This is a genomic window from Micromonospora sp. NPDC002296, assembly GCF_040296145.1.
Lineage (GTDB): Bacteria > Actinomycetota > Actinomycetes > Mycobacteriales > Micromonosporaceae > Micromonospora.
Window position 1 is genome coordinate 228,018 of sequence record NZ_JBEOWQ010000002.1, and the last position, 57,671, is coordinate 285,688.

Sequence of the window (57,671 nt, forward strand, 5' to 3'; positions counted from 1 at the left end):
CGGCCCGGTGGAGTGCGTCAACGTCGAGCACGAGGAGGTGCTGCTCATCCCGCGCTGGGTCGACGCGCGGCGGGTCACCTTCAAGTACGGCCTCGGCGAGGAGTTCATCGAGGTCCTGCGCACCCTGCACAAGCTCGGCCTGGACTCCACCGAACCGGTCGCCGTGCGCGGGGTGCCGATGTCCCCGCGCGACGTGGTGGCCGCCTGCCTGCCCGACCCGGCCACCCTCGGGGCGAAGATGCGCGGCAAGACCTGCGCCGGCACCTGGGTCCGGGGCCTGTCGAAGTCGGGTGAGCCCCGCGAGGTGTACCTCTACCACGTCGTCGACAACGAGTGGTCCATGCGCGAGTACGGCCACCAGGCCGTCGTCTGGCAGACCGCCGTCAACCCGGTCGTCGCCCTGGAACTGCTCGCCACCGGCGCGTGGTCCGGCACCGGCGTGCTCGGCCCGGAGGCCCTGCCCCCGCGCCCGTTCCTCGACCTGCTCACCGACTACGGCTCGCCCTGGGGGCTCCAGGAACGCTGACCCACCCCGGTCGCCCTGCCGTGCGATCAACCGGACATCACCGTTCCCGTTTCGAGACGGCCGCCGCAGCGAACTCCAGTGCCGCGAGCATGTCCTCGCGTTCGAGGTACGGATAGTCGCCCAGCACGTCGTCGATGCTGCGCCCGGCCGCGAGCTGGCCTACTACGGCGATGGCGGTGACCCGGGTGTCCCGGATGCAGGGCAGCCCGCCCATCCGTCCGGGGTCGACGGTGATCCGCTCCAACGGCATAGCTGGATTCTGCGGCTGGTCGAGGGATCACCGCCGTTCCCCCCTCCGGTCGCTGCTGCCGAGCCCGTCGCGTCCGACGCCCCGTCGGCGGTCTCTGAGCCGTCACCCACTCCCGCCACGGCCTCGCTGTCACCAACGGTCGCCGTCCCGACGGTGAAGACCCGCACCGAGACGAAGACACAGCCGATCCGGCACGCCCAGCGGACCGTCAAGGATCCTTCCCTGGCAAAGGGGAAGCGGATCGTCCGCACCCCCGGGGTGGACGGGGTGCGGACGCTGACATACCGGGTCACCCTGACCGACGGGGTGCCCACCGGCCGGAAGCTGGTCCGATCGGTCGTCACGAGGCGGCCGGTTGCCCAGATCGTCGCGGCGGGCACGAAGCAGGAGCGTGAGTGCGATCCGAACTATGGCGGCTGCGTGCCGATCGCCAGCGACGTCGACTGCACCGGCGGTAGCGGCAACGGCCCCGCATACGTCACCGGCCCCGTCAGGGTCATCGGCGACGACATCTACGACCTGGATCGCGACAACGACGGCTACGGCTGCGACGACTGACCCGCCCCACCCCACCCCCCTTCCTCCGCGATCTTGCACTTGAGGCCCGGACCAATGTGGTAAATCGGGCACATTTGGGGCCGTAACTGCAAGATCGCGGAGGAGGGGGGAGGGAAGCTTGGGGTTGTCCACAGGAGCGCTGGTTTTCCACAGGGCGTGGGGTGGGTGCAGCGCTGGGGCGTGGTTCTGGGCAGTCTGCCAGCATGGGGACTCAACTTTGGCGTACCGCGTCGCTGCTCCAATCCACCACGCGGAAGCGGCTCCGGATCGGGGTAGCGAACGGGCGGGTTTTCCGGGTGCGGCGAGGGGTGTACGCGAATCGCCCTGTCGATGATCGCGATTCGCTGCAAGCCCTGTTGATGTGTCTGCCGCCCGAGGCGATGCTGGCCCGGCAGACTGCCGCCCGAATGCATGGTTTCGGCGTCCTGCCCGAAGGTGCCGTTCATGTGCAGTTGCCGCCCGAAGTCCCCAAGCCCCGCCTTCCCGGTCTGTCGGTCCACCACTCGGCTCTGCCGGCGGAGCCGGTCATGGTGAACGGGTTGCCCTGTGTGTCGGCTGCCAGATGCGCGGTGGACCTGGCGAGGACGGTTCGGCGACTGGACGCTCTCCCGGTGCTCGACGCCGCGGTTCGGTCCGGCACGGTGTGCCGGGATGAGCTGATCGTGGAAGCCTTGGTCCATCGAGGGCTACGGGGTGTGCGCCAGGCACGCTCACTGGCGTTGTTGGCTGATGGGCGCTCCGAGTGTCGACAGGAGAGTCAGCTGCGGTTGGTGCTGATCGACGGTGGCCTGCCGGCGCCGGAGCCGCAGATCTGGGTGCTGGACGACGACGGGGTGGCGCGATACCGGCTCGACCTGGGGTATCGCGAGCGGCGGGTCGGCATCGAGTACGACGGTCTTTCCCACCTTGATCGTGATCGACTGCGACATGACCGGGACCGTGCCAACTGGCTGGATGCCGAGGGCTGGACGATGCGCTACTTCACGGATCGTGACCTCTACCGCCGCCCTGCCCACATGGTCGCGACGGTCCGTGCAGCCCTAGCCCGCTGACCCCCTCCCGCTGACCCCCTCCCCGCCGACCCGCGATCTTGCACTAGCGGCCCCGACAACTCTCGTGAAGCGGACACTTCGGGGGCCGCAACTGCAAGATCGCGGGAGAGGGAGAGGGAGAGGGAGAGGGAGAGGGGAAGGAGAAGGGGAAGGGGGTGGGTGGGTTAGGGGGTGGGGTTGGGTGTGAGGTGGGAGCGGATCAGGAAGCGGACGCCGTCGGGGGCCTCCAGGCTGAAGCCGCTGCCCCGGCCCGGGACCACGTCGACCGTGAGCCTGGTGTGCTTCCAGAGCCGCCACTGGGATTTCGAGATCCAGAACTCGACGGGCTCGGGGACGCCGTCGACCGCCAGCGACGCGAGCAGCACGTCGGAGCCGCCGGTGCGGAACTCGCCCGCCGGGTAGCACATCGGGGCGCTGCCGTCGCAGCAGCCGCCGGACTGGTGGAACATCAGCGGCCCGTGCCGCCCCCGCAGCGACCGGATCAGCTCGGCCGCCGCGGGGGTGAGGGAGACGGGCGACGCCGCGCCGCCCGGGTCCGGCGGGAAGCGCGTGCCGGCGCCGACCGGATCGGCCATCAGAAGAAGCCGAGCTTCTTGGGGGAGTAGCTGACCAGCAGGTTCTTCGTCTGCTGGTAGTGCTCCAGCATCATCTTGTGGTTCTCCCGGCCGATGCCGGACTGCTTGTATCCGCCGAACGCGGCGTGCGCCGGGTACGCGTGGTAGCAGTTCGTCCAGACCCGACCGGCCTGGATCGCGCGCCCGGCCCGGTACGCGGTGTTCATGTCCCGGGTCCAGACGCCGGCCCCGAGCCCGTACAGGGTGTCGTTGGCGATCTTCACGGCGTCGTCGAGGTCGGCGAAGGAGGTCACCGAGACGACCGGGCCGAAGATCTCCTCCTGGAAGATCCGCATCGCGTTGTCGCCCTCGAAGATGGTCGGCTGCACGTAGTACCCGCCGGACAGCTCCCCGCCGAGGTCGGCGCGTTCGCCGCCGGTGAGCACGCGCGCGCCCTCCTGGCGGCCGATGTCCAGGTAGGACAGGATCTTCTCCAGTTGGTCGTTGGACGCCTGCGCGCCGATCATCGTGTCGGTGTCGAGCGGGTGGCCCTGCCGTACCGCCCGGGTCCGGTCCACCGCCGCCGCGAGGAAGTCGGCGTAGTGGCCCTGCTGGATCAGCGCCCTCGACGGGCAGGTGCAGACCTCGCCCGAGTTGAGGGCGAACATGGTGAACCCTTCGAGGGCCTTGTCCAGGAAGTCGTCGGACGCCGCGCTCACGTCGTCGAAGAAGATGTTCGGGCTCTTGCCGCCCAGCTCCAGGGTGACCGGCTTGATGTTCTCGCTGGCGTACTGCATGATCAGCCGCCCGGTGGTGGTCTCGCCGGTGAACGCCACCTTCGCCACCCGGGGCGAGGAGGCCAGCGGCTTGCCCGCCTCGACGCCGAAGCCGTTGACGACGTTGACCACGCCGGGCGGGAGCAGGTCGGCGATCAGCGAGATCAGGTGGTGGATGGACGCCGGGGTCTGCTCGGCGGGCTTGAGCACCACGGCGTTGCCGGCCGCGAGGGCCGGGGCGAGCTTCCACACGGCCATCAGGATCGGGAAGTTCCACGGGATGATCTGCCCGACCACGCCGAGCGGTTCGTGGAAGTGGTACGCCACGGTGTCGTCGTCCAGCTCGCCGAGGCCGCCCTCCTGGGCCCGGATCGCCCCGGCGAAGTACCGGAAGTGGTCGATCGCCAGGGGGATGTCGGCGGCCAGGGTCTCCCGTACCGGCTTGCCGTTCTCCCAGGTCTCGGCGACCGCGAGGGACTCCAGGTTCTCCTGCATCCGGTCGGCGATCCGGTTGAGGATCAGCGCCCGCTCGGCGACCGGGGTGCGGCCCCAGGCGTCGGCCGCGCCGTGGGCGGCGTCGAGGGCGCGTTCGACGTCCTCGGCGGTACCGCGGGCCACCTCGCAGAACGTCTGACCCGTGATCGGAGTGGGATTCTCGAAGTACCGGCCGCCGTGCGGCTTCACGTACTCGCCGCCGATGAAGTGGTCGTAGCGGGACTGCCAGTGGGTGGGCGCGTCGTAGCGCGTCATCGGTACCTCCGCCGTCGGTGCTCGGGGTGACGGCGGCGACGCTAGTCACACCGACGTTGCAGGGACGTTGCGCGGCCGAGGTCGTACTCGATGCCGAGCTGGCGGGCGCGGGCCAGCGCGAGGGGCCGGCGGGGCGCGCCCGGCGGCAGCGCCCGCGCCAGGGCCTGCCAGGCGGCCAGGTCGTCGGTGCCGGCGGGCGTCGCGGTCCAGGCCGCGAGCGCCGCCGGGTCGCCGCCGGCCAGCACGGCGGCCCGCAACTGCCCGTCGACCAGCCGGCGCAGCCGCGCGACCCCCGGCGCGTCGGAGGCGGGCAGCAACGACCCGGGGTACGCGTCGAGTGCCCCCGCCACCTCACCGCGTTCCAGCAGCTCGGTGACGGTCCGGAAGTCCGCCCGCACCCGGGCGCGCAGCCGGTACGGGCGGGAGTCGAGCAGCTCCGCCCCCAGTGCCCGGCGCAGCCGGGACAGCTCGGCGCGCAGGGTGACCGGGTGCAGCCGGTCGTCGCCGTACAGGTCGAGGCCGAGCTGCTCGCCGGTGCGTCCCTCGGGATGGTCGAGCAGCAGCACCAGCAGCTCGCTGTGCCGGCGGCCGAGCCGGACGGTCCGCCCGCCGACGTGCACCTCCGCCTCGTCGCGGCCCAGCGCGCGTACGGTGACCGCGTCCGGCTCGGCCGGGCGGGCGGCGGCGAGCTGGGCCTCGGCGGCCCGGGCGGTGGCCCGGACCAGGGCGAGGCTCTGCGGGTGGGCGAGGTGGTCGCCGCCGGTGATGTCGACCGCGCCGAGCAGCCGCCCGGTGACCGGGTCGTGGATCGGGGCGGCGGCGCAGGTCCAGCGCTGCACGCGCCGGCTGAAGTGCTCGGTGGCGAAGATCTGCACGCTGTGGTCGCAGGCCAGGGCGGTGCCGGGGGCGTTGGTGCCGGCGTGCGCCTCGTCCCAGCGGGCGCCGGGCACGAAGTTCATCCGCTCGGCGTGCCGGAGCACCCCGGGATGCCCCTCCACCCAGAGCAGCCGCCCGTGCGCGTCGCAGACCGCCATCAGGTGTGCGCCGTCCAGGGCGATCCCGCCGAGCAGGTCCCGGAACAGCGGCAGCACCCGGGCCAGCGGGTGGGCGGCCCGGTAGCCCTCCAGCGCGTCGTCGGTCAGCTCGACCGGCGGGGCGACCTCGGGGTCGACCAGCGCCGAGCGCTGCCAGGACCGGCGGACCACCTCCCGCACCCGGCCCGGCTCGGTTCCCGCGAGGAACGCCTCGTGGGCGGCGCCGACCTGCGCGATCCGCTCCGCCGGATCGGCGCCGAACTCCAGGGCGAGCCACGGGTCAGCCATCGGCGACCTCCTCGCGACCATCGTGACGCAGCTCACCACCGATCGCCAACACCGGTTGCCGGCCCGGTGCCGTCCGGGCGTCGCACCCGTGGCCCGGTGTCGTGCGGGCGCGGGCCCACGGGCGGTGCCGTTCGGGATGCGGGCCCGTCAGCCGAAGGCGTTGTCGAGGATGTCCAGGCCCCGGGCCAGGTCCGCGTCTGAGATGACCAGCGGGGGCAGCAGGCGCAGCACGTTGCCGTACGTGCCGCAGGTCAGCACCAGCAGGCCGGCGGCGTGGCAGGCCGCCGCGACCGCCGCCGCGGCGGCCGGGTCCGGGACCAGGGTGCCGGGCCGGACCAGCTCCACGGCGAGCATCGCGCCTCGGCCGCGCACCTCGGCGATCCGCGGATCGCCGGCGGCGACGGCGCACAGCCGCTCGTCCATCGTCGCCCCGATCCGGCGGGCGGCGGCGGCCAGGTCCAGCTCGTGCATGGTCTCGATCGTCGCCAGCGCCGCCGCACAGGCGATCGGGTTGCCGCCGTACGTGCCGCCCAGGCCGCCCACGTGCACCGCGTCCATCAGCTCGGCCCGGCCGGTCACCGCAGCCAGCGGCAGGCCGCCGGCGATGCCCTTGGCCAGGGTGACCAGGTCCGGGACGACGTCCTCGTGGCCGCAGGCGAACCAGTCCCCGGTGCGGCAGAACCCGGTCTGGATCTCGTCGGCCACGAAGACCACCCCGGCCGCTGTCGCCCACTCGCGCAGCGCCGGCAGGAACCCCGGCGCCGGTACGACGAAGCCGCCCTCGCCCTGGATCGGCTCGATCAGCAGCGCGGCGACGTTCTCCGCGCCGACCTGCTTCTCCACCGTCTCGATCGCCCGGGCGGCGGACTCCGCCCCGGACAGCCCCCCGTCCCGCAGCGGGTACGACATCGGCACCCGGTAGACCTCGCCGGCGAACGGCCCGAACCGGTGCTTGTACGGCATGTTCTTCGCGGTCAGCGCCATGGTCAGGTTGGTCCGGCCGTGGTACGCGTGGTCGAACACCACCACCGCGGGCCGCCCGGTGGCGTGCCGGGCGACCTTCACCGCGTTCTCCACCGCCTCGGCGCCCGAGTTGAACAGCGCCGAGCGCTTCTCGAACGTGCCGGGGGTGAGCGCGTTGAGCCGCTCGCAGACGGCCACGTACGACTCGTACGGCGCGACCATGAAGCAGGTGTGGGTGAACCGCTCGACCTGCGCCCGCACCGCCTCGACCACCCGGGGCGCGGAGTTGCCGACGTTGGTGACCGCGATGCCGGCGGCGAAGTCGATCCACTCCCGCCCGTCGACGTCGGTGATCGTGCCGCCGCCCGCCCGGTCCACGTACGCGCCGACGACGCTGCCGACGCCCCGGGCCACCGCCGCGCCGCGCCGCTTGTGCAGCTCCTCGCTCGATGCCACCGGTCAGCCCTCGATGTTGTGCATGACGTGCTTGATCCGGGTGTAGTCCTCCAGGCTGTACACCGAGAGGTCCTTGCCGTGCCCGGAGTGCTTGAAGCCGCCGTGCGGCATCTCCGAGACGAACGGGATGTGGGTGTTCACCCAGACGCAGCCGAAGTCGAGCCGGCGGGTCATCCGCATCGCCCGGCCGTGGTCGCGCGTCCAGACCGACGCCGACAGGCCGTAGTCGACGCCGTTGGCCCAGCGCACCGCCTCGTCCTCGTCGGAGAAGCGCTGCACGGTGATGACCGGCCCGAACACCTCGTCCTGGATGATCTCGTCGGCCTGGCGCAGCCCCGAGACCACGGTCGGGGAGTAGAAGTAGCCGCGCTCGCCCTGCCGGGAGCCGCCGGCCCGGATCGCCGCGTGGTCCGGCAGCCGGTCGACGAAGCCGCTCACCCGGGCGAGCTGGTTGGCGTTGTTCAACGGGCCGTACAGCACGTCGGCGTCGTCCGGGGCGCCGGTCCTCGTGTTGCGGGCCTGCTCGGCGAGCGCGGCCACGAAGTCGTCGTGGATGCCGGGGCCGGCGAGCACCCGGGTCGCGGCCGTGCAGTCCTGGCCGGCGTTGAAGTAGCCGCCCGTCGCGATCGCCTCGGTCGCCGCGGCCACGTCCGCGTCGTCGAAGAGCACCACCGGGGCCTTGCCGCCCAGCTCCAGGTGGGTCCGCTTCAGGTCCGGCGCGGCGGCGGCGGCGACCTCCATGCCCGCCCGGGTCGAGCCCGTGATCGACACGAGCTGCGGGGTCGGGTGCGACACGAGGGTACGACCGGTGTCCCGGTCGCCGCAGACCACGTTGAACACTCCGGGCGGGAAGAACTCGGCGGCGATCTCGGCCAGCAGCAGCGTCGACACCGGCGTGGTGTCGGACGGCTTCAGCACCACCGTGTTGCCCGCCGCGAGCGCCGGGGCGATCTTCCAGACCGCCATCATCAGCGGATAGTTCCACGGGGTCACCTGGGCGCACACGCCGATCGGCTCCCGCCGCACGTAGGAGGTGTGCCCGGCCAGGTACTCCCCGGCGGAGCGGCCCTCCAGCAGCCGGGCCGCGCCGGCGAAGAAGCGGAACTGGTCCACCGCCGGCGGCAGCTCCTCCTCGGCGGTGAGTTGGCGGGGCTTGCCGGTGTTGCGGACCTCCGCGTCGACCAGTTCGGCCGCCCGCGCCTCCACCGCGTCGGCGAGCCTGAGCAGCGCCCTCTGCCGTTCCCCCGGGGTGGTGTCCCGCCACGTCTCGAACGCGGCGGAGGCCGCCCCCATGGCCGCGTCCACGTCCGCCACGCCGGAGACCGGCGACTGGGCGAAGGCCTCGCCCGTGCACGGGTCGATCAGGTCGGCGTACCCGCCGTCGACCGGGTCGACGTACGCGCCGTTGACGAAGTTGCGCAGCTTCTGCTGATCGCTCATCAGGTGTCTCCGGGGGATGGCCGAGGGTGCGGACAGCGGAGGTTATCGGAATCTGACTGCCATCTTGGCTACCGAATTCGCGGCAGACAAGGGTTTGAGCGACTGTTTCCGTGCGAAGGCGCGTGGTCTAGGCTGCCGAGGTGTGGAGCCGAGAGCCTTCTTCGTCGCCGGCCGCCCCGCACACGGCGAGGGCGAGCTGACCGTCACCCACCCGTACGACGGGCGCGCGGTGGGGCGTACCACCCTCGCCACGCCCGACCAGGTCGAGGCCGCCGTCGCGGCTGCGGCCGGGGTGGCGGCGGAGGCCGCGGCCCTGCCCGCGCACGCCCGCGCGGCGGCCCTGGACCACGTGTCGCGCCGGCTCGCCGAGCGGGCCGAGGAGTTCGCCGCGCTGATCACCGCCGAGAACGGCAAGCCGGTCAAGTGGGCGCGGGCCGAGGTGGGACGCGCGGTGTCGACGTTCCGCTGGGCGGCCGAGGAGGCCCGGCGGTTCTCCGGCGAGCTGCAACGCCTCGACACGGACCCGACGGCCACCGGGCGGATCGCCCTGGTCCGGCGGGTGCCGAAGGGGCCGGTGCTCGGCATCGCACCGTTCAACTTCCCGCTCAACCTGGTCGCGCACAAGGTCGCCCCGGCCATCGCGGTCGGCGCGCCCATCGTGGTGAAGCCCGCCCCGGCCACCCCGCTGTCGGCGCTGCTGCTCGGCGAGATCCTCGCCGAGACGGAGCTGCCCGAGGGGATGTTCTCGGTGCTGCCGCTGCCCAACGAGCGGGCCGCCGAGCTGGTCGCCGACCCGAGGCTGCCGGTGGTGTCGTTCACCGGCTCTGGGCCCGTCGGCGCGGCCGTCCGCCGGTCCGTGCCCGACAAGCACGTCGCCCTTGAGCTGGGCGGCAACGCGGCGGCCGTCATCTGCGAGGACTGGAACACCGACGAGGACCTGACCTTCGCCGCGCACCGGATCGCCACGTTCTCCAACTACCAGGCCGGGCAGTCGTGCATCGCCGTGCAGCGGGTGTACGTGCACGAGTGGCTCTACGACGCCTTCCTGCCCAGGCTGGTCGCGTCGGTGCAGGCGCTGCGGGCGGGAGACCCGTCCGACGAGCTGACCGACGTCGGACCGCTGGTCTCCGTCGCGGCGGCCGAACGGGTCGAGGCGTGGGTCGACGAGGCGGCGGTGGCCGGGGCGACCATCGAGGTGGGTGGCCGGCGCGACGGCGCGACCTACCCGCCGACCGTGCTGTCCGGGGTGCCGGCCGACGCCAAGGTGCACGCGGAGGAGGTGTTCGGGCCGGTCCTGGTGGTCGCCCGGGTCGAGAACGACGCCGCCGCGTTCGCCGCCGTCAACGACTCGGCGTTCGGCCTCCAGGCGGGCGTGTTCACCCACCGCCTCGACGTCGCGTTCGCCGCCCACCGGGCGCTGGAGGTGGGCGGGGTGATCGTCGGCGACGTGCCGTCGTACCGGGCCGACCAGATGCCGTACGGGGGAGTTAAGGGCAGCGGCGTCGGCCGCGAGGGCCTGCGCAGCGCGATGGACGACTACACCGACCCCCGCGTCATGGTGCTGACCGGCGTGCAGTTGTAGCGCTACCAGGTGCCGTAGTCGCGCACCCGGGCGGGGGCGCGGCCGAGCAGCAGGGTGGTGAGGGCGGCGTCGATGTCTTCGCCGAGGAACCACTCGCCGGCCTGGTCCAGCACGAACACCCGGCCCCGCTCGTCGATGGCGATGATGCTGTCCTGGCCCTCCGAGCCGAGGGGAAACAGCCGCGTGCCGAGGACCGCGCCGAAGTCGGCGAGGGTGTCCGCCGAGTGCGCCGCCCGCGTCGGATTGGTGTTGAACCAGCTGATCCACACCTCCTGCCCGGGACCACGACGGTGGGAATAAACGGCGGGGAACGAGGTGAGGGCGGCCTCCGCGGCAGCGAAGGGCTCATGTCGGTGCAGCTGACCGGCCACCTCGCAGGTGTCCTGGATGGCCCCGGCCGCGAGGGCCGGGTTGAACATCGCGTCCTCCCACCCGCCGTCCATCAGCGAGTCGGCGACCTCGGCAGGGAATCGGCCGGGGTGGATCGGCGGCTGCGACTCCGGCCGCCGCTCCCGGGTGTAGGCGAGATCGGACCAGTGGAGCGCGTGGAAGTGCACCAGGAAGTTCACGCACGAGTCGCAGGGCCGCTCGGCCGCGCCCCCCGCCGGGTCCCCGGGCTCGCGCACCCGGTGCACCTCGATTCGGCAGGTCTTGAGAAGGGCGCGGGCGTCGTCCATGGTCATCGGTGCCCCGCCCTCGGCGGCGCGGCGGTGGTCGTACGCGTGCAGCAGGTCGGACACGACGATCACTTCCGCGTGTCGGTCTCCGCCCCGCGCCAGGTGGCCCGGAGGCAGCTCGTCGAGGTAGGACCGGACCAGCGGATGGTGCCGCAGGGCGACGTCGCCCTTGGCGCCCTGCGCCCGGTGGAGACGCCCCTCGACGGTCAGGTGCGCGACGGCGCCGGGCGTCGGCAGGCGGCGTACCTCGCGGAGGAGCTGGCTCGCCGGGTCGACCGTGCGCGGCGCCGGCCGCTCCGGCCGGCTGCGCCGGTACATCTCCCGCACGGCGGGGAAGGGCAGGCGGGGCCAGGTCGAGACCTCGCCGGTCTCCTTGTCCACCACCATGGTCGGCAGGTCTCCGGGAGGCACGGCGGCGGACCGGGCCACAGTGGACGTGATCAGGTAACCGAGGTCGAACTCCTCGACCAGCGGGGCGCACTCGTGCCCGAGGCGCTGGGAGTCCCGGTAGGCCCAGGCGGTGGCGAGCTGTTCGGCCTGCTGACGGTCGATCACCCGGTTGAAGTTACCGGACCCCACGGATTCCGTGGCACCCGGTATGTTCTGGCCTACCTACGGTGACGGTGACGGGGAGGGTGGCGTTGGCCGAGAGGGTGGACCGGGACGCCAACCGGGCGCTGCGGGCCCGGTTCGACGAGGTGCACGGCCAGTACCGACAGCTCCGTTCGGGACTGGACGAACTCCAGACCCGACTCGCGCACCTCCGGGTCACCGAACGCTCCGACGACGGGCAGGTGACCGTCGTCGCCGGCGCCCGGGGTGAACTCGTCTCGGTGGACGTCCACCCCGCCGTGTTCCAGGACCGGGATGCCAAGGCACTGAGCCGGAAGATCACCACGACGGTGCACCGGGCCACCGCCGCCGCGGTCGCCGCCACACAGGAGTTGGTCGCCGGCTACCTGCCGGCCGGATCGGGGTCGGTGGAGTTCCTCCGCACCGGCGACTTCGGGGCCCTGCTGGGCCGGGTCGACGCCGTCATGCGGCGCGGGGAGTGAGCGGCATGGTTGATGGGCAGCTCTGGCTGGACCCGGGCCGCGCGCGGCGTGGCGGCGCCGACCTGACCTCGGCCGGAGAGGCGGTGACCGCCCGGCGCGCGAAGGTAGGCGACCGGATCGCGGCGGCCAGCGCGGCCCGCCCCTGGGGTCGCGACGACATCGGCGCGGCGTTCGAGAAGCAGTACCGCGGATTCGAGGAGACCCTGCTGCGGGCCTGGACGGGCGTCGGGCGTGCCCTGGAGAACCTGGGCGAGGACGTCGTGCGGTCCGTGGACAACGAGGTGACGACGGACGCCCGGACCGCCGGACGGCTCGACCGGATCTCCGACCAGCGGCCCGCCGGGCGCTGACGACCCCGAGGACAGCCGTGAGCCTGTTGCCGAGCCCGATCCCGCACCCGCTCGACTACTCGCCGTGGGAGCTGCCCGGCTGGGTCTACGAGGCCCTCGACTGGGTGATCGGCGTGGAGTGGCCGGAGGGCGACGAGCGGGCGGTCTGGGACCTCGCCGACCAGTGGTACGGCGTGGCCGATGCCCTGGCCGGGCCGCACGGGGACGCGATTGCCGCCGCCGGTGAGGTGCGGAGCGGGTACGGCGGCATCGGGGCGGTGGCCGAGGCGTTCGACGCGGCCTGGCGGCGGGTGGCCGACGGCGACGAGGCCCCGCTGCCGGTCCTGCTGGCCGTCGGCGGCGACCTCGGCCGGCTGGTCGAGGAGTGCGGCTGCGACATCGAGGGGGCGAAGCTCGAGGTCTGGATCGAGCTGGGCATCCTCGTCGTCGAGTTGCTCTCGTTGGCCGTGGCGGCGGTGCTCACCGCCGGTGCCGCCTCGCCCGCCGCCGGTGCCGCGATCACCGCCAGCCGGTTCGTCGTGCAGCAGATCTTCAAGAAGCTGATGGCCCAACTGGCCCGCAAGACCCTCAAGCAGGGCCTGAAGGAGGCCGGTGAACGCGCCGCCAAGCGGGTGGCCGAGGGCGGCGTGCGGGGGCTGGCCCGCAAGGCGGCGCTCGGCGGGCTGGCGGAGGCGGCCGAGGAGGCCGGGGTCACGCTCGCCACGCAGGCGTACCAGAACACGACCGGCCGCCGGCACGGCCTGGACCTGGCGGACGCGGGAATGTCCGCGCTCGGCGGCCTGGCGGGCGGGGCGGTGGCACCGCTGGCCGGTCTCGGCCGGCACGCGACCGGGCGGGCGGCGCGCGTCGGCGAGCACTTCGGCCGCGAGATGACCGGCGAGATGATCGCCGAGCAGGCGGCCCGTCTGGCCACCGGCCAGGGCCCGATGTCCCTGGAGGACGCGGCGCGGGCGGCGGCGTCGGGTGCCACCGGATCGGCCACCGGCCAGACCGACGCGGCGCTGCACCATCGGCTGGACGGCCGGATGGCGGCCCTCGCCGGGGCGTCCTTCGCCCCGACGGACCTTGGAGCCGGGTCGGTGCCGACGACGCCGGACGGTGCACAGCTCCCCGCCGCCGGGACGACCGTCGGCATGCCGGGCAGGGAGGGTGGCCAGCCTCAACCCGTGGACGGTGGCGCCCCGGCCGAGCGCGTGGTCGCTGCCGCTCAGTCACCGGCCACCGCCACGACGTCCGCGCACGCGCAGGCGCCCTTCGTTCCCCCGGTTGACGCCCCTGGGCTCCCGGCGACGCCGGTCATGTCCGCCATCACGGTAGATTCCACGGTCGGCCTGCCGGCCTCACCGCAGTCCGGCCCCGGCTCGGTGGAAGCAGCAGGGCCCGCCCACCCGGTGCTGTCGTCGATCCCGGCCGACGCCGCACAACCCGGGAACCGGGGCGTGGAGACAGGCCCGCCGGCAGCCACAGGCGGCACCCCATCGACCGCCAGTGGATCGAGCCCCGTTCCACTGGCGGGCGCGACGTCGACTCCGCACTCATCGCCGATCCCGGCTGCGTCCGGCGTGAACCCGACCACCCTCCCACCGGTGGTGTCGGCGTCGCCGTACGGCACCGCCAGTCCGTTCGGCGCGACCGGGCAGAACAGCTCGGTCACGGGACACGATCCGACTCCGCCGCCCCGGTTGCCCCTGCTGGAGACCGGGCACCCGCATCCGCGTCCGGCTCCGCAACCGACCCCTCAGCCCGCGCCGGAGCCCCCCGATCCCGCGGACCCCACCGTTCCTGTGCCGAGGTCACCCGAGTGGTATGCGGCGCAGTGGGCTGCTGAGCGCGAGGCGTTCGACCGGCGTCGGTACCGGGACTACTTCCAGCGGCAGCGTGCCTGGTACGAGGACAAGCGGCGACGCGATCGCGCGGCCGAGCTTCGTGAGGGGGCTGAGCAGCACTACGAGCAGGCGCGCTGGCTGATTCGCGAGGCGTACGGCCTGCACCGTGCAGGCCGCAGTGACCTCGCCGACCAGTTCGTCCGGGACGGCCGGCAGAAGGAGCGCCAGCACCACCGGCAGATGGGCCTCGCAGAGGAGGTGCTTGTCGGCAGGGTGGCCCCCAAGGTCGTCGAGGTGGACAACCGGGAGGACTTCGAGCGCATCAACAGCGACGACTACTCCCTTCTCGTCGGCGTCGTGGAGGGCGACGGCCCCTCGGCGCTGACCGGTGACGACGATCCGCCGCCGATCGACCGGTCCCGCCGCTACGGGCAGTGGGGCGGGCTGCGCCCGCCGCTGGCGCTGCATCAGTCGGACCTCGAACAGGCTGTGCCCCGGGACGCCGGTGGGCGGGTCCTGCGGACCGCCGACCCCCGGCGGGGCGGCTGGTTCCGGCTGGCCAACGACGGTGGCCCGGCCGCGGACCCCACCCGGGGCATCAACTGCCTGGACTGCACCCTCTCCCTCTACGAGACGTGGATGCACGGGCGTCCTCGGGTCTCCGCACCCCGCACCTTCGACGCGTACGCCGCCGGGGACATCACCCGGCCCCTCGGTGGTGAGATCGACGGCCCGGGGCGGGTGGAGGACGCCACCGGCGGGCGCTTCCAGAAGGTCGTAGACCCCGATGAGGAAGCCTCCGCGTGGGATACGTGGGGCGCGGTGAGCCGGGGGTTCAGCAGCCTGGAGGGCCGGTTGCGGGCCGGCGGTCACGGCAGCTACGCGTTCCTCATCACCACGTACGAGGGCGGCGGATCGCACGCCTGGGTGGCGCTCAACCAGAACGGGAGCGTGCTCTACCTGGACCCGCAGAGCGGCGCCGTCTCGGACATGCCGCTCTACACGCACAGCAGCAGGCCGGCCCCGTACAACGTGACAGGAATCGACGCCCTGATCCTCGGCCCGGACGGCCGTCCCATGCCGCTGGCCGGCGCAGGGCCGGGGACGTTCAGCCAGCGGGCCGAGGCATCCGACGAGCCTCCCGCGCCCGTGCGGGAGCGGCAGCCTGGCCCCGACGACCCGTCGGACGACGACCTGTACGTCAACCGTGTGCACCTGCTGGAAGGCCCCGGCTCCGGCCCGCCGGACCCCGATGGTGGTCGGAGGCGGCGAGAGGAATTCCCCGCACCCGGGCCAAGGGACGAGGATTCTCCACACATCCGGGTTCGACGGGCCCGTAGCGAGGCCCGCGCCCGGCTCGAGTTGAGCGGAATCTCCCCCGAGGACATCGTTGCGGCCAGCTCCGATCTCGACCAGGTCCTTGCCGCCGGCGTTACACCGGCCGAGCTCGCCGGCCGACTGCACGGCCCGACGCTGCGTCGGCTCGTGCCGCAGCTTGATGAGGCGGCAGCGCAGGATGTGGCGAGGCTGTTCGGGGACCTCCGTGTCCGGCGGATGCTCGACAGCGCTTGGCACTCACCGCCGCGCCGGGAACCGTTGCTCGCCGCGACGCTGTTGAAGCAGCTTACGCAGGCTCCCGACCTGGTGCGGATTCTTCTGACGACGCCGGAGCTCGCCAACTCGTTGATGGCGCGGCCGGTGACACTGCAGAATCTGGCAGGCCATCAGCAGGCGATCGACGCGATCGCGCCAGCTCTTGCCGAGGTCGACGGGCAGGTCTTCACACCCATGAAAGCTGAGGAGACTCTCACGCCTCAGGCCACGCCCTTGACGTCTGGCCATCTCCGGATCAGCGCGAGCGTCAAGGTCCGAGCCGGGAAGATTGCTCAGCCTGGGTTCGACCACAGCCGTCTCGCCGATCTTTCCTACCGTGCCGAATATCTCGATGCTCTTTATGCGGCGGCTTCGGCCGTCCAACCCGAACTGTCGGGCGTCGCGGAACGGCTGGCTGAATCCGATGAACGACGAGTTGGTGCAGCCGGCTGGCGACGTGCTCCCAAGGAACGGCAGAGAGCGGAAGACAAGATCGATGAATACGGCGGGGATGTGTCGCGACTAGTCGATTTGGCAGGTGCCAAGGTCGAGTTCGAATCCTTGGACGAACTTTATGGGTCTCTTGAGCGTCTGGCCACATTCCCTGAAGTGCAGATCGTGAGGTTCAAGGACCGGTTCAAGGCTCCGCAGGAGAGCGGCTACCGCGACATCTTGCTCGTGTTGAGGATGCGCAACGGGCACTTGGCGGAGCTTCGGCTGCAACTGGCCGGACTGAGTCGGGTGGCCACCTGGGAGCACGCACTGTACGAGGTTCGGCGGGACCTGGAATCGGTGGCTCGCCAAGAGGGTAGATCGCTGTCGGGACGGGAGTTGGCAATGTGTAACGCTATCCTGAGGCGCGAGCAGCACTTGTTCTGGCGAGCGCTGGAAGAAAATCTGTAAGGAAATATCTGATGAATGGTGTGTCGGGACTTGTTTTGCCGTCCTACTATCTCTATTACGAATCACCGGTCAAGATAGTCCCGACGCCGGAGGGCGGCGCTCGTGTCTGGCGGCTCTCGATGGATTCCGGCGGGTGGCAGGAAAGTGACAGGTTGTTTGAAAAAATAGTCTTTGCGGTCGGTGGCGACGTATTCAAGCGCTCGCCTGAGGAGTTTGTGCAGGACGTCGAGGAGTACCGAGGTCACTACCTTTCCGGTGAGGGTCCGGTCTTCGCGCTCTACGAGACCGTCAAGGCAGTCATCGACACGGAGGTGAGAGAAAACCGCTACCTGACGGATCGGGAGACGGCGCTGGTGCGGGGAATCAGGCGGAAGACTTTCGTCATGTTCGAGGAGCAGCTTCGGCGGGCGGGCCATCCTGGTGCCGATCCGAGCATCGGCCAGTAATTTCGGTCGGTGCGAGATGCTCGACCGGCAAGCAGTAGAGCGCGTCTCAGGGCCGATCACCGGTACTCCGCTCCTCCCCGAGCAGTGGTGGCTGTCCGCGTTCCTGGCTCAGGGCGTTGTCCCGGCCGACCCTTCCAGCGGGCACGAAGCGGCCGACTCCGAGGGCGAGGGCGGTGGCGAGTGAGGTACGGGGCGCAGGCCAGCAGGTCGTGGCGATCCTCTGTCGGCCTACCGTGGCGGCCCGTCCGGATCGGGTCGGCCATGGGGAACGAGGCCGCGAACCCGGTGGACGCGGGTGGCGGTGGTATGGCTATTATTAGTCCGCACGCCGCCCGGCCCAGCCGGCGCGGGGAGCATGGTGGCTGTAGCTCAGTTGGCAGAGCACCGGGTTGTGGTCCCGGTTGTCGTGGGTTCAATTCCCATCAGTCACCCGTTGCACGAAGGCCCCCTCCGTACGGAGGGGGCCTTCGTCGTTCCGGGTCTGCCGGTCGGTCAGGTGGTCGGCTCGGCGCTGGGGGTCTCGGCGGTGTCGCCGGGGGTGGCCTCGGCGCTCGGGGAGTCGGCGGCGTCCGGGTCGTACGGAAGGGCACTGCCCTTGACGTACTCGTCCCAGCTCATGTTCCAGTCGGTCCAGCCGTTGCCGTTGGCGAGCTTGCGCTCGGTGCCCTTGACGGTGATCGGGTCGCCGACCCGGGTGTTGGCGAACAGCCAGGCGCCGTTCTTCATCGAGACGTTCACGCAGCCGTGCGAGACGTTGACGCTGCCCTGCTGCCCCTCCGACCAGGGGGCGGCGTGGATGAACTCGCCACCCCAGGTGAGCCGCTGGGCATAGTCGATCTTCGTGCGGTAGCCCTCCTCGGGGCCCAGTTCCTCCATGGTGTCGAAGACCGTCTTGCGCAGCTTCTCGATGACGATCATGGTGCCGCTGGAGGACGGGGTGCTCTTCTTGCCGAGGCTGACGGGGATGGTCTTGATCACCTTGCCGTCCTTGGTGACCGTCATCCGTTTGGTCTTGTTGTCGACCGTCATGATCACCGCCGGGCCGGTCTTGACGTCGACCGACAGGTCGGCCCGGCCGTACCAGCCGTCACCGAGGGGCAGGCCGCCGGCCTGGATCCGGTACGAGACGGCGGTGCCGGCCTTCCAGAACTCCTTCGGCCGGAACCGGATCTCGGTGGGGCTGACCCAGTGCCAGATCCCCTCCTGGGCGGGCGTGGAGGTCACCGTCATCCGGCGTTGGACGTCGTCGCGGTAGTTCTCCGCGACGGCCCGGCTGAACTTCACGATGAGCGGCATGCCGACGCCGACGACCTGGCCGTCCCCGAGGAAGCTGCTGATCCGGACCTGCTTGCTCGGCTTCGCCATCGTGGTGAAGGTGCTGGTCGCCTGCGCCGCCTTGCCGTCGTCTCCGGTGGCGGTGACGGTGGCGGTGTAGGTCTCGCCGTACTTCAGGGCACCCTTCGGCAGCCAGCTTCCGCCGTCGGTGGCCACGTTGCCCTCGACGGCCCCGCCGGCGGAGTCCTTCAACTCGACGGTGGTGTCCTTCGCGTCCTTGGTGGTGAAGGCGATGCCGGTGGACGCCGGCACGTCCTTGGCGTCGGCCGCGGGTCCGGTGATGGTGGCGGCGGCCTTCGGTGCGCTCTCGCCGCCGCCCTGCCAGGTCGGCGACTTGTCCCCGCCGCCCTCGTTCGTGCAGGCGGAGGTGACCGCCAGTACGGCGGCGAGCAGCCCCGCCGCGAACATCCGGCGGCGGCCGTCCCGCCGGCTCAGCTGGTCCTGCGTCGCACGCATGATTCCCTCACTGTCGTGGTGCCCGGTTGCCATCGTCTCTCACTGACGCACGGGAACACGTACCCGTTGCGGGGGGTGAAGAGAAACACGCGAACCATCATGTCCGAATGCTGATAAAACATCGACCTTTGTGAGCGCTGTTCCTGAACGACGGCAGGGCGGGGCACCCGACAATTCGGGTGCCCCGCCCTCCCGTGGCGGTCGTCGCGTCAGGCCAGAGCCGGGCCGGAGCCGCCCTCCGGCACCGGCAGCGCGCTGCCCTTGACGAACTCTGCCCAGCTCAGGCTCCAGGCCGTCCAGCCGTTGCCGGCGGCGAGCTTGCGCTCGGTGCCCTTGATGGTGATCGGGTCGCCGACCTTGGTCTGCGCGAAGAGCCACTTCGCATGCGCCGTCGAGACGTTCACGCAACCGTGCGACACGTTCTGCCGCCCCTGCACGTGCTCGGACCATGGCGCGGCGTGGATGTACTCGCCGCCCCAGGTGAGCCGCTGGGCGAAGTCGATCTCGGTGACGTAGCGGTTGGCCGGGTCGGGATCGTCCCGGGTGTCGAAGGTCGTCGACTCCTTCTTCTCCATGACGACCATGGTGCCGCTGGAGGACGGGGTGCTCTTCTTCCCCAGGCTGACCGGGATCGTGCGAACGACCTGGCCGTCCTCGGAGACGATCATCTTCTTGGTGGCGTTGTCGACCTTCATGACGAACGACCGGCCGATCTTGGCGGTGGCGCTCCGGTCGATGTTGCCGTACCTGCCGTTGCTCAGCGGGATGCCGGCCAGCGCGATCCGTACGGTGATCGTGGTGCCGGACTTCCAGTACTCCGGCGCCCGGTAGTACGCCTGCGTGCCGTTGGAGACCCAGTGCCACGCACCCGGCTGCGGCGGGTCGGTGCGGACGAACATCCGCTTCTGCACCGCCTTGCGGTCCTTGGCGGGGATGCCCGGGTGGAACTCGGCGACCACCGGCATGCCGACGCCGTACGTCTTGTCGCTGAACAGGTAGAGCCCGGAGGCGATCGTCGACTTCGGCTTGGCCATCGTGGTGAAGGTGCTGGTGCCCTCCCGGGTCTGGCCACCCTCGCCGGCGGCCGTGACGACGACGGTGTAGCGGGTGCCGTACTTCAAGGCACTGTTCGGAACCCACGACGAGCCGTCGGCGCGCCAGCGGCCCTCGACCTTGGCGCCGTTGGCGGCGGTGAGGGCGACATCGGTAACCTTGCCGCCCTCGGGGATCTTCGCGGAGATCTCGGCGCTCACCGGCCTGTTCTTGGCGCCGTCCGCCGGGCTGACCGTGAGCGGCGGGCCGGCGCTGGTGGCCGGCTCGGCCGGGGCCGTCCCTGATTCCGCGGCGACGCTGCTGCCGACGGAGGGGGCAGCGTCGACGAATTCCGCCTTCTTCTGGTCGTCCCCGCACCCGGTCAGTGCCAGCGACGCCATCAGGCTCAGGGCCCCCACCCTCGCCCCGACCCGCGCGAACCTGCCCATTCCTACCCCTGTTCTCGCGTCCTGGCGGACATCGTGCCGCATGAGGGCCCAGGAAGTATCGCCTGCGTGCGCCTGAGCTGATTATTTGAACGTGTATGTCCGGTAAGCCTGGCCGAAGGGGGGAGCCGGGTATCGGATTGGAGCGCGCTCCGGAGGGCATGCTAGTGTTCTCCCCGTTGCCAACGAGCGCCGCTAGCTCAACTGGCAGAGCAGCGGACTCTTAATCCGCGGGTTCGGGGTTCGAGTCCCTGGCGGCGCACCAACGATCAAGGCCCTGACCTGGCAGTAACCTGCCGGGCCGGGGTCTTGTTGGTTCTTGTGGACCGATCGCCCGCTCGCGGAGACGGCACCGCGTTCGTGGTCACCCGCCGCGGAAGCTACGCCGATACGCCTGCGGGCTGGTGCCGGTGATCCGCTTGAAGCGGTCTCGGAAGGCAGTGGTGGAGCCGAAACCGACCTGCGTCGCCACCCGGTCGACGGGTTGGGCGGTGGTCTCCAGGAGGTGCTGCGCCTGGTGGACGCGGACCCGGTGCAGCCACCGCAGCGGGGTGGTGCCGGTCTGGTCGCGAAAGCGCCGGTTCAGCGTCCGGGTACTCATGCCGGCGTGGCGGGCGATGTCGGCGAGGGTCAGCACACACCGGGCGTTGTCGCGCATCCAGGCCAGCAGCGGCTCCAGGGTCGCCCCCTCGGGGGTCGGTGGTTCGTGCGTGATGAACTGCGCCTGTCCGCCCGCGCGTTCCAGCGGCATGACGGACAACCTCGCCGCGTCGGCGGCGACGGCGGCACCGTGATCGCGGCGGATCAGGTGCAGGCACAGGTCGAGCCCGGCGGCGGCGCCGGCGGACGTGAGGAACTGGCCGTTGTCCACGTAGAGCACGTTGGGGTCGACCTGGATCCGCGGATGCTGGGCGGCGAGCTGGTCGGTGGCGAGCCAGTGCGTGGTGGCGCGGCGTCCGTCGAGCAGGCCGGTGGCGGCGAGCGTGAACGCGCCGCCGCAGATCGAGGCGATCCGGGCGCCGTTCGCGGCGGCGGCGCGCAGCGCGTCGAGGACCGCGGTGGGCGTCGCGGCGGCGGGGTCGGAGACACCCGGCACGACGACGGTGTCGGCGTCGGCGAGGACGTCCAAGCCCCACGGCACCGTGATGCTGAACGCCTCCGTGGTGACCGTCGGCGTGGCGGCGCAGACGAGGACGCGGTAGCCGGCGCGGCCGTCGGGCAGGCGGGTGCGGTGGAAGACCTCCATCGGGGTGGCCAGGTCGAACGGGACGACGCTGTCGAGGGCGAGCACGGCCACGGTGTGCATGGCGGAAATTCAACCAGTCAGGGCCGTGCGGTGGTCGGCGGGCGCGCGTCGGTCGCCCGGCGCGCGACCCGGTCGAACAGGTCTGTCACCGACAGGCCGCCGGTGAAGCACCAGAGCGCGATGACCGGATCGCAAAGCGCGCAGCCGAAGGACGAGTCGTGCAGCGACGGGATGATCGGGGTGCCGCGCCGGTGGTGCACGACGTCCCACACCGTGTGCAGGAGCCATCCGACCCCGATGAAGGTGTACGAGGTGAGCCCGGCGTAGCCCACCACCAGCAGCAGCGCGCAGAAGGCCAGCTCCCACAGCCCGAACCCACCACCGCTGATGTAGGCGGCCCCGGCGCCGGTGACGACGAGCGCGTTCAGGCGCCGCCGGTGCGGCTCCGGCACGAGGGAGTTGAGCCCGACGTAGACCAGCCCGATCACCACCGGCATGACATAGCGAAGCACGATCAAGCCCCTTTGCGTTCCAGTTGACGCGTGTCGGGAAGGAGCCTAGGAAGGTCTGCCATCGGGAACGAGAGGCGAAAATGCCACGGTCCGCCGGATTCTCGCCACCGCCGTCTTCGTCGATGCCACCGCACCGGGAGTCGCCGGCCGTGCTGCCGGTGTCCCGGGGCGTACGCCCTGGTGGTGGACCCGTCCGGAGCCGCGACCGGGGCAGGCCACGCCGGCGCTGCGGCCAGGCCGCCCCTGCCTTTCCGGACGGTATGCGAGCGCGCTGACGTCTCGGCCCGTTCTCACCGAGCGCCGCTGGCTCAACTGGCAGAGCAGCGGACTCTTACAACTCCTAACTCAATGAGGTCGGGCGTGACCGGGCAGTCGTGAGGATCGTTCTGCCTGAACGTGAGGAGGGGTGAGCAGCCGCCGTGGATCGCCTCGGACGAGTTGTGGGCCGAGGTCGAACCGCTGCTGCCAGCCCGTCCCCCTCGCCGGTACCGCTACCCGGGGCGCAAGCCCCTGGATGACCGCCAGGTGTTGTGCGGGATCTTGTTCGTGCTCTACACCGCGATCCCGTGGGAGTACCTTCCGCAGGAACTCGGCTTCGGGTCGGACCCCGGGGTGGGCGCCCGTGGGACTGGTCCGAAACCGGTACTCGCCACAGCCCGGGTGTTCAGCCCGACGATGTCCAAGAGCTTCTAGCTCACGGCGCCACGGCCGTCGTCTGTCGCGTGGCATGCAACTTCAACTCCAGGTCGACCCGCGCACCCTCAGACTGCTGGACGAGCGCGGGGTCACCGTCCACACGGCCGAGACCACCGGGGCAGTCCAGATCTACAACAACCTCGCCACCAGTGGCACCGCCGTCGCAGGCCTGTTCCGCTCGACCTGCTAAACGCTCTCCCAACGGGGTCGCTTCAAAAGCGGAAACTCCGGTATAACGAGCATGCTGTTCCGCTGGCCGGCATCGCCCCCCTCGGAGTGCCCATGACGACGCAGTTGCGTGACCGTCTCGACGAAATACTTCGAGCTGGCCAGGTCGGCGGTCTGCACACCGTCGCGGCGGTTTGCGGTGGTCGAACCGTGCTTGAGTACTACGGGGCCGGTGAGGACTTCGCCTGGGGCGACTCGCTGGGCGTCGTCGAGTTCGGGCCCGGGGTCCTACACGACATCCGGTCCGTCACCAAGAGCGTGACCGTCCTGTTGTACGGCATCGCGCTCGGCGAAGGGCTGGTCCCGCCGCCGGCGGAGCCGCTCCTGCAGCGGTTCCCGCAGTACCCCGACCTGGCGGCCGACCCCTGGCGTGCCCGGCTCACCGTCGAGCACGCACTGACAATGTCGTTGGGCGTGGAATGGTGCGAAGATCTCCCGTACAACAGCCCGGCCAACGCCGAGATCGCGATGGAGCTGGCGCCGGACCGGTACCGGTACATCCTGGAGCGGCCGATCCTCGAGCTGCCCGGCACCCGATGGACCTACTGCGGCGGTGCCACTGCTCTGCTCGGCCGACTGATCGCCGACGGCACCGGGCAGTCGCTGCCGCAGTACGCGCAGGCCGTGCTGTTCGCGCCGCTGGGCATCGGCAGCTTCGAGTGGATGACCGGCGCGGACGCAGTGGCCTCCGCCGCGTCCGGGCTGCGACTCGCGCCCCGCGACCTGGCCCGGCTCGGCGAGCTGGTGCTGGCCGAGGGAACCTGGGACGGTCAGCGGATCGTCCCCGCCGACTGGATCCACACGATGCTCCAGCCACGCCTGCAGACCAGCTGGGGCACGCAGTACGGCTACCAGTGGTACATCGAATCCATCGAGGGCCATCGGCTGGTGGCCGGCATGGGCAACGGCGGCCAACGCCTGTTCGTCCTGCCCGACCTGGACCTCACCGTGGCCATCACCGCCGGCAACTACGACGACCCCGACCAGTGGCGGACCCCGCTCACGGTGCTGGAACGGGTCATCCTTCCCGCAATGGCTTGACGGCACCGCGCCCGCCGGTCAGCCCATCGGCAGGGCACACATCTGGGCCGGACGTCACCTCGCGCATGCGGTTGGGACAGATTCTGCGTTCGCCGGAAAGCACCCGCGTCACGGCACCCGATCAACATCCCGGTCATCGGCACGAGCGGTCGGCTGACTTGTCGGTTCTCGCATCCGCTGGTCCGTGACTGGATCGCCAGGCATGCCTCGACAGCCACCGTGCCGACGCTGACCCTGAGCACCCTCCGGACCTTACCGGTCCTGGTTCCACCCCCCCGATGTGCAAGAAACCATCGGTGACACCCCTGAGTGCTCTGGACGACAGGGTCGCACTACACCGGGAAATAGTCGAGGTCACGGAGCAGCTACATGACTCGCTGTTGCCGCTTCTGTTGACGAACAGTGAGCGTCGAACTACGGACACCGAGACCGCCCGATGGGGTGCTCCGCGGGCCGCGGCGTCACGCTGTGTCCGAGGAGAGACTCATCGCCCTCCTGCTCTCCGGCATCACCGATGAGGCCATCGCCCGGCATCTCGGCATCAGCTACCGGACGGCACAGCGTCACATCGCCGCGCTGATGGCCGGGCTCGGCGCGGACACGCGGTTCCAGGCCGGCGTCCAGGCCGCCTTTCGTGAGCATCGCAATCCCGGGACGGCACTCGACGTGGGCCAGGAGGTTCACCCGCCCCGATCGTCCTGACCGTCCGGAGTGCACGTCAGCGCAGCGTCGCGAGTGTCGTCGCGAGCCGGTCGAAGACGACCTCGTCGACGGTCGCTCCGGCCCGCCGGAGGGCGAGCACGGCCGCGCCGACCACCCCGTCGGGGACGATGCGTACCGCCGCACCGGTGCCGTCCCGGGCGTACCGGGCCGCGATCTGGTCGGCCAGCGTGCGGTGCCGGGTGAGGATGCCGCCGCCGAGCGTGATCACGCCGCTCAGGCCGGGGATGACCACCGCGTCGAGGGTGCGCAGCAGCGCGTCGGCGGCGTCGCGGACGATCTCGTCGGCGATCTCGTCGCCGGCAGCCTCGAAGGCCAGGTGCGCGAACTGGGCGAGCTGCACCGGGCGGATCGCGTAGAGGGTGTCGAGCGCGTACGAGACGATGGCCGGGCGACCGTCGGGATTCGGAGCGTGGCCGCCGGACTGGCCCAGTTGGTCCAGGAGCAGTCCGGTGAGCGCGGTGGCCGGACCGCGGCGGTCGAGCTCGGCCAGCGCCGCCCGGACCACCCGATGTCCTATGTAGAAGCCCGAACCGTCGTCGCCGAGCAGCCAGCCGAGCCCGTCGGCGGTGGCGACCATCCGGCCCCGCTCGACCCTGATGGCCGCCGCGCCTGTGCCGGCGACGAGCGCGTAGCCGGCCTCCCGGTACGTGCCGGAGAAGAAGGTGGCCAGCAGGTCCGATTCGACGACCGGGGTCGCGGTGATGCCGAGTGCCTTCAGCGGTGCGGTGAACGATTCGATGTTCATGTGCGGGCTCGCGCCGGCCATGGCGAACACGACCCCGCCGATCTCCTCGCCTGACACGCCGGCGGCCGCCAACGCGTCCGCGGCACTGGCCGCCACCGAGGCGGCCGCGTGTTCGGGTCCGGCGGAGGTCGGGTTTCCGCTGCCGGTGCGGGCGTAGCCGAGACACCGGCCCTCGGCGGTGACGACAATGCTACGGGTCGAGGTGCCGCCGGCGTCGACGGCGAGCAGATCAGGCATCGTTACCAACCCGTGACCTGGGGTTCATTGCCCCCACCGAGATCCTGCAATTAGTTTTCACGAACCAAATCTAACAGTGATAGGACTTTTCATCATCATGTCTTCGGCTGAAGTACCCCCGGCGCAAACGACTGCCGAGTTCGGCGTCAGCAGTCGCATCCGGGCGCAGCTGTCACACATGACGCAGTCCATGGCCAAGATCGGTCAGCTCCTCCTGGAGAACCCCGAGCTGCCGCTCCAGCTGTCGATCACCGAACTCGCGGAGCGCGCGGGCACCTCGGCGGCGACGGTGACCCGCTTCTGCCGGCTGATCGGCTACGGCGGTTACCTGCCCCTGCGGGTCAGCTCGGCGGCGGACCTTGGGCGGTCGAGCGCGCAGGACACCTGGGAGCAGGTGATCGGGCACACCTTCCACCCGGGGCAGGACCCCGCCGAGGTGTTGCGGATGCTGCTCAACGCGCACGTCGGCGCGTTGCAGGCCACCGCTGATCTGGCCGACCTCGCCCTGTTGCAACGGGTCGTCGCCGCCATCGCCACCAGCTGGCACGTGGACATCTACGGCATCGGCGGCAGTGGGCTCGTCGCCGCCGGCATCCATGAGCGCCTGTACCGGATCGGGATCAACGCGCATGCGTGGACCGAGGTGCACCTCGGCCTCACCAGCGGCGCGCTGCTGGGGGAGGGCGCCGTGGCGATCGGCATCTCCAACAGCGGTCGCACCAGCGAGACGGTGGAGATGCTGACGCTCGCCGGTTCGCAGGGCGCGCTCACCGTGGCCCTGACAAGCGATCCCAGCTCGCCGCTCGCCGCAGCCGCCGACATGCACATCCAGAGCTACGCGCCCGGCGAGTACCTCCAGCCCGGGGACTTCGCCGCGCAGCACGCCCAGCTGTTCGTGTTCGACCTGCTCTACCTGATGGTCGCGCAACAGAACTTCGAACGCACCACGACCACGCTGGCCCGGACCGCTGCGGCCATCGCCACCCATCGCGGGACCCAGTCCCGGCCGCCGCGTACCGCGACCGCCTCCCCGACGAACGGAACGCCCTCCTGATGACGACCCTCTTCCGCGACTATTCCACGCATGTCTCCAGCCGTCTCCGCGCCATCGACGAGGAGGCCCGTTCGGGCGGCCTGGACGGGGCGATCGAGCTGATCGTCAACGCGATCGGGAACGACGGCGTGCTGCACGCCTTCGGCACCGGTCACTCCGAGGCCTTCGCGATGGAGATCGCCGGCCGGGCCGGCGGGTTCATCCCGAGTCACGCCATCGCGCTGCGGGACCTGGTCCTGTTCGGTGACCGGAGCGACGCCTCCATCCTCGTCGGTGCCGAGTTGGAACGCGACAACAGCATCGTGGACGAGCTCTACGACCTGTACGAGATGCACCCGGCCGACGTGTTCCTCATCGCCTCCAACTCGGGCGTGAACGGCTCGATCGTCGGGCTCGCCCTGCGCGCCAAGGCCGAAGGGCATCCGGTGATCGCCGTGACCAGCCTCGAACACACCAACGCGGTCGCCCCCAAGCATCCCAGCGGGAAGCGACTCTCGGACGTCGCCGACATCGTCCTGGACAACCGTGCTCCGTACGGAGACGCCACCCTCGACCTCGGTGGCGGGCTCGGGGTGGGGGCGGTCTCGTCGATCACCGCCGCCTACTTCGCGCAGCTGCTGACCATCGGCGCGGCGGAGCGCATCCGGGTGGCCGGGCAGGTGCCGCCGCTGTACATCTCGGCCAACATTCCCGGGGGCGACGAGCACAACGGCGCCCTGGAACGGCGCTACGGGACGCGCATCAAGCCCGTCGCGTAATCCCGGGCAACCGCGGCGACGCCCGATGCCGCAGCGGACCGCCACAGCCACAGAAATCGCAGACAGCAAGGCCCATCGAAAGGTAGCCACCCATGTCCTCTGAATTGAAACCATTCAATCGTCGGCTGTTCCTGCGGGGTGCGCTGGCGACGTCGCTGGTGCCCGTCGCCGGTGTGCTGGCCGCGTGCGCCTCGCCGGGCGGCGACGACAAGCCCAAGGGCACGTCGACCACCGGCGCCACGAGCGCCCAGAACCCGTTCGGACTGGCCGCCAACACCGAGGTCGACGCGGTCATCTTCAACGGCGGCTACGGCTACGACTACGTCACGTTCGCGGGCGGCCTGGCCGAGGCGAAGCACAGCGGCATCAAGATCAAGGTCCAGCCGTCGACGGAGATCGCCCAGGAACTCCAGCCCCGGTTCGTCGGCGGTAACCCGCCTGACCTGATCAACAACGGCGGCGCGGGCAAAATCTCTCTGAGCACGATCGTCGACCAGCTGGAGACCCTCGACGACGTCCTCGACGCGACCAACTACGGCGGTACGAAGATCGCGGACAGCCTCTACCCGGGGGTCAAGCTGCCCGGCACGTTCAACGGGAAGTTCGTCGCGCTGAACTACGTGATGACGGTCTTCTCGCTCTGGCACTCGGCCTCGCTGTTCGAGGAGAACGGCTGGACCCCGCCGAAGACCTGGGCCGAGGCGAAGGATCTCGGCGCCAAGGCGAAGGCGAAGGGCAAGTACCTGTTCGTCTTCGGCAAGGAGGCGGCCAACTACTACCAGTGGACGATGGTCGACTCGGCGATCAAGGAGGGCGGGCACGAGGTACGCCTGGCCCTGGAGAACCTGGCGCCGAACGCGTGGTCGCACCCGGCGATCCAGGGCGTTCTCAAGGAGATCCACGACATCGTGCGGGCCGGTTACATCGTGCCCGGCGGCGCTGGCACCCAGTTCACCGCCGCACAGGCGAAGTGGAGCAACGATCAGCAGGCTCTGCTGTACAGCTCGGGCGGCTGGATCGAGAACGAGATGAAGAAGGCCACCAAGGCGGGCTTCCGGATGACCGGCGTGCCGGTGCCGACCCTGTCGACGAGCCCGGCGCTGCCGTACGAGGCGCTGCGAGCCGCGGCCGGCGAACCGTTCATCGTGCCGGCCAAGGGCAAGAGCCCGGCGGGTGGCAAGGAGGTTCTGCGCGCGATGCTCTCCAGCGAGGCCGCCGCCAACTTCTCGAAGACCCGGCTGGCACCGACGATCGTCAAGGGGACCGTACCGGCCGACGGCTACGGCTCGACCGCGCTGGTCTCGCAGACCAAGATGCTCGAGGCCGCCGGCCAGAACATCTTCGACTTCGTCTCCGAGGGTTACTACGGGATGGGCGCCGACCAGCTGGTCCTGTGGAACTCGTTCCTCGCCGGCGACCTCGACGTCGCCGCCATGACCAAGGGCCTGCAGTCCGTGAGCGACAAGATCGCGAACGACTCGTCCATCCAGAAGATCAAGGTTAGCTGAATGCGATGACAGGTACGACGATGCTGGGCGGCCGGCGTGCCGCCAAGCGCCGCCGCAAGCTCACCTTCGACCGGGTGAGCTTCATGGCGGTGTTCCTGGTGCTTCCCCTGGCCATCTTCGCGATCTTCGTGATCTCGCCGTTCGTCCAGGCGCTGTACTTCGCGATGACGGATTGGACCGGCTTCTCGCCGGACATGCGCTTCATCGGCCTGGAGAACTTCGTCAGGCTCTTCGGTGACGATGTCTTCCTGCGCGCTCTGCTGAACAACGTACTGCTCGCGATCGTCGTGCCCATCGTGACCATCGCGCTCGCTCTGGCGATCGCCAGCATGGTGACCGTCGGTGGCCCGAGCACGGGAACCGTGCGGGGCCTTCGCGGCTCCAGCTTCTACCGGGTCGTCTCGTTCTTCCCGTACACGGTGCCCGCCATCGCCGTCGGGCTGATCTGGGCCCAGGTGTACGACCCGTCGAGAGGGCTGCTCAACGGCCTTCTCGACGGAGTCGGCCTCGACGGGTTCGCGGACTTCCCGTGGCTCGGCAAGGCCACCACCGCGTTGCCGGCGTCGATCTTCGTCATCATCTGGAGCTTCGTCGGCTTCTACACCGTGCTGTTCGTCGCGGCGATCAAAGGTGTCCCGGCGGAGACGTACGAGGCCGCGCGCCTGGACGGTGCCGGTCGCTTCCGCACCGTCTTCTCGATCACCATCCCGCAGATCCGGGACAGCGTACGGACCGCGTACGTCTACCTCGGCATCATCGCCCTCGACGCGTTCATCTACATGCAGGCGTTGAACCCCACCGGCGGGCCCGAGTACTCGACGCTGACCATGAGCCAGCAGTTGTACACCGTGGCCTTCCGTAAGGGCCAGTTCGGGTACGCCACCGCCATGGGCGTGGTACTCGCGGTGGTGACACTGATGTTCGCCGCGATCGTGTTCCTGGCCGACCGCCTGACCGGCGGACGCGCCGACGGAAAGGAGCGGGCATGACCGCGCTCGCCGCCGAGAAGGCGCACCCGGCCACCACGGCCGCCCCCGCGCCGCCTCGACGTCGCCGGAGAACCAGCCGTGGCGACATCGCCGTCGCGGCGACCTCACACACCCTTCTCGTCGCCTGGGCCGTCATCGTCATCGTCCCGTTCCTGTGGACGGTCATGTCGTCGTTCAAGTCGACCGGGGAGATCCTGGCGTCGCCGTTCTCGCTGCCCAGCGAGTGGAGCTTCCGCAACTACGCGGCCGCCTGGACGGGCGCCGGAATCGGCGGCTACTTCCTGAACACGGTCATCGTGGTGGGCACCGCGCTGTTCATCGTCATGTTGCTCGGCGCGATGTGCTCGTACGTGTTGGCGCGGTTCCGCTTCCCGGGCAACCGGCTCATCTACAACGCGCTGCTCACCTCGATGACGTTCCCGCTGTTCCTCGCGATCGTGCCGCTCTTCTTCATCCTGCGGAACTTCGGGCTGCTGAACACCCTGCCGGGCCTGATCCTGACCTACGTCGCGTTCGCCCTTCCGTTCACCGTCTTCTTCCTGCACTCGTTCTTCAAGGCGCTGCCGGACGAGATCCACGAGGCGGCGCAGATCGACGGCGCGGGGGAGTGGGGCACGTTCTTCCGGGTGATGCTGCCCATGGCGAAACCCGGTCTGGCCTCGGTGGCCATCTTCAACTTCCTCGGGCTGTGGAACCAGTTCCTGCTGCCCATCGTCCTCAACACCGATCGTGACAACTACGTGCTGACGCAGGGCATGGCGGTGTTCGCGTCGAGGGCCGGCTACGCGGTCGACTTCGGCGCCCTGTTCGCGGCGGTCGTGATGACCGTCCTTCCCGTACTCGCCATCTATGTGATCTTCCAGCGCCGGCTCGAGGGCTCGGTCTCACAAGGCACCTTCCGCTAGCCCGCGCACACCCTCCGCACCTAGCCAACCCCTGCACGCCTGTCGCTAGGTGTTCCACCTCCACCAGGAAATGAGGACAGTCTTGCGCGCGACTCTCCGCCGCATGATGGCCGCTGGGCTCATCGTCGCGGCGACGACAACCTGGGGGCTGGTCAACGCCCCCACCCACGCATCGGCGGCCCCGTCGGCGTCGAACATCCCGGCCGACCCGTACGACGTGGCCGGCTACGCCCCGGACGGCACGACCAACGTGGCCGCGAGGGCCAGGGTGACGTCCTCGTCCAGCTACGAGATGGCCAACGAGTCCTGGGCCATGGCGCTGCTCAACAACGAGGTGGCGGGCAAGGCCGACGGCTGGAGCACCAACCCCTACGACAAGGTGCAGGTCCCCACCACGGCGGCCTGGGTGGGCTACGACCTCGGGGCGTCGCACGACATCGACCGCGTCGTCGTGTTCCCGAGGGACAAGAGCTTCCCCGCCGACTACCGCATCGAGGTGTCGTCCGACGGCAACGCGTACCGCAGCGTCTTCACCAGCACCGGCAACGCGGCCGGCCGCACCGCGCCCGAGGTCGTCGACCTGGCCGACGTGGAGGGCCGCTTCCTGCGGCTGTACGTCACCCGCCGCAACGGCGTCGCGACCGGTGACGGATACCTGGTGCAGCTCTCCGAACTGGCCGTCTTCGGCGGGCTCAACGAGACGATCCTGTCCATCGAGAAGCCCGCGCTGCTGCTGGAGACCGGGACCGTCGAACGGCTGCCCTACCGGGCGGTCGCGCCCGGCGGAACCCCGAAGCTTGTCTGGACCTCGTCCAACGCGGGTGTGGCCACCGTTGACGGCTCGGGCGTGGTGACCGCCGTGGCACCGGGCAAGACGGTGATCACGATGGCCGCGCCGCAGCTGGAGAGGTCCGAGTCGATCCCGGTCGAGGTCCGCGACGAGGTGGAACGGGTCGAGGACAAGTTCGTGATCTCGGCCTTCTGGCCACCCACCACGGAACACGTGAACGAGACCCAGTACAGCTACCTGGGCGACGCCGGGATCGACCTGGTGCTCGCGACCCAGCTGCACACCTCCAAGGAAATCAACATGGAGATGGCGCGGCTGGCGCACAAGAACGGCTTCCAGATCATGGTCCAGGACGGCCGCATCGGGCCCGGCATGGTCAACATGACCGACGAGCAGATCCGGCAGGAGGTGCTGGGATACACCAACGTCCCGGGCGTCGGCGGGTTCTTCATCGTGGACGAGCCGTACGACCCGACCCCGTTCGCCCGGGTGTTCAACACCATCAAGGAGGTCGCGCCCGAGTACGACGCCCACCTGAACTTCCTGCCGAGCTTCGCGTACGGGTCCGAGGCCGAGTACACGCGGGTGACGCAGGGGTGGCTCGACCGGGTCGGTAAGCGCGGTTACCTGATGTACGACCGGTACCCGTTCGGCTGGACCGAGAACAGCCTCGACTACACCGGATTCCTGAACAACATGAACACGGTGCGGAAGGTCGGGCTGGCCAACAACGTCAAGACGGCGCAGTACCTGCAGGCTGTCGGGGTTCCCGGCAACTTCCGGCGGATGAACCCGACCGAGATCCGCTACGAGGCCAACATGGCTCTCGCGTACGGGTACAAGAATCTCTCGTACTTCACCTGGTGGACGCCGACCAACCGCGGCGAGGTCTTCACCGACGCCATCATGACCGCCGACGGGCAGAAGACCGAGCTGTTCGAGCCGGTGAAGCAGCTCAACAGCGAGATCCACGCCCTCGGGCCCACCCTGATGAGGCTGGACGCCAAGGAGGTCTACCTCAACGGTCAGACCTGGGGCCAGGAGGCGGTGCCGGCGAACTTCCTGGTGCGCTCGCAGTCGAACGAGGACCTCACCTTCTCGTACATGCGCGACCGCGAGAACGGCCGCAACTACGTGATGGTCGTCAACAACAGCTTCACCCAGGCGAAGGACGTCTCGCTGCGCTTCGGCACCGGGATCGGCTCGCTCGAGGAGATCAGCCGGCAGACCGGCAAGCCGGTCGGCGTCGCGCTGGACAACGGTGCCCTGAACCGCAAGTTCGACAAGGGCGAGGCCGTCCTCTACGCGCTCCCCGCCGGCTACGACTACGAGGCTCGTCCGACCCCGGTGAACGTCAACATCGCCGATCACAAGCCGGTCACCGCCGACAGCACCCAGAGCGGGGGCGACTGGTCGCCGACCGGCGTCACCGACGGGCAGCGCTTCGCGCAGGGCGCCGTGAACGGGTGGAGCACGCCGGCCACCGAAGCCTCCCGGAAGGCGAACCTCACCGTCGACCTCGGCAGGGAAGAGACCCTGAACCGGATCGACCTCTACCCGGCGGGCACCGCCATCGACTACGGCGGCACCTTCCCACGGGACTTCACCATCCAGGTGTCGACGAACGGCGAGTCGTGGCGAACGGTCAAGACCGTGACCGGTCAGGGCCGCGCCGCCGGTCCGCTCAGCTACAGCTTCGACGCCACCAAGGGCCGCTACGTGCGGATCGCCGTGCAGGGGATGAACCGGTGGGGCGGCGGCTACGCCGCGGCGTTGGCCGAGCTGGAGGTGTACCACGACGACGGCGGCACCGCGGCGCCCGAGTCCCCGCCGGCCACGCCCGCGCCACCGCCGTACGTCGAGGGCCAGAACATCGCCAGGAACAAGACGGTGATCGTGTCCTCCACCACCCCCGACAGCACCTACGAGCAGTGGGGCTATGCCTCCAAGTTCCTGGTCGACGGGCGGACGGACAACGGTTGGACCAGTAACATCCGGCGCCACACGACACCCAACGCGCAGGAGTGGGCCGCCGTCGGGCTGCGCGCCGACTACGACGTGAGCGAGGTGAAGGTCCACGCGCTCGGCGCCTTCGCCGTCGACTACAAGGTGCAGCTCTCAACGGACGGCGGCGAGTGGACCACCATCGCCGACGTGACGGGTGACGACGGCAGCACCGCAAAGCCGCGGGTGTTCAAACTGGACAAGCCCGTGCGCGCCGCCTTTGTCCGGGTCGTGAGCAGCAAGCTGCGCATGGGCGGCCATGCGGCCGACGGCTACCTCATGCAGGTGGCGGAGATCGAAGCCTTCGGCACACCGGTCAGCGACCGGCAGGCGCTGCGGAAGCGGATCGCGGAGGCCGAGGGCAAGTCGGAACCGCAGTACACGGCCGAAAGCTGGGCGGGCCTCACCACGGCACTCGCCCAGGCCAGGAAGGTCGCTGCGGCCGCCCACCCCTACCAGTACGAGGTGGACAAGGCCGAGCGGGCGCTGGCCACCGCCCTGGAGGCTCTGGTCCGTCACCCCGACTGGGAACGCACCGTCGAGTACCGCAAGGGCACCCGCGTGATCCACAACGACCGGGCGTACGAGGCCCAGTGGTCGACGCGCGCCGAGGTGCCCGGCGTCTCTCCGTGGGGCGCGTGGGCCGAGGTGGGCGTCCCGGTGGAGACCCCCAAGGGCAAGCACGCCTCGTGGACGAACTCGTGGATCTACACCAGCGGCGACGTCGTGGCCCACGACGGCCACCTGTGGAAGGCGCAGTGGTGGACCCGTAACCAGGAGCCCGGCGATCGGAACGGGCCCTGGCTCGACCTCGGAAGCTACTGACAGGTCGGTGAAGGCCGGGGCGCGGTCGTGACGACCGCGCCCCGGCCCTCGGGTCGTCAGCTCGCGTGACCGCCCGCCGGATGGAGACCGGCTACCTCGTGCACACCGCCGGATCGGGTACCTGGCGGTTCGTCAGCAGCTCCGCGGCGATCGCCCGACGCCGTCGACGGCGCCGGCCGCGCGGGGGGGCGCGGCCGGCGCCGTCGCGCCTGTCCGCCCACGCTGGATTCGGCGCTGCTGGTCGCTGGAGCGGCGCACGACCAGCTCCGGCTGGAACACCACGTGTCGGTGCCGGTGCGTCTCGCCGGACTCGCCCTCCTCGAGCAGCAGTTGCGCTGCGGTGCGGCCGAGCTGCTCGCGGGGTTGACGCACCGACGACAGCGGCACCGCCGCCGCGCCGGCGAACTCGATGTCGTCGTAGCCGACGATGGCCACGTCGGCGGGCACCCGCATGCCGCGCGTGGTCACCTCCTGCAGCACGCCGAGCGCGATCAGGTCGTTGGCGCAGAAGACGGCGGTGGGACGTTGCCGGGCGGGCAGGGCCAGCAGGTCCTCGGCGGCGCGTCGTCCGGCGGCGACGGTCAGGCTGGTGGTCGTCGCGACCCGCAGTTCGGCGCCGTCACCGCGTTCGTCCAGCGCGGCGGCGGCCCCGGCGTGCCGTTCGGCGACCTGGGCGATGGAGAACGGGCCACCGAGGTACGCGATGCGGCGGTGGCCCTGGTCCAGCAGGTGCTCCATGGCCAGCCGGCCGCCGAGCACGTCGTCGACGGCCACCGAGCAGCGGCTGGCCCGGCCCGAGCCCCGGTCGACGAGCACCACCGGAATGCCGCGGTCGATCAGCTTCCCCAGGTTGGGTTGAGAGCCGGGACCGACCGGGGTGATGAGCACGCCACGGACCCGCTGTTCCTCCAGCAGTTCCAGGTGCCGGCGTTCCCGGGCGCTGTCCTCGCCGCTGTTGCAGACGATGAGCATGGCGCCGGCCTTCTCGACCACCTGTTCGGCGCCGCGCACCACGTCGGTGAAGAACGGGTTGGCCACGTCCAGTACGACGATGGCGATGGTGCGGCTCTGTCCGGCGCGCAGTTGGCGAGCGGAGTCGTTGCGGACGTAGCCGAGCTCGGTGATGGCGTCGAGCACCCGCCGGCGGGTGGCGGGGGCGACCGTGTCGGGCCGGTTGAGCACGTTGCTCACCGTGCCGACGGAAACGTCGGCGTGCCGGGCCACCTCTTTGATGTTCGCGGCTGCCATGGCTCCCTCGACGATCGGTGCGGTGGTTTGGTCCGCGGTCGGGGCGCGGGCACCTCGGTCGCGGTGTCTCCTGCTGCCGTACCGGCGGGTCGGAACGGGTCCGACCGGGTGACGGCCGGGAGTCTATAGCGCCTAAAACGTTTCATCCAGCCAACGGACGATGCCCGGCGCGCCCGACTGCTGGCCGTAGGAGCGGTTCCGGACCCGCCTCGCAGGTCCGCTCGGGCGGCAGGCGAGAAATCGCCGGGAAACCCTTGACGACGTGAATGCCTGCCCCTACCGTCCAAGCACGACCAATGAAACGATTCAGGAGGTCGGATGAACCCCGGCGGACCGGGCCCGGACGGCGCTCCGCCGCCGGTACTGGAAGCCGTCGGCGAGTTCAGCGTGGTCGTCCTCGGCCCGCCCGCCGTCCTCGACAAGAGCGACATCGACCAGTTTCAGTTCTGACCGCCCACCCGGCGGCACCGGCGCCCGTTGCGTCGGCAACGCCCGGGGGAGGCATCGATGGGAGAACCATGCCCCGTGTCTGCTTCACCCTGCAGGTCGATCCCGCCCGCCTGCACGAGTACCGGGCCCGGCACGCGCGCGTGTGGCCGGAGATGCTCGCCGCCCTGGCCGAGAGCGGATGGCGCGATTACTCCCTCTTCCTCCGTGAAGACGGCCTGCTCGTGGGGTTCCTGGTGACCGACGACTTCGCGGCGGCACAGGCCGCCATGCAGGCCTGCGACGTCAACGCCCGCTGGCAGGCGGAGATGGCGCCCTTCTTCCTCGACCTCCACCAGGGCACGGCCGACCGTGCCATGCGGCCACTGGACGAGGTCTTCAACCTAGAGGCGCAGCTCGCCGCCCGGACGGGAGAAACACCATGACCCAGACCGACGCGCCGACCGACGGGGGAGTCAAGCAGGCCCTGCGCTCGCAGCGCATCGAGACCCCGTCCTGGGCGTACGCGAACTCCGGCACCCGATTCAGGGTCTTCCCGCAGGAAGGTGTGCCCCGCAACCCGTACGAGAAGATCGCCGACGCCGCGACGGTGCACCGGCTGACCGGGGTGGCACCCACGGTGGCCCTGCACATTCCGTGGGACCGGGTCGACGACTACGCCGCGCTGGCGAAGCACGCGACGGACCTGGGGGTGGCGCTTGGCGTGATCAACTCGAACGTGTTCCAGGACCCGGACTACATGCTCGGCAGCGTCACCAATCCGGACGCGCGGGTGCGACGCAAGGCGACCGACCATCTCCTCGAGTGCGTCGACATCATGGACGCCACCGGCTCGCGCGACCTGAAGCTGTGGTTCTCCGACGGCACCAACTACCCGGGCCAGGACGATATCCGCGCCCGGCAGGACCGCCTCGCCGCCGCACTGCGGGAGGTGTACGACCGACTCGGTCCGGATCAGCGGATGCTGCTGGAGTACAAGCTGTTCGAGCCCGCCTTCTACACCACGGACGTGCCGGACTGGGGCACCGCCTACGCGCACTGCCTGGAGCTCGGGCCGAAGGCGCAGGTCGTCATCGACACCGGACACCACGCGCCGGGCACGAACATCGAGTTCATCGTCGCGTTCCTGCTGCGTGCCGGAAAGCTAGGCGCCTTCGACTTCAACTCCCGGTTCTACGCGGACGACGACCTCATGGTCGGCTCCGCGGACCCGTTCCAGCTGTTCCGCATCTTGTACGAGATCGTGCGCGGCGACGCCCTGCGCGCGGAGGCCGGCATCGCCTTCATGCTCGACCAGTGCCACAACATCGAGCCGAAGATCCCCGCGATCATCCGCTCGGTGCTCAACGTGCAGGAGGCCACCGCCAAGGCCCTGCTCGTCGACGCCGCCGCGCTCGCCGCCGCGCAGCAGGCCGGTGACGTGCTCGGCGCCAACGCGGTCCTGATGGACGCCTACAACACCGACGTGCGGCCGCTCCTCGCCGAGCTGCGCACGGAGATGGGCCTGGACCCCGACCCGATCGCCGCCTACGCCCGATCCGGCTACTTCGAGCGCATCCGCGCCGAACGCGCCGGCGGGCAGCAGGCCGGCTGGGGCGCCTGACCACCACCCGAGAACGCATACAGGAGACGTGAGGACGATGCATCCCGAGGTACAGGCACTCATCGCGCGCAGCAACCGGCTGGGTGCCGACAGGACCACCACCAATTACGCCGGCGGCAACACCTCTGCCAGGGGCGAGGACACCGATCCGGTGACCGGTGGCCCCGTCGAGCTGCTCTGGGTCAAGGGCTCGGGCGGGGACCTGGGCACGCTGACCGGGGCCGGCCTGGCCGTGCTCCGGCTCGACCGACTCCGGGCCCTCGTCGATGTCTACCCGGGCGTCGAGCGGGAGGACGAGATGGTCGCCGCGTTCGACTACTGCCTGCACGGGCGGGGTGGGGCTGCGCCGTCGATCGACACGGCGATGCACGGTCTGGTCGACGCCGCGCACGTCGACCACCTGCACCCCGACGCGGGCATCGCGATCGCCGCCGCCGCCGACGGGCCGGAGCTGACCAAGGAGATCTTCGGCGACCGGGTGCTGTGGGTGCCGTGGCGGCGGCCGGGCTTCCAGCTCGGCCTCGACATCGCCGCCGTGGCGAGGGCCAACCCGCAGGCGATCGGGGTGATCCTCGGCGGGCACGGCATCACGGCCTGGGGGGCGAGCAGCGAGGAGTGCGAGCGCAACTCGCTGGAGATCATCCGTACCACCCAGGCGTACCTCGACGACCGGGGCCGGGCCGAGCCGTTCGGCCCGGTGATCCACGGATACGAGCCGCTGCCGACGGACGAGCGGCGGGCCCGCGCGGCGGCGCTGGCACCGGTCCTCCGGGGCCTGGCGTCGACCGACCGTCCGCAGGTCGGCCACTTCACCGACAGCGACGTGGTGCTCGACTTCGTGGCCCGCGAACGGCACCCCGCGCTCGCGGTGCTCGGTACCTCCTGCCCGGACCACTTCCTGCGCACCAAGGTCCGCCCGATGGTGCTCGACCTTGCGCCCACCGCCCCGCTCGAAGACGCGATCGTCCGGCTCAGGGAGTTGCACACCGCCTACCGCGACGACTACCGCGCCTACTACGAGCGGCACGCCACCGGCGACAGCCCGCCGATGCGCGGCGCCGACCCGGCCGTCGTCCTCGTGCCCGGGGTGGGCATGTTCAGCTTCGGGGCCAACAAGCAGACCGCCCGGGTCGCCGGCGAGTTCTACGTCAACGCCATCAACGTCATGCGCGGCGCCGAGTCGGTGTCGCGGTACGCACCGATCGACGAGGCCGAGAAGTTCCGCATCGAGTACTGGGCCCTCGAAGAGGCCAAGCTCGCCCGGATGCCCAAGCCCAGGCCCCTCGCCACCCGGATCGCCCTGGTCACCGGCGCCGGCTCGGGCATCGGCCGGGCCATCGCCCACCGCCTCGCCGCCGAGGGCGCCTGTGTGGTCGTCGCCGACCGGGACGCCGCCGCCGCCGACACCGTCGCCGGTGAGCTGGGCGGGCCGGACGTCGCGGTGGCCGTACCGGTGGACGTCACCGACGCCGAGGCGGTGGCCGCCGCGGTCCGCGCGGCGGTGCTCGCCTACGGCGGCCTGGACCTGGTGGTGAACAACGCCGGGCTGTCGCTGTCGAAGTCGTTGCTGGAGACGACCGAGGCGGACTGGGACGTACAGCACGACGTGATGGCCAAGGGCTCGTTCCTGGTCTCGCGGGAGGCCGCTCGGGTCCTCATCGATCAGGGAATGGGCGGCGACATCGTCTACATCTCCAGCAAGAACTCCCTGTTCGCCGGCCCGAACAACGTCGCCTACGGCGCCGCAAAGGCCGACCAGGCGCACCAGGTCCGCCTGCTCGCCGCCGAACTCGGCGGCTACGGCATCCGGGTCAACGGCATCAACCCCGACGGCGTGGTCCGCGGCTCCGGCATCTTCGCCGGCGGCTGGGGCGCCAAGCGCGCCGCCGTCTACGGAGTGCCGGAGGAGGAGTTGGGGGAGTTCTACGCCCGGCGGACGCTGCTCAAGCGCGAGGTGCTGCCCGAGCACGTGGCCAACGCCGTCCTCACGCTCACCGGCGGCGAGCTGTCCCACACGACGGGTCTGCACATCCCGGTGGACGCCGGCGTCGCTGCGGCCTTCCTCCGCTGACCCGGCGTGGTGCGGGATGAGGACGAGGATGCTCGGAAGGAATCCGGTGCTCGACGAGGACATTCGGCTGCTGCGGTTGCTGGCGATGGGGGCGCCGTTGGAGACGGTGGCGCGCCGATCGGGGATGTCCGAACGGACCGTGCGCCGGCGGATCCGGACCATCTGCGACCGGCCCGGCATGACCGCCCCGATTCAGGCGGTCGTGTGGGCAGATCGGCGGGGAACGCGGTGAGCAGCGTCCGCCTCGCCGCCGTGGACCTGGGCGCGTCCAGCGGCCGGGTCATGCTCGCCCGCGTCGGACCAGGTCACCTGGAGCTGACCGAGGTGCACCGCATGCCCAACGAACCCGTGCGGGTCGGGAACACCTTGCACTGGGACATCCTCGCCCTCTATCGGGGCATCCTCGACGGCCTGCGCGCCGCCGGGCCGGTGACCAGCATCGGCGTCGACTCCTGGGCCGTCGACTACGGGCTGATCGACGCCTCCGGCGCGCTGCTCGGCAACCCGGTGCACTACCGGGACAGCCGCACCGACGGGGTGGCCGAGCGGATCGCCGAACAGCTGGGCGAGGAGCAGCTCTACCCGACCACGGGCCTGCAACAACTGCCGTTCAACACGCTCTACCAGCTCGCCGCCGCGGCCGGCACGCCGCAGCTGGAAATCGCCCACCGGCTGCTGCTGATCCCGGACCTCATCGCGTACTGGCTCACCGGTCAGCTCGGCGCCGAGATCACCAACGCCTCGACGACCCAGCTGTACGACCTGCGCCGGCGGGCCTGGGCCACCGGCCTGATGGCCGACGCCGGCATCCGCAGCGAGCTGTTCCCGCCGCTGCGCGAGCCGGGCACCCGGATCGGCCCGGTCCTGCCCGACCTGGGGCTGCCCGGCTCGCCGCAGGTGGTGGCCGTGGGTTCGCACGACACCGCCTCGGCGGTGGTGGGCGTGCCGGCGGCGGGGAACCGCTTCGCCTACATCTCCTGCGGCACCTGGTCCCTGGTGGGAGTCGAACTCGACGCGCCGGTGCTCACCGAGGCGAGCCGGCAGGCCAACTTCACCAACGAATCCGGCGTCGACGGCACGATCCGCTACCTGCGCAACGTGATGGGTCTGTGGCTGCTGCAGGAATCGCTGCGTGCCTGGGGCGGCCCCGACCTGCCCGACCTGCTGCGGCGGGCGGCCCTCGAACCGGCCTTCCGCTCCGTCGTGGACCCGGACGACCCGGCGTTCCTGCCGCCCGGCGACATGCCCACGCGCATCGCCGACGCCTGCCGGCACGCCGGCGAGCCGGTACCCACCACCCCGACGGCCACCGTCCGCTGCATCCTCGACAGCCTCGCGCTGGCGCACCGGCGGGCCGTCCGCCGGGCGCAGCAGCTCTCCGGCCGGCACGTCGACGCCGTGCACATCGTCGGCGGCGGTGCCCGCAACGAACTGCTGTGCCAGCTCACCGCCGACGCCTGCGGGCTGCCGGTGCTCGCCGGGCCGGTCGAGGCCACCGCGCTCGGCAACGTCCTGGTACAGGCCCGCACCGCCGGTGCCATCGGCGGCGACCTGGCCGCCCTGCGGGCCGTGCTGCGCGAGACCCAACACGTCGTGCGGTACGAGTCGCGCGGCGACGAGGCGGCCTGGCGGGCCGCCGAGACCAGGATGGGTGGGTGAACACATGCGCATCGCCCTGTTCGTGACCTGCCTCGCCGACACCCTCTTTCCCGAGGCGGCGAAGGCGACGGTGCGGTTGTTGGAGCGCCTGGGGCACGAGGTGGTGTTCCCGGCCGATCAGACGTGCTGCGGGCAGATGCACGTGAACACCGGTTACCCGGACGAGGCGTTGCGGCTGGTGCGCCGGCATGTGCGGGTGTTCGCCCCGTACGACGTGGTGGTCGCCCCGTCCGGCTCCTGTGTCGGTTCGGTGCGGCACCAGCACGCGATGCTGGCCCGCCGGGCCGGCGACGAGCGGTTGGCCGGTCGGGCGGAGGAGGTGGGCCGGCGCACGTACGAGCTGTCCGAGCTGCTGGTCGACATGCTGGGGGTGACGGATGTGGGGGCGTACTACCCGCATCGGGTGACGTACCACCCGACCTGTCATTCGTTGCGGATGCTGCGGGTGGGGGACCGGCCGTTGCGATTGTTGCGTGCGGTGCAGGGTTTGGATCTGGTGGAGTTGCCGCAGGCGGACGAGTGTTGCGGGTTCGGTGGGACGTTCGCGGTGAAGAACGCGGACACCTCCACGGCGATGCTGGCGGACAAGATGCGTCATGTGTTGGCGACGCGGGCCGATGTGTGTACGGCGGGGGACGCGTCGTGCCTGATGCACATCGGTGGTGGCCTGTCCCGGCTGAGGGCGGGGGTGCGCACGGTGCATCTGGCGGAGATCCTGGCGAGCACGGAGGGTTCGGGGACGGCGGGGGAGCGGGACCGGTTGGAGGTGCGATCGTGAGCCGTACGTTCCTGGGCATGCCGGCGACGGCGCCGCGCGGGGTGGGACATCTGCGTGGCGACGAGCCGTTCCCCGCGGCGGCCCGGCGGGCGTTGGGTGACGCGCAGCTGCGCCGCAACCTGCGCCACGCCACCACCACCATCCGGGCCAAGTCGGGGGCGGTGATCGACGAGGTGCCGGACTGGGCGGAGCTGCGCGCCGCCGGATCGGCGATCAAGGCCGACAGCATGGCCCGTCTGCCGGAGCTGCTCGAACAGTTGGAGGCGGCGGTCACCGCGGCCGGTGGCACCGTGCACTGGGCGGCCGACGCGGTCGAGGCGAACCGGATCGTGACCGAACTGGTGGCCGCGACCGGCAGTGACCGGGTCATCAAGGTCAAATCAATGGCCACCCAGGAGATCGGCCTCAACGAGGCGCTGGAGGCGGCCGGGATCGAACCGGTGGAGACCGACCTGGCCGAGCTGATCGTGCAGCTCGGCCGGGACCGGCCCAGCCACATCCTGGTGCCGGCGATCCACCGCAACCGGGCGGAGATCCGGGAGATCTTCCGGCGGGAGATGCCCGACGTCGACCCCGGGCTGACCAGCGAGCCGGCGGACCTGGCCGCCGCCGCCCGCCGCTACCTGCGCCGGATCTTCCTGAGCACCCGGGTAGCCGTGTCCGGGGCGAACTTCGCCGTCGCCGAGACCGGCACCCTCGCGGTGGTCGAGTCCGAGGGCAACGGACGGATGTGTCTCACCCTCCCGGAGACCCTGATCACCGTGATGGGCATCGAGAAGGTCATCCCCAGGTGGGCGGACCTCGGGGTGTTCCTGCAACTGCTGCCGAGGGCGTCGACCGGGGAACGGATGAACCCGTACACCTCGATGTGGACCGGGGTCACTCCCGGCGACGGGCCGCAGCAGGTGCACCTGGTGCTGCTGGACAACGGCCGCAGCGCGGTGCTCGCCGACGAGGTCGGCCGGCAGGCGCTGCAATGCATCCGCTGCTCCGCCTGCCTCAACGTCTGCCCGGTCTACGAGCGCACCGGCGGGCACGCCTACGGGTCGGTCTACCCGGGGCCGATCGGGGCGGTGCTGTCCCCTCAGCTGACCGGGGTCGCCGACAACGCCTCCCTGCCGTATGCCTCATCGCTCTGCGGCGCCTGCTACGACGCCTGCCCCGTCATGATCAACATTCCGGAGCTGCTGGTCCACCTGCGCAGCCAGGTCCCCCACCCGCGCGCCGAAGCGGCGGTGATGGCCGCGGCCGCGTACACGATGGACCATCCGGCGCTGTACGCGGCCGCCCAGCGGGCCGCGGGCCTGACCCGGGTCGCCGGCCGCGCCCTGCCCCCACCGCTGAACGGCTGGACCAGCAGCCGCGACCTGCCGCAGCCGCCATCGCAGACCTTCCGCCAGTGGTGGGCCGAGCGGTGAACTCACGCCAGCTTGTGCTCGGCCGGATCCGCGCCGCCCTCGGTGACACCCCGGCGACACCGGTCGATGTGCCACGCGAGTACCGGCCCGCCGGCTCCGCCGCCGACCTCGACCTGCTGGTCCACCGGCTGACCGACTACCGGGCCATCGTCCACCGGTGTGCCGGCGGCGAGGTCGCGCAGGTGATCGGCCGGATCCTCGGCGGCCGGCGCATCGTGATCCCGCCCGGACTGCCCCGCCACTGGTTGCCCGATAGCGTCGCCGCGGTGATCGACGAGAACCTCACCGTGGAACAGATCGCCGCCGTCGACGGGGTCGTCACGGCGGCTGCCGTGGCCGTCGCCGAAACCGGCACCGTGGTCCTCGACGCCGCCCCGGACCAGGGCCGCCGGATCATCAGCCTGCTGCCCGACGTGCACGTCTGCGTGTTGCGGGCCGACCAGGTCGTCGCCGGTGTGCCCGACGCCCTGGCCAGGGTTGCTCCGCACCGGCCGCTGACCTGGATCAGCGGGCCCTCCGCCACCAGTGACATCGAACTCAACCGGGTCGAGGGCGTCCACGGGCCCCGACAGCTGCACGTCGTGGTACTTCCCCCCGCCTAGCGCGGGTGTCCAAATGCGGGGGCCCACCTGCGTCCTCGCGGTCAGAAGAGGGTCAACGGCTCGACCGGTAGCGGTTGGGGCAGCGAATCCAGTTCGGGTACGCGTGCCCGTACGGCGTCGTGGAAGCGGCGGGCGAGCACGGGCGCCTCGGCGTTGTCCGGGGTGTGGACGAACATCGTGGGCGTGCGGCCCTCGCGCAGCCAGCCGACGGTGACGTCGATCCACCGCTGCCAGCCCTCCACGGTCCGGGCGGAGTCGTCGCGGCCGAGATACCGGACGATCGGCCGGTCGGTCAGCGCGCGCGATCGGAGCGGCATGCGCGGCTTCCTGGTCCACGCCTCCCGTTCCGCGTCGCTGGCCGGAGGGCTCTGGAAGAACGCGGTGGTGTCGAACGGGATCCACTCGGCAGCCGCGGCGGCGAGCGCCTTCTCCAGGAGCGCCGTCGAGCGAGGGTCGTCGAAGAACGCGGGGTGCCGGACTTCCACGGCGTACCGGTGGGAACCGGGGAGCCGGCGCAGAAAGCGGGCGAGTACGGCGACGTCAGCCGGGCCGAACGACCCCGGCAACTGGATCCACAGGGCGTGGGCCCGTGGGCCGAGCGGCTCGATCGCGTCCAGGAAGACCCGAAGCGCCTCGTCGGCGTCGGTGAGGCGGCGTTCGTGCGTGATGAGCTTCGGCAGCTTGAGCACGAAGCGGAAGTCGGAATCGGTCTGCTGCGCCCACGAGGCCACGGTGGCCCTGGGCGGGGTCGCGTAGAAGGTCGTGTTCCCCTCGACGGCGTCGCACCAACCGGCGTAGTGCCGCAGGCGCTCGTGGGGCGGAAGCGGATGTGCCAGCAGGCGCCCCTGCCATGCCTTGTGGGTCCACATCGCACAGCCCACGTGAAGACGCGTCACCGCGACCCCTTCCGGCCTGCCGTTGCCGGCGGGCGTCGACCGAACATGACCGGCGGGACTACGACGCCCGCAGCGCGGGGTAGGTCAGCTCCTCGCCGTAGGCGCGCAGCAACTCGGGCAGTACGTAGTAGTCGGGGTGATCCTCGACCAGATGCAACCGCGTCAGCTCGCACACGAGTGGGTACACCTTGGTCACAGAGACCAGGGCGAGGGCGGCAGCGCTCCTCGTCGTGAAGTGGCTCTCCGGGTGGCGGGCCAGCAGTCGGAACAACCGGGCGGCGTCCGGGGTGAGCGCCGCGTACGACCAGGAGAACACCGAACGGATGTTCGTCGCCGGATCGCTGTCGGCGAGGACGTCCAGCCGCCGGCGCGCGTTGCGCAGCCGCACGGCGAGGTAGTCGAGTGAGGTGCTGGGATGCCGGTTCGCGAAGGTGGCCGCGCCGGCCAGCGCCAGGGGCAGCCCCTCGCAGTGCTCGATGATCTCGTCGAGCGCCGGGTGGTCGGCGGACGCCCGTAGGGCCCCGAGCCGGCGGGCGAGCAGTTCCCGGGCCTCGATCAGTGGCATGCGGGACAGCGTCAGCAGGTCGGCGCCGTCGGCGGTGCCCAGACCGGAGAGTCGGTCCCGGCTGGTCACCAGGACCAGCGAGCCTGCCGACCCTGGCAGCAGGGGACGGACCTGTTGGGCATCGCGGGCGTTGTCCAACAGGATCAGCATCCGGCGGTCGGCCATCAGGGTCCGGTATAGGCCGACCTGGGAGTCCGCGTTCGTCGGCATCTGGTGGGACGGGAGATGCAACGCCGCAAGGAGACTGTGCAGTGCCGTGCCGGTCGTCGATGGACTGTGGTGCGGGTCGAACCCGCGCAGGTTGAGATAGATCTGGCCGTCGGGGAACCGGTGGCGCACCCGGTGGGCCCAGTGAACGGCCAGGGCGGTCTTGCCGATTCCGGCGCTGCCCACGATCGCCAGGGTGACCGTCGCGCCGTCTGTCGCGGTCAGGTGGGCATCGAGCAGCCGCATCGGCTCCGCCCGCCCGACGAACGAGGGAATGCTGGCCGGAAGCTGCGCCGGCACCGGACCCGGCATCAATTCCGTCACTGTCCGTGTTGTAAGTGTCCGGGATTTTGTGATCAACGCTGCCGCTTCTTCGTCGCTGAGCGTAAGCGCGTCGGCCAGTTTGCGAAGTGTTCCGGTGTGCGGCTGCTGAATCCGGCCGGTTTCGAGACCGCGGATCGTGCCCACGCTCAACCGCGAGAGACTTGCCAGTTCTTCCTGCGTAAGCAGGGCCCGCCTGCGTAGGGCGCGCACGAGGCCGGCGAGTGAGGCGGCTGACGCGGACGCGTCGTGACTCAGGTCCTCCGCCAAGGCCGTGCCCCCAACTTGATGACTTATTGACGGTTAGTTATCTGGATCTACCCGCATGCTCGGGAGAAAGTGTAGCCACTCTCCGTCGATTTTCAGGAAGGGGGCTCACGCATCCTCATGGCCTCGAACCCGCCTGCCGCCTCGGCTTTCCGGCAACTGCTCAGGTACGTGCGTCCTCACCGTCGGGTCCTGGCGGTCGGCACCGTGGTCAGTTCCGCCGGTGGCGCCGCGGCCCTGGCGACACCGCTGTTGGCCAGGGAATTCGTCGACCGGTTGGGCTCCGGGCGGCCGATCCTGGGGCTGAGCGTCCTGCTCTGCGGGATCGTGCTCGCCGGCGCCGTCGTTGCCGCCGCGGGCCGGTACCTGATCGACCGGACCGCCGAGGAGATCGTCCGTGACGTCCGGTCCGGCCTGGTCACCCGGCTGCTGCGGCTGCGGGTCGGTGCGCTCAACACCACGCCCCCCGGTGACCTGATCTCCCGGGTCACCGCAGACACCACGCTGCTGCGTCACGCGACCACCAACGACCTGGTGGACCTGGTGCTCGGGACGGTCGTCCTGCTCGGGATGGCCGGGTTCATGGCCTACCTGGACCCGGTCCTGTTCGGCGTGGTGGCCGCCGTGATGCTGCTGGTCGGCGGGGCCACCGCCCTGGTCATGCCGCGCCTCGGCGCGGCGAACCGGCGGGCGCAGGATGCCCTCGGCGACATCGGTGGCCAGTTGGAACGCGCTCTCGGCGCGTTGCGCACCATCAAGGCCAACGGTGCGGAGCGGCGCGAGGCCGGGGTGATGCACCGGGCGGTCGACACGGCCCGCGACGAGGGGATCACCGCCGCCCGGTGGAGCGCCATCGCCGGTTCCGCGTCCGGACTGGTCGTTCAGCTGTCCTTCCTCGCCGTGTTCGGGGTCGGCGGTGCCCGGGTGGCCGACGGCAGCCTGCCGGTGTCGTCGTTGATCGCCTTCCTGATGTACCTGTTCTACCTGTACTCACCGATCAACCAGCTGGTGCAGGGGGTCAGCGGGCTGCAGGCCGGGATGGCCGCCGTGCGCCGCATCGAGGAGGTCGAAGCGCTCTCCACCGAGCCGGACGACCGGGTGACCCCCGTCGGCGCCGGACGGGGTGCCCCGGCCTCCGCCGTCGCTCCGAACGGCGCAGTCGGCCGGTACCCCGGCGGCGGCCCGTCCGCCGAGGTCGCCGTCGCCTTCCGCGCGGTCCGCTTCCGGTACGCCCCCGACGGGCCGGACATCCTGTCCGGGGTGGACTTCGAGGTGCCGGTGGGCGGGATGACCGCGCTCGTCGGCCCCTCCGGCGCCGGAAAGTCGACGGTGTTCGCGTTGCTGGAGCGCTTCCACGAGGCGGACTCCGGGGTGGTGGAGTTCGCCGGCCGCGACGTGTGTGACCTGCCCATCCCGCAGCTGCGCGCCGACCTGGGGTACGTGGAGCAGGACGCCCCCGTGCTGTCCGGGACCCTTCGGGAGAACCTCCTCTTCGCCGCGCCGGACGCCTCCGCCGCCCAACTCGCCGAGGCCATGGAACAGACCCGGCTCAACGATCTCGTCCGTCGTCTCCCCGACGGCCTGGACACCCTGGTCGGGCATCGGGGGATGAACCTCTCCGGCGGGGAACGGCAGCGCATCGCGATCGCCAGGGCCCTGTTGCGCCGTCCCCGGGTGCTGCTGCTGGACGAGGCGACCTCCGCCCTGGACGGACTCAACGAGCTGAGCCTGCGCGACGCGATCGCCGAGGTGGCGCGGGTCAGCACCGTGCTGATCATCGCGCACCGACTCTCCACTGTGACCATGGCCCGGCAGATCCTGCTCCTCGACGGGGGCCGGATCCGAGCCCGTGGCACCCACGCCGAGCTGATCGACTCCGACGACCTCTACCGAACCCTCGCGATGACGCAGCTGCTCGACGCGCAGTCCGGCACGGTTCGACGCACGGCCACCGCCTCCTGATCCACTGCGCAACGAAGGATTGGCCAGACAGACATGACACAGCAGGGCGAGATTGCGATCGTCGGGATGGCCGCCCGGGTTCCCGGCGCGGACAACGTCGAGACCTTCTGGAGCAACATCCTCGACGGCCACGAGGCGATGGCCGTCACCGACGACGAAATCGCTCGCCGGCGGGGCGTCAAGGAGTCGACCCTGTCCCGGCCCGAGTACCGGCGGGTCTACGCCGGCGCCGCCGACCTCGACCTGTTCGACGCCGACTTCTTCGGCCTCAGTCCGCGGGAAGCCGCCCTGGCCGACCCGCAGTTCCGTCTCTTCCTGGAGCTGGCCCACTCCAGCCTGACCGCGGGCGGGCACGACCCGGCGGGCGACCTCGGCCGGGTCGGCGTGTACGGGGGCAGCGCGGCCAGCGACTACCGCGAGGACTACATCGAGGCCAACCCGACGGTGGCCGACGCGGCCGGCGGGATGAGCATCCGCATCGGCAACAGCCCCGACTACATCGCCCCCCTGGTGTCGTACAAGCTCGGTTTCCAGGGTCCGAGCCTGTCCGTGTACACCGCCTGCTCCACCTCCCTGGTCGCCGTGCACCTCGGGGTGCAGGCCCTGCTCCTCGGTGAGATCGACGTGGCCGTGGCCGGGGGCGTCCAGGTGGACCTCCCCCTGGACGTGGGCTACGTGTACGAGGCCGGGGGAATCCGTTCCGCCGACGGCCATGTCCGCCCGTTCTCCGCCGACGCCTCCGGCACCATCTTTTCCAACGGCGGAGCGGTGGTGGTGCTCAAGCGGCTGGCTGACGCGCAGGCCGCCGGGGACCTCATCCACGGCGTCCTGCTCGGCTCGGCGATCACCAACGACGGCAACCTCCGGGCCGGGTTCGCCGCGCCCGGCGTGGACGGGCAGGTCAAGGTGGTCCGCGCCGCCCTGGAGCGCGCGGGGCTGACCGCCCGGGCGATCGGGCTGATGGAGGCCCACGGCACCGGCACGGTGGTCGGCGACCCGATCGAGGTGGACGCGCTGACCCAGGCGTACCGGGCGGACACCGACGAGGCCAGCTACTGCGCGCTGGGGTCGGTGAAGGGCAACGTCGGACACCTCGGAGCGGCGGCCGGGGTGGCCGGACTGATCAAGGCGACCCTGGCGGTCCGGGAGGGAATCATCCCGCCGACGATCAACTGGGCCCCGGTGAACCCGGCCATCACGCTGGACGACAGCCCGTTCCGGCTGGCCACCGAGCCTCAGCCGTGGACCGGTGAGGCCCGGCGGGTCGCCGCGGTCAGCTCGTTCGGCATCGGCGGGACCAACGCGCACGTCCTCGTGGCCCCGGCACCGGAGCCCGAGCCGCGGCCCGAGCCGGTCGGGCCGCACCTGCTCACCCTCTCCGCCCGCACGCCGGAGGCGCTCGCCACCGTCGCGGACCGGCTCGCGGCGCACCTGGAGACCACCGACGTCCGCCTCGACGACCTCGAGTTCACCCTGCACGAGGGGCGCACGACGCACCCGGTACGACGGGCGGTGGCGGCCCGGTCGACGACGGAGGCGGTGGACCGGCTGCGGGCCGCCGGTTCCCACCCGGCCGTCCCGGTCACCGGTCACCGCGAGGTCGCCTTCCTCCTGCCCGGACAGGGCGCCCAACACCCCGGGACGGGGCGCGGGCTGTACGCGGCCGAGCCCGCGTACCGGGAAGCGGTCGACGCCTGTAGCGACCTGCTCGCACCCCTGCTCGGCCTGGACCTGCGGACCCTCCTGCACGCCGACCCGACCGACGACGCGGCGCAGGCAGCCCTGGCCCAGACCGCCGTCACCCAGCCGGCCATCTTCACCCTGGAGTGGGCGTTGGCGGCCCTGTGGAAGGCCCGGGGAGTCGTACCGGCCGCGCTGATCGGGCACAGCGTCGGTGAGCTCGCCGCCGCCGCCATCTCCGGGGTCTTCTCCCTGGAGGACGCTCTGCGCGTGGTGGCGGCCCGGGGTCGGCTCATGCAGTCCGTCGCCCCGGGCGCGATGCTCGCCCTGCCGGTCGGCGTCGAAGCCGCGGCCGACCTGCTCCCGCCGGACCTGGAGATCGCCGCCGACAACTCCCCGTCGGCCTGCGTGGTCAGCGGCACCGAGGAGGCGGTGGCCCGGTTCGCCGCCGAGCTGGAGGACATCGGGATCACCGGCACCCCGCTGCGCACCTCGCACGCCTTCCACTCGCGGATGATGGAGCCGATCCTCGACGAGTACGCCGCGGTGGTCGCCGCGGCCCGGCTCGCCGCACCCACCGTGCCGTTCCTGTCCAACGTCACCGGCGACTGGGCCGACCCGGAGCAGGTCACCCAGCCTGGCTACTGGGTCACGCACCTGCGCCGGCCGGTCCGGTTCCGGGCCGCGGCCACCCAGCTGATCCGCCGGGGAAACCCGTTCCTGCTGGAGGTCGGCCCGGGACGCGCGCTCGGTGCGTTCGCCCGACAGACCGCGATCGCGCAGGGCATGACCCCGCAGTGGGCCGGCAGCCTGCCGACCGTGCGGGAGGGCACCGACGAGCGGGACCACATCCTGGCGACCACCGGGGCGTTGTGGGCCGCCGGGGTGCCGGTCGACCTGGCCGCCGTCCGCACCGGGCTGGCGCCCCGCCGGGTCGAGCTGCCCGGGTACCCGTACGAGCGACGGCGGCACTGGGTCGACCCCGACCCGACCGCCCGGACCGTGGTGGCCGAGACCGAGCAGATCCCGAACGAACCGCTGCAGACCCCGTTCTACGTGCCGGTCTGGACCCAGGCGCCGCGCACCGCCGGGGCCGCGGACGTCTTCGGCGAGCACTGGCTGGTCCTCGGGACCGACCCGGCCTTCACCGCCGAGGTCGCCGCCGCGGCCCTCGCTCACGGCGCCAGCGTGACCCGGCTCGACGCGGGGCCGGCGTTGATCGAGGACTTCGGCGTATTCGAGGCCGACCCGGAGGACCCGACTCAGATCCGGGCGGTCATCGAGCAGCTGTGGGACAGCGGCCAGGCACCCGACCGGGTGGTCGTCGGCTACGACGTGCCGGGCCCGGAGGGGCACCCGACCGGCACCGACCCGACCCCGGCGCACCAGTCGTACCGGCGGGCTGCCGTCCTGGCCTGCGCCCTGCTCGACGTGGTCCGCGACCCGGTGGAGCTGGTCGTGGTCACCAGCCGGCTGTTCTCCGTGGCCGGTGAGGAGGCGGTGCCGTTCAGCGCGACCGCACTGGGTCCGTTCCGGGCGCTGCCGCGGGAGGCCTCGCTGGTGACGGTACGTCACATCGACCTGGACGGGATCGGCCCGGCGCGGGTGCTCGCGACCCGACTGATCGACGAGATCCGGCATCCCGCCGACGAGGTGGTCGCGGTGCGCGGGCACCGGCGGGCGATCAGGTCGTACGCCGCCCTGCGACACGGGCCGGTCCACCGGTCCGCCCTGCGCCCCGGCGGGGTCTACGTCATCACCGGTGGTCTCGGCGGCCTCGGCGTCACCATCGCCGAGTCGCTGGCCGAGACGGAACAGGCCCGGCTGGTCCTGGTCGGCCGGACCGGCCTGCCGGAGCGGACCCGGTGGGCGGAGCTGTCCGAGGCGGCGGGGACCGACGAGACGGTGCGCCAACGGATCGCGGCGGTGCTGCGGATGGAGCGCCTCGGCGCCCAGGTGCGGGTGGTCGCCGCTGACATCACCGACCCCGACGCCCTGGCCGCGGTGCTGGGGGAGACCGTGGCGGAGTTCGGTGCCGTGCACGGCATCGTGCACGCCGCCGGGCTGGCCGGTGGGCAGTTGCTCGCCCTGCACGACGAGCAGAACGCGGCGAGGGTCCTGCGTCCGAAGGTGGACGCGGTCCTGGCGCTGTACGACCAACTCACCACCGAGAAGTATCCGGAACTGGACTTCGTCGCGCTGTGCTCGTCCATCATCGCGGTCACCTCCGGGTACGGCCTGTGTGACTACGCCGCGGCGAACCTGTTCATGGACGCGTTCGCGAACTCGGTGGCCGACCGGCCGGGCCGTCCCCGGGTCGTCTCCATCAACTGGGTCGGCTGGCGCGAGGTCGGCATGGTGGCCGACCAGGGCGCGTCCCAGGGGGTGCAGGCACTGCGGGCGATCAGCCAGGGCGGTCGGACGGAACCCCTCGGCCATCCGTTCCTGCAGTCGGTCACCGTGAAGGCGGACGGCACCCATCGGTACCAGGGGATGCTCACCCCGGACGGACACCGCGCCCTCATGGAGCACCGGATCGCCGGCGCGGCGGTGGTCCCGGCGACGATGCTCCTGGAGTCCGTCCGTGCGGCGGCCCACCACGCCCTGGGCGAGGTGCCGGTGCGGATCCAGGACCTCCTCTTCAGCGACCCGATCGTGGTCACCGGTCCGCTCACCCTGAGCCTGTCGTTCGCGCCGGAACGAGCCGCCGAGGGCGCCCCGTTCGAGATCACGGTCGGTGCGGACGGGGCGGGCCCCCGGACGGTGCACTGCCAGGGCGTGCTGCGGACGATCGACAAACTGGCCGGTGAGGCGGTCGACCTGGACCGGGTTCGCGCCGCGCTGCCGGCCGTCGACGCCCGACGGCAGTCCTCCGGGATGGTGGCCTTCGGCCCGTACTTCGACGTGGTCCGGGAGTACTTCCGCGACGGGGACACCGGGCTCGCCCGGCTCGTGGCCGATGACGCCGATCCCCGGCTCTGGTTGCATCCGGCCCTGCTGGACCAGGCCGCCCACGGCCTGTCCGGCGCGGCGGCGAGCTACCTGCCGTTCTCGTACGCGGGTGTGCGGGTGTACGCGCCGATCCCGGCCGAGGCATGGGTGCTGCAGACGCACCGGCAAGATCCGGACCGACCCGAGTTCATCGAGGTCGACGAGGTCATCGTCGACCGCGACGGGCGGATCTGCGTCATGGTGGACAGCTACATCCTGCGCGCCCAGACCGCGGCCGGGGCGGCCTCCGCCTCCGCGGACGCGCCACCGACCCGCCCGGCGGCGACCGGTGGGCCGACCGGGTCGTCGTCGGGTGACTCCCTGATGCTGATCAGCAGCGAGCAGGGGATCGAGCTGTTCCGCCGGATGATCGCGGTGCCGGACCAGCCACAGCTGATCACCTCGGTGGGTCCGCTGCAGAAGCGGATCGACGAGATGCGGGCCTTCTCCGCCGACGCGGTCACGACCCACCAGGACACCACGGCCGGCGCGGGTACCGCCCGCGCGGAGAACCTCGGCGGGTACGTCCCGCCGGAGACCGACGTGGAGAGCGCCATCGCCGAGCTGTGGGCGCAGGCGCTCGGCATCGCCCCGATCGGCCTCGACGACGAGTTCCTCGTCCTCGGCGGCTCGTCGTTGACGGCGGTCCAGCTGTCCTCACGGACCCGGGAGCGGTTCGGCATCCAACTGTCCGTCGCCGAACTGTTCGAGCACTCGACGGTGCGTCGGCTCGCAGTCCTCGTGGACGGCCGGCTCGACGCCCTGTTGGACAGGCTCGTCGACCAGACCGCGGGCTCCGGGGACGGTTGGGCGTGAGCGGGGACCGGCCCACCCGGGCGGAGCTGCGGGCCCAGATCCTCGCCGGACGCCGGTCGTTCATGGCGCCGGCCCCGTCGCGGCCGGCGCCGCTCTCCGGGTATCCGGACCTGTTGCCGATGACGGAGGCGCAGCGGCGGCTCTGGTTCGCCGACCGGCTGGCCGGCCCGCTGCCGGTCTTCACGCTCAGTACGGAGATCGGGGTCTGGCCGGACCGGGACGTGATCGCGGCGGCCTGCCGCACCCTGGTCGACCAGCACGCCGCCCTGCGCAGTGCCGTCGTGGTCGAGGCGGGGGTGCCCTCGATCCGGCTGCGTCCCGCCGCCGACTTCCCGGTGTCCCACGTCGACCTGGGCGGCCTCTCGGCGGTGGCGGCGCAGGCCGAGCTGGCCCGGCACCGTGCCCAGGCCGCCCGGTACCGGTTCGACCTGGAGCACGAGCCGCTGATTCGCTTCACCCACCTGCGACTGCCGGACGGGAAGGGCCGTCTGCTGATCTCCGTGCACCACCTCACCTGCGACGGGCACTCCCTTTCCCTCCTGGCGGAGACGCTGAGCACGGGCCGGCCCACGTCGGAGCGGCTGGACTACCCCGACTACGCGGTCTGGCGCGACTCGGTGGAGCAACGTGCCGTGCTGCGCGCGGAGGTCGACCGGGCGGTGGCGGCACTCGGCGACGCCCCCCACCCCGTACGGATCCCGGCCGACCTCGCCGAGTTCCCGGCCGACCCCGCGCCGGCCGACGGGCCCGTGGCGTCGCAGGTCGGTGTGCCGGCGGACGCCTTCGAGCACGACGTCGCGCTCCCGGCGGAGCTGCACGACGAGGTCCGGGCGGCGGCGCAGGCCCGCCGGACCACCGACACGGTGCTTCTCTTCGCCGCGTGGGCCCGGGTGGTGGCGGCCTGGACGGGCCGTACCGACCTTGTCCTGGGCATGCCGGTCTCGGTGCGCGACCACGAGGACGTGGCCCGGATAGTGGGGCTGTTCGTCAACACCGCGCTGGTCCGGGTCACTGTCGACCCCCTCGCTCCTGCCGGGGACACCGTGGCGGCCTGCGCGGCGGCGGTGGCGAGGGCACTCGGGACCGCCCAGGCCCCCCTGGAGGCGGTCCGGCGGGGCGTCTACGGCCCGTCCGCCGGCCCGTCCGCCGGCCTCGGCGTGTGCTTCAACAAGTTCTCCGTCGACCCGCGTCTGATGGATCTCGTCCCGCGACCCCCCTCTCCGGGGGCTGCCGAGATGCCGGTCGTGCTGGAGATCGCCGACGACAGCCGGTGCTATCACACCAAACTCGTCTTCGACCCGACCCTGTACCGTCCCGCCACGATCGCCCGGCTGGCCCGGGCCTTCCACGCCCAGCTGGCCGAGATGATCGGCTCGACCCCGCCCCCCGCCCACCCCGGCTCGTCCGACCTGGGCCGATCCGCCCCGGACCTGCCCGGCCCCGGGACGTCCGACGTGGAGCCGACCAGTTCCGGACGGCCGGGGGCCGACCCCGCCGGGGGGTCGGAGCTGCGCGACGTCCTGCGCGGGCACGCGGCGGCCGACCCGACGCGCACGGCCGTCGACGGGGAGACCGGGACGCTGACCCGGCAGGACCTGTGGGACGCGGTCGACGACCTCACGGGTCGGCTGCGGGCGGCCGGGGCGCGACCCGGCGACCGGGTGGTGGTGGACACCACGCGGGGCGTGCCGGCCCTGATCGGGCTGCTGGCGTGCCTGGCCGCCGACACGGTGTACGTGCCGCTGTCGCGGCGGCTGCCCGGTCCGCGCCGCGCCGCCGTCGCACAGCAGGCGGCGGCCACCTGGGAGATCACCGACGTGGGCGGCACCGGGCCGACGGTTCGCCCGCTGCCGGGCCGGCCCGGTCCGGAGCTGCCGACCGCCCCCGGATACCTGATCTTCACCTCGGGGAGCACCGGGGTGCCGCGCGGCGTCCACGTCGCGACCGGCACCCTTCTCCGACACGCCCGGGGCATGGTCGAGCGGCTCGCCGTCCGCCCCGCCGACCGGTACCTCCAGTTCGCCGAGCACGGCTTCGACGCGGCCGTCGAGCAGGTCATCGTGCCCCTCCTGGCCGGTGCCACCCTGGTCCTGCGCGGCGAGCAGCCGTGGGATCCCGCCCACTTCGGTCGGATCTCCCGGCGGACCGAGGTGACCGTGGCGAACCTGCCCACGCCATGGTTCGCCCAGTTCACGGGCGCACCGCAGGCGACCTGGGCGGACCTCGCCGGCAGCGCCCTGCGCATCGTCCTGGCCGGCGGGGACGCCCTCACCCCCGAGGCGGTCGCCCGGTGGGCGGCGTCGGCCCCGAGACGCATCGCACTGCTCAACGCGTACGGTCCGACGGAATCGGTGATCACCGCGACGGTCGGCACGGTGTCCGTGACCGCGAACGGTGCGGTGCCGGCGTACCCGTCGATCGGCGCGGCCGTACCCGGCCACGAGGTCCTCGTCGTCGACGCCCGGCTCGACCCGGTCGCCCCCGGGGAGGTCGGGGAGCTGCTCGCCGGAGGGCCGCTCGCCACCGGCTACCTCGCCGATCCCCGGGCGACCGCGTTGGCCTTCGTTCCGCACCCGACGCGACCGGGGGAACGGCTGTACCGGACCGGCGACCTGGTCCGCCACTCGCCGGCCGACGGCGGACTGGAGTTCCTGCGTCGCGCCGACGACCAGGTGAAGGTCCGGGGGGTCCGGATCGAGCTCGGTGACGTCGAGGCCGCGTTGCGCGCCCACCCCGACGTCGCCGAGGCGGTGGCCACGGTCACCGACGGCCCGGACCGGCACTTCGTGGGTTGGGTGGTGCTCCGCCCGGGCCGCGTCGTCGGTGAGGCCGAGCTGCGCACCGCGGCGTCCGGCCGGTTGCCGCAGGTCGGCGCGCCCCGCCGGGTGCACGTCCTGGACCAGCTGCCCAGGAGCGCCGGGGAGAAGCCCGACCGTCAGGCCCTGCGGGAGCGCACCACCGATCCGGCCGCGCCCGCCTCCGCCGTGTCCGCCCCCGCGCCCACCGGTGGCGGCGCCGCGACGGTGGCCGCCCTGGCCGGGGAGCTGCTGGCCACCACCGTCGAGGCGGACAGCGACTTCTTCGCCTGCGGCGGGGACTCGCTGAGCGCGGCGCAGCTCGCCGCCCGGTGCGCCGAGGCATTCCACCGCGACGTCGACCTGGCCACGGTCTTCGCCAACCCGACGCCGAACCGGCTGGCCGCGGCGATCAGCGCGCTGCCGGAGGTCGGGCCGGACGACACCGGCGACGGCCCACCGGTGCCCCGCCGGCCACAGCCGGGCGACCGGACGGCACTGACCCCCACCCAGCAGCGGTTCTGGTTCGCCGCCCGGCTCCAGGGCCCGGCCGCCCAGGTCGTGCCGATCCCGTTGCGGCTGGCCGGCCCGCTCGACGTGGACGCGCTGCGCGCCGCCCTGACCGCCCTGCTCGAACGGCACGGAGTGCTCCGTAGCCGGATCGTCGGGTGGGGCGACGGGGTCCGCGCCGAGGTGCACGGCGTCGACGAGGACGCCCTCGCCGGTCACCTCGCCC

45 protein-coding genes, 2 tRNA genes and 1 pseudogene (2 of these 48 cut by a window edge) are annotated in these 57,671 nt (G+C 71.4%); 32 read left to right on the forward strand and 16 right to left on the reverse strand.

Annotation, left to right across the window (positions count from 1 at the left end):
* On the forward strand, positions 1-526 hold the final stretch of the coding sequence (locus ABT023_RS02855) for a saccharopine dehydrogenase family protein (protein WP_350881004.1). Its footprint begins 677 nt before the window's first position; the window shows 526 of its 1,203 coding nt (coding positions 678-1,203); its start codon lies beyond the left edge, outside the window; it ends in the stop codon at positions 524-526.
* A 37-nt stretch (positions 527-563) separates the two neighbouring features.
* Here ABT023_RS02855 and ABT023_RS02860 read toward each other — a convergent pair whose 3' ends face one another.
* A complete protein-coding gene (locus ABT023_RS02860; protein ID WP_350881006.1) occupies positions 564-776 on the reverse strand; it encodes a DUF433 domain-containing protein in 213 nt (70 codons plus the stop codon).
* 153 nt (positions 777-929) lie between these two features.
* Here ABT023_RS02860 and ABT023_RS02865 point away from each other — a divergent pair, with 153 nt between their 5' ends.
* The gene (locus ABT023_RS02865) at positions 930-1,334 is read left to right on the forward strand and encodes a G5 domain-containing protein (RefSeq protein WP_350881008.1); all 405 of its coding nucleotides are present in this window, start codon (positions 930-932) and stop codon (positions 1,332-1,334) included.
* A gap of 308 nt (positions 1,335-1,642) precedes the next feature.
* Positions 1,643-2,386 (forward strand): type IV toxin-antitoxin system AbiEi family antitoxin, encoded by a 744-nt coding sequence (locus ABT023_RS02870; RefSeq protein WP_350881010.1) that lies wholly within the window; start codon positions 1,643-1,645, stop codon positions 2,384-2,386.
* Positions 2,387-2,550: 164 nt separating this feature from the next.
* Here the strand turns inward: ABT023_RS02870 and ABT023_RS02875 are convergent, their stop codons facing one another.
* The 5 genes from ABT023_RS02875 to ABT023_RS02895 all read right to left on the reverse strand — a co-directional run bounded on the left by ABT023_RS02875 (position 2,551) and on the right by ABT023_RS02895 (position 8,647).
* Positions 2,551-2,961, reverse strand: coding sequence for a DUF779 domain-containing protein (locus ABT023_RS02875; protein WP_350881012.1), 411 nt, complete (start codon positions 2,959-2,961; stop codon positions 2,551-2,553).
* Positions 2,961-4,466, reverse strand: a complete 1,506-nt coding sequence (adh, locus tag ABT023_RS02880; protein ID WP_350881014.1) for an aldehyde dehydrogenase — start codon at positions 4,464-4,466, stop codon at positions 2,961-2,963. Before adh ends, ABT023_RS02875 begins: the two co-directional genes overlap by 1 nt.
* Before the next feature lie 41 nt (positions 4,467-4,507).
* Positions 4,508-5,788 carry a GAF domain-containing protein gene (locus ABT023_RS02885; protein ID WP_350881016.1) on the reverse strand — a complete coding sequence of 427 codons (1,281 nt, stop codon included), beginning with the start codon at positions 5,786-5,788 and terminating at the stop codon, positions 4,508-4,510.
* A gap of 147 nt (positions 5,789-5,935) precedes the next feature.
* Positions 5,936-7,207 carry a 4-aminobutyrate--2-oxoglutarate transaminase gene (gene gabT / locus ABT023_RS02890; protein WP_350881018.1) on the reverse strand — a complete coding sequence of 424 codons (1,272 nt, stop codon included), beginning with the start codon at positions 7,205-7,207 and terminating at the stop codon, positions 5,936-5,938.
* A 3-nt stretch (positions 7,208-7,210) separates the two neighbouring features.
* Entirely contained in the window at positions 7,211-8,647 is a 1,437-nt protein-coding gene (locus ABT023_RS02895) for a gamma-aminobutyraldehyde dehydrogenase (protein WP_350881020.1), read from the reverse strand.
* A gap of 142 nt (positions 8,648-8,789) precedes the next feature.
* On the opposite strand from ABT023_RS02895, the gene ABT023_RS02900 reads away from it, so the two are divergent.
* Entirely contained in the window at positions 8,790-10,229 is a 1,440-nt protein-coding gene (locus ABT023_RS02900; RefSeq protein WP_350881022.1) for an aldehyde dehydrogenase family protein, read from the forward strand.
* Positions 10,230-10,231: 2 nt separating this feature from the next.
* Here the strand turns inward: ABT023_RS02900 and ABT023_RS02905 are convergent, their stop codons facing one another.
* Positions 10,232-11,461, reverse strand: a complete 1,230-nt coding sequence (locus ABT023_RS02905; RefSeq protein ID WP_350881024.1) for an SUKH-3 domain-containing protein — start codon at positions 11,459-11,461, stop codon at positions 10,232-10,234.
* A 68-nt stretch (positions 11,462-11,529) separates the two neighbouring features.
* Here ABT023_RS02905 and ABT023_RS02910 point away from each other — a divergent pair, with 68 nt between their 5' ends.
* The 5 genes from ABT023_RS02910 (at position 11,530) to ABT023_RS02930 (ending at position 17,510) form a co-directional block, all read left to right on the forward strand.
* Positions 11,530-11,961, forward strand: a complete 432-nt coding sequence (locus ABT023_RS02910) for a YbaB/EbfC family nucleoid-associated protein (RefSeq protein WP_350881026.1) — start codon at positions 11,530-11,532, stop codon at positions 11,959-11,961.
* 5 nt (positions 11,962-11,966) lie between these two features.
* Positions 11,967-12,311, forward strand: coding sequence for a hypothetical protein (locus tag ABT023_RS02915; RefSeq protein ID WP_350881028.1), 345 nt, complete (start codon positions 11,967-11,969; stop codon positions 12,309-12,311).
* A 17-nt stretch (positions 12,312-12,328) separates the two neighbouring features.
* Entirely contained in the window at positions 12,329-16,633 is a 4,305-nt protein-coding gene (locus tag ABT023_RS02920; RefSeq protein ID WP_350881030.1) for a toxin glutamine deamidase domain-containing protein, read from the forward strand.
* An 11-nt stretch (positions 16,634-16,644) separates the two neighbouring features.
* Positions 16,645-17,079: a hypothetical protein gene (locus ABT023_RS02925; RefSeq protein WP_350881032.1), complete on the forward strand. Its 435-nt coding sequence runs from the start codon at positions 16,645-16,647 to the stop codon at positions 17,077-17,079.
* Positions 17,080-17,437: 358 nt separating this feature from the next.
* Positions 17,438-17,510, forward strand: a tRNA-His gene (locus ABT023_RS02930).
* A gap of 61 nt (positions 17,511-17,571) precedes the next feature.
* Here ABT023_RS02930 and ABT023_RS02935 read toward each other — a convergent pair.
* On the reverse strand, positions 17,572-18,870 hold the full coding sequence (locus ABT023_RS02935; RefSeq protein WP_350881034.1) for a L,D-transpeptidase: 1,299 nt from the start codon (positions 18,868-18,870) through the stop codon (positions 17,572-17,574).
* Between the two features lie 209 nt (positions 18,871-19,079).
* Positions 19,080-20,351, reverse strand: coding sequence for a L,D-transpeptidase (locus ABT023_RS02940; protein ID WP_350881036.1), 1,272 nt, complete (start codon positions 20,349-20,351; stop codon positions 19,080-19,082).
* 186 nt (positions 20,352-20,537) lie between these two features.
* Here ABT023_RS02940 and ABT023_RS02945 point away from each other — a divergent pair.
* Positions 20,538-20,613: transfer RNA gene (locus ABT023_RS02945), tRNA-Lys, on the forward strand.
* Between the two features lie 99 nt (positions 20,614-20,712).
* Here ABT023_RS02945 and ABT023_RS02950 read toward each other — a convergent pair.
* Together ABT023_RS02950 and ABT023_RS02955 are read right to left on the reverse strand one after the other, a co-directional pair.
* Positions 20,713-21,654, reverse strand: coding sequence for a GlxA family transcriptional regulator (locus tag ABT023_RS02950; RefSeq protein ID WP_350881038.1), 942 nt, complete (start codon positions 21,652-21,654; stop codon positions 20,713-20,715).
* Between the two features lie 17 nt (positions 21,655-21,671).
* Positions 21,672-22,106 carry a DUF6010 family protein gene (locus tag ABT023_RS02955; RefSeq protein ID WP_350881040.1) on the reverse strand — a complete coding sequence of 145 codons (435 nt, stop codon included), beginning with the start codon at positions 22,104-22,106 and terminating at the stop codon, positions 21,672-21,674.
* A gap of 396 nt (positions 22,107-22,502) precedes the next feature.
* Here ABT023_RS02955 and ABT023_RS29050 point away from each other — a divergent pair, with 396 nt between their 5' ends.
* The 4 genes from ABT023_RS29050 (at position 22,503) to ABT023_RS02975 (ending at position 24,773) form a co-directional block, all read left to right on the forward strand.
* The gene (locus ABT023_RS29050) at positions 22,503-22,799 is read left to right on the forward strand and encodes a transposase (protein ID WP_502890570.1); all 297 of its coding nucleotides are present in this window, start codon (positions 22,503-22,505) and stop codon (positions 22,797-22,799) included.
* Positions 22,800-22,833: 34 nt separating this feature from the next.
* Entirely contained in the window at positions 22,834-22,992 is a 159-nt protein-coding gene (locus ABT023_RS02965; RefSeq protein WP_350881042.1) for a hypothetical protein, read from the forward strand.
* A 92-nt stretch (positions 22,993-23,084) separates the two neighbouring features.
* Positions 23,085-24,071, forward strand: a complete 987-nt coding sequence (locus ABT023_RS02970; protein ID WP_350881044.1) for a serine hydrolase domain-containing protein — start codon at positions 23,085-23,087, stop codon at positions 24,069-24,071.
* A gap of 468 nt (positions 24,072-24,539) precedes the next feature.
* Positions 24,540-24,773: a helix-turn-helix domain-containing protein gene (locus ABT023_RS02975; protein ID WP_350881046.1), complete on the forward strand. Its 234-nt coding sequence runs from the start codon at positions 24,540-24,542 to the stop codon at positions 24,771-24,773.
* A gap of 16 nt (positions 24,774-24,789) precedes the next feature.
* Here ABT023_RS02975 and ABT023_RS02980 read toward each other — a convergent pair whose 3' ends face one another.
* Entirely contained in the window at positions 24,790-25,776 is a 987-nt protein-coding gene (locus ABT023_RS02980) for an N-acetylglucosamine kinase (protein WP_350881048.1), read from the reverse strand.
* A gap of 97 nt (positions 25,777-25,873) precedes the next feature.
* Between ABT023_RS02980 and ABT023_RS02985 the strand changes: the two genes are divergently transcribed.
* The 6 genes from ABT023_RS02985 (at position 25,874) to ABT023_RS03010 (ending at position 34,609) form a co-directional block, all read left to right on the forward strand.
* Entirely contained in the window at positions 25,874-26,830 is a 957-nt protein-coding gene (locus ABT023_RS02985; RefSeq protein ID WP_350881050.1) for a MurR/RpiR family transcriptional regulator, read from the forward strand.
* The gene (locus tag ABT023_RS02990; protein WP_350881052.1) at positions 26,830-27,588 is read left to right on the forward strand and encodes a sugar isomerase domain-containing protein; all 759 of its coding nucleotides are present in this window, start codon (positions 26,830-26,832) and stop codon (positions 27,586-27,588) included. Before ABT023_RS02985 ends, ABT023_RS02990 begins: the two co-directional genes overlap by 1 nt.
* A gap of 92 nt (positions 27,589-27,680) precedes the next feature.
* Positions 27,681-29,096 carry an N-acetylglucosamine/diacetylchitobiose ABC transporter substrate-binding protein gene (ngcE, locus tag ABT023_RS02995; protein ID WP_350881054.1) on the forward strand — a complete coding sequence of 472 codons (1,416 nt, stop codon included), beginning with the start codon at positions 27,681-27,683 and terminating at the stop codon, positions 29,094-29,096.
* Between the two features lie 5 nt (positions 29,097-29,101).
* Positions 29,102-30,085 (forward strand): carbohydrate ABC transporter permease, encoded by a 984-nt coding sequence (locus ABT023_RS03000; protein WP_350881056.1) that lies wholly within the window; start codon positions 29,102-29,104, stop codon positions 30,083-30,085.
* Positions 30,082-30,990 carry a carbohydrate ABC transporter permease gene (locus ABT023_RS03005; protein ID WP_350881058.1) on the forward strand — a complete coding sequence of 303 codons (909 nt, stop codon included), beginning with the start codon at positions 30,082-30,084 and terminating at the stop codon, positions 30,988-30,990. The genes ABT023_RS03000 and ABT023_RS03005 overlap by 4 nt, the downstream gene beginning before the upstream one ends.
* Positions 30,991-31,093: 103 nt before the next feature.
* Positions 31,094-34,609 (forward strand): discoidin domain-containing protein, encoded by a 3,516-nt coding sequence (locus tag ABT023_RS03010; protein ID WP_350881060.1) that lies wholly within the window; start codon positions 31,094-31,096, stop codon positions 34,607-34,609.
* 132 nt (positions 34,610-34,741) lie between these two features.
* Here ABT023_RS03010 and ABT023_RS03015 read toward each other — a convergent pair whose 3' ends face one another.
* The gene (locus ABT023_RS03015; RefSeq protein WP_350881062.1) at positions 34,742-35,857 is read right to left on the reverse strand and encodes a LacI family DNA-binding transcriptional regulator; all 1,116 of its coding nucleotides are present in this window, start codon (positions 35,855-35,857) and stop codon (positions 34,742-34,744) included.
* A gap of 318 nt (positions 35,858-36,175) precedes the next feature.
* Between ABT023_RS03015 and ABT023_RS03020 the strand changes: the two genes are divergently transcribed.
* From ABT023_RS03020 to ABT023_RS03060, 9 genes are all read left to right on the forward strand, one after another.
* Positions 36,176-36,307, forward strand: a complete 132-nt coding sequence (locus tag ABT023_RS03020; RefSeq protein ID WP_350881064.1) for a hypothetical protein — start codon at positions 36,176-36,178, stop codon at positions 36,305-36,307.
* A 68-nt stretch (positions 36,308-36,375) separates the two neighbouring features.
* A complete protein-coding gene (locus ABT023_RS03025) occupies positions 36,376-36,729 on the forward strand; it encodes an L-rhamnose mutarotase (protein ID WP_350881066.1) in 354 nt (117 codons plus the stop codon).
* Complete coding sequence (gene rhaI, locus ABT023_RS03030; protein WP_350881068.1) at positions 36,726-37,907, forward strand: L-rhamnose isomerase; 1,182 nt, start codon at positions 36,726-36,728, stop codon at positions 37,905-37,907. The genes ABT023_RS03025 and rhaI overlap by 4 nt, the downstream gene beginning before the upstream one ends.
* Positions 37,908-37,944: 37 nt before the next feature.
* A complete protein-coding gene (locus ABT023_RS03035; RefSeq protein WP_350881069.1) occupies positions 37,945-39,978 on the forward strand; it encodes a bifunctional aldolase/short-chain dehydrogenase in 2,034 nt (677 codons plus the stop codon).
* Positions 39,979-40,024: 46 nt separating this feature from the next.
* Positions 40,025-40,210: a hypothetical protein gene (locus ABT023_RS03040; protein WP_350881070.1), complete on the forward strand. Its 186-nt coding sequence runs from the start codon at positions 40,025-40,027 to the stop codon at positions 40,208-40,210.
* Positions 40,207-41,637, forward strand: a complete 1,431-nt coding sequence (locus ABT023_RS03045; RefSeq protein WP_350881072.1) for a rhamnulokinase — start codon at positions 40,207-40,209, stop codon at positions 41,635-41,637. Before ABT023_RS03040 ends, ABT023_RS03045 begins: the two co-directional genes overlap by 4 nt.
* Positions 41,638-41,641: 4 nt before the next feature.
* Positions 41,642-42,415 carry a (Fe-S)-binding protein gene (locus ABT023_RS03050; protein WP_350881074.1) on the forward strand — a complete coding sequence of 258 codons (774 nt, stop codon included), beginning with the start codon at positions 41,642-41,644 and terminating at the stop codon, positions 42,413-42,415.
* 17 nt (positions 42,416-42,432) lie between these two features.
* Positions 42,433-43,833: a lactate utilization protein B gene (locus ABT023_RS03055; protein WP_350881141.1), complete on the forward strand. Its 1,401-nt coding sequence runs from the start codon at positions 42,433-42,435 to the stop codon at positions 43,831-43,833.
* Positions 43,830-44,435: a LutC/YkgG family protein gene (locus tag ABT023_RS03060; protein ID WP_350881077.1), complete on the forward strand. Its 606-nt coding sequence runs from the start codon at positions 43,830-43,832 to the stop codon at positions 44,433-44,435. Before ABT023_RS03055 ends, ABT023_RS03060 begins: the two co-directional genes overlap by 4 nt.
* Positions 44,436-44,476: 41 nt before the next feature.
* Here the strand turns inward: ABT023_RS03060 and ABT023_RS03065 are convergent, their stop codons facing one another.
* The 3 genes and pseudogenes from ABT023_RS03065 to ABT023_RS03075 all read right to left on the reverse strand — a co-directional run.
* Entirely contained in the window at positions 44,477-45,331 is an 855-nt protein-coding gene (locus tag ABT023_RS03065; protein ID WP_502890571.1) for a DUF72 domain-containing protein, read from the reverse strand.
* A 58-nt stretch (positions 45,332-45,389) separates the two neighbouring features.
* The gene (locus tag ABT023_RS03070; RefSeq protein ID WP_350881145.1) at positions 45,390-46,427 is read right to left on the reverse strand and encodes an NB-ARC domain-containing protein; all 1,038 of its coding nucleotides are present in this window, start codon (positions 46,425-46,427) and stop codon (positions 45,390-45,392) included.
* A gap of 45 nt (positions 46,428-46,472) precedes the next feature.
* Positions 46,473-46,637, reverse strand: a pseudogene (locus ABT023_RS03075) (helix-turn-helix domain-containing protein); the annotation flags it as partial.
* A 225-nt stretch (positions 46,638-46,862) separates the two neighbouring features.
* Here ABT023_RS03075 and ABT023_RS03080 point away from each other — a divergent pair.
* The 3 genes in view from ABT023_RS03080 to ABT023_RS03090 are tightly spaced (at most 33 nt apart) and all read left to right on the forward strand, a layout consistent with a single transcriptional unit that may run on beyond the window.
* Positions 46,863-48,653, forward strand: a complete 1,791-nt coding sequence (locus ABT023_RS03080; RefSeq protein ID WP_350881079.1) for an ABC transporter ATP-binding protein — start codon at positions 46,863-46,865, stop codon at positions 48,651-48,653.
* Between the two features lie 33 nt (positions 48,654-48,686).
* Entirely contained in the window at positions 48,687-54,140 is a 5,454-nt protein-coding gene (locus tag ABT023_RS03085) for a type I polyketide synthase (RefSeq protein WP_350881081.1), read from the forward strand.
* Positions 54,137-57,671 carry the 5' portion of an AMP-binding protein gene (locus tag ABT023_RS03090; protein WP_350881083.1) on the forward strand. It continues 2,828 nt past the right edge of the window, so only the first 3,535 of its 6,363 coding nucleotides appear in the window; it begins with the start codon at positions 54,137-54,139; its stop codon lies off the right edge, out of view. The genes ABT023_RS03085 and ABT023_RS03090 overlap by 4 nt, the downstream gene beginning before the upstream one ends.

Coding starts and splice junctions, on each gene's coding strand:
- ABT023_RS02860 (WP_350881006.1), bottom strand. CDS start 776: ATGCCGTTGGAGCGGATCACCGTCGACCCCGGACGGATGGGCGGGCTG.
- ABT023_RS02875 (WP_350881012.1), bottom strand. CDS start 2,961: ATGGCCGATCCGGTCGGCGCCGGCACGCGCTTCCCGCCGGACCCGGGC.
- adh (WP_350881014.1), bottom strand. CDS start 4,466: ATGACGCGCTACGACGCGCCCACCCACTGGCAGTCCCGCTACGACCAC.
- ABT023_RS02885 (WP_350881016.1), bottom strand. CDS start 5,788: ATGGCTGACCCGTGGCTCGCCCTGGAGTTCGGCGCCGATCCGGCGGAG.
- ABT023_RS02895 (WP_350881020.1), bottom strand. CDS start 8,647: ATGAGCGATCAGCAGAAGCTGCGCAACTTCGTCAACGGCGCGTACGTC.
- ABT023_RS02915 (WP_350881028.1), top strand. CDS start 11,967: ATGGTTGATGGGCAGCTCTGGCTGGACCCGGGCCGCGCGCGGCGTGGC.
- ABT023_RS02925 (WP_350881032.1), top strand. CDS start 16,645: ATGAATGGTGTGTCGGGACTTGTTTTGCCGTCCTACTATCTCTATTAC.
- ABT023_RS02935 (WP_350881034.1), bottom strand. CDS start 18,870: ATGCGTGCGACGCAGGACCAGCTGAGCCGGCGGGACGGCCGCCGCCGG.
- ABT023_RS02940 (WP_350881036.1), bottom strand. CDS start 20,351: ATGGGCAGGTTCGCGCGGGTCGGGGCGAGGGTGGGGGCCCTGAGCCTG.
- ABT023_RS02950 (WP_350881038.1), bottom strand. CDS start 21,654: ATGCACACCGTGGCCGTGCTCGCCCTCGACAGCGTCGTCCCGTTCGAC.
- ABT023_RS02965 (WP_350881042.1), top strand. CDS start 22,834: ATGCAACTTCAACTCCAGGTCGACCCGCGCACCCTCAGACTGCTGGAC.
- ABT023_RS02970 (WP_350881044.1), top strand. CDS start 23,085: ATGACGACGCAGTTGCGTGACCGTCTCGACGAAATACTTCGAGCTGGC.
- ABT023_RS02980 (WP_350881048.1), bottom strand. CDS start 25,776: ATGCCTGATCTGCTCGCCGTCGACGCCGGCGGCACCTCGACCCGTAGC.
- ABT023_RS02985 (WP_350881050.1), top strand. CDS start 25,874: ATGTCTTCGGCTGAAGTACCCCCGGCGCAAACGACTGCCGAGTTCGGC.
- ABT023_RS02990 (WP_350881052.1), top strand. CDS start 26,830: ATGACGACCCTCTTCCGCGACTATTCCACGCATGTCTCCAGCCGTCTC.
- ngcE (WP_350881054.1), top strand. CDS start 27,681: ATGTCCTCTGAATTGAAACCATTCAATCGTCGGCTGTTCCTGCGGGGT.
- ABT023_RS03000 (WP_350881056.1), top strand. CDS start 29,102: ATGACAGGTACGACGATGCTGGGCGGCCGGCGTGCCGCCAAGCGCCGC.
- ABT023_RS03005 (WP_350881058.1), top strand. CDS start 30,082: ATGACCGCGCTCGCCGCCGAGAAGGCGCACCCGGCCACCACGGCCGCC.
- ABT023_RS03010 (WP_350881060.1), top strand. CDS start 31,094: ATGATGGCCGCTGGGCTCATCGTCGCGGCGACGACAACCTGGGGGCTG.
- ABT023_RS03015 (WP_350881062.1), bottom strand. CDS start 35,857: ATGGCAGCCGCGAACATCAAAGAGGTGGCCCGGCACGCCGACGTTTCC.
- ABT023_RS03020 (WP_350881064.1), top strand. CDS start 36,176: ATGAACCCCGGCGGACCGGGCCCGGACGGCGCTCCGCCGCCGGTACTG.
- ABT023_RS03025 (WP_350881066.1), top strand. CDS start 36,376: ATGCCCCGTGTCTGCTTCACCCTGCAGGTCGATCCCGCCCGCCTGCAC.
- rhaI (WP_350881068.1), top strand. CDS start 36,726: ATGACCCAGACCGACGCGCCGACCGACGGGGGAGTCAAGCAGGCCCTG.
- ABT023_RS03035 (WP_350881069.1), top strand. CDS start 37,945: ATGCATCCCGAGGTACAGGCACTCATCGCGCGCAGCAACCGGCTGGGT.
- ABT023_RS03050 (WP_350881074.1), top strand. CDS start 41,642: ATGCGCATCGCCCTGTTCGTGACCTGCCTCGCCGACACCCTCTTTCCC.
- ABT023_RS03055 (WP_350881141.1), top strand. CDS start 42,433: ATGCCGGCGACGGCGCCGCGCGGGGTGGGACATCTGCGTGGCGACGAG.
- ABT023_RS03085 (WP_350881081.1), top strand. CDS start 48,687: ATGACACAGCAGGGCGAGATTGCGATCGTCGGGATGGCCGCCCGGGTT.